The sequence below is a fragment of the Pseudomonas sp. S2_F07 genome (assembly GCF_054668325.1).
In genome coordinates, this window is sequence record NZ_CP162758.1 from 3380343 (window position 1) to 3437703 (window position 57361).

General features: G+C 60.6%; 49 protein-coding genes (2 of these 49 only partly in view). 24 read left to right on the plus strand and 25 right to left on the minus strand.

The window, feature by feature from the left end; genetic code table 11:
• Both creC and creB read right to left on the minus strand, forming a co-directional pair.
• Positions 1-1178, minus strand: partial view of a two-component system sensor histidine kinase CreC gene (gene creC / locus AB4O40_RS15300; RefSeq protein ID WP_409078134.1) — the 5' portion only. The gene continues 241 nt to the left of window position 1, outside the view; 1178 of the gene's 1419 nt are visible here — the first part of the coding sequence; its start codon is at positions 1176-1178; the stop codon falls past the left edge of the window.
• A complete protein-coding gene (creB, locus tag AB4O40_RS15305) occupies positions 1178-1858 on the minus strand; it encodes a two-component system response regulator CreB (protein ID WP_056726587.1) in 681 nt (226 codons plus the stop codon). Before creB ends, creC begins: the two co-directional genes overlap by 1 nt.
• Positions 1859-2037: 179 nt before the next feature.
• Between creB and AB4O40_RS15310 the strand changes: the two genes are divergently transcribed.
• The gene (locus AB4O40_RS15310) at positions 2038-3114 is read left to right on the plus strand and encodes an RHS repeat-associated core domain-containing protein (protein WP_082563000.1); all 1077 of its coding nucleotides are present in this window, start codon (positions 2038-2040) and stop codon (positions 3112-3114) included.
• A gap of 59 nt (positions 3115-3173) precedes the next feature.
• Here AB4O40_RS15310 and rloA2 read toward each other — a convergent pair whose 3' ends face one another.
• Positions 3174-3680 carry a retropepsin-like aspartic peptidase RloA2 gene (gene rloA2, locus AB4O40_RS15315; RefSeq protein ID WP_056726681.1) on the minus strand — a complete coding sequence of 169 codons (507 nt, stop codon included), beginning with the start codon at positions 3678-3680 and terminating at the stop codon, positions 3174-3176.
• Between the two features lie 164 nt (positions 3681-3844).
• Between rloA2 and AB4O40_RS15320 the strand changes: the two genes are divergently transcribed.
• Complete coding sequence (locus tag AB4O40_RS15320; protein WP_460053900.1) at positions 3845-4732, plus strand: acyltransferase; 888 nt, start codon at positions 3845-3847, stop codon at positions 4730-4732.
• A gap of 1 nt (position 4733) precedes the next feature.
• Here the strand turns inward: AB4O40_RS15320 and AB4O40_RS15325 are convergent, their stop codons facing one another.
• The 9 genes from AB4O40_RS15325 to AB4O40_RS15365 all read right to left on the minus strand — a co-directional run bounded on the left by AB4O40_RS15325 (position 4734) and on the right by AB4O40_RS15365 (position 15615).
• The gene (locus AB4O40_RS15325; protein ID WP_223541350.1) at positions 4734-5288 is read right to left on the minus strand and encodes a DUF2780 domain-containing protein; all 555 of its coding nucleotides are present in this window, start codon (positions 5286-5288) and stop codon (positions 4734-4736) included.
• A gap of 271 nt (positions 5289-5559) precedes the next feature.
• Positions 5560-6759, minus strand: coding sequence for a formaldehyde dehydrogenase, glutathione-independent (gene fdhA, locus AB4O40_RS15330; RefSeq protein ID WP_056726583.1), 1200 nt, complete (start codon positions 6757-6759; stop codon positions 5560-5562).
• A gap of 216 nt (positions 6760-6975) precedes the next feature.
• Complete coding sequence (gene purU, locus AB4O40_RS15335) at positions 6976-7833, minus strand: formyltetrahydrofolate deformylase (RefSeq protein ID WP_007981374.1); 858 nt, start codon at positions 7831-7833, stop codon at positions 6976-6978.
• Positions 7834-7870: 37 nt separating this feature from the next.
• Positions 7871-8503, minus strand: a complete 633-nt coding sequence (locus AB4O40_RS15340) for a sarcosine oxidase subunit gamma (protein WP_223541349.1) — start codon at positions 8501-8503, stop codon at positions 7871-7873.
• 179 nt (positions 8504-8682) lie between these two features.
• Complete coding sequence (locus AB4O40_RS15345) at positions 8683-11700, minus strand: sarcosine oxidase subunit alpha (RefSeq protein WP_056726581.1); 3018 nt, start codon at positions 11698-11700, stop codon at positions 8683-8685.
• Positions 11697-12026, minus strand: coding sequence for a sarcosine oxidase subunit delta (locus tag AB4O40_RS15350; RefSeq protein ID WP_056726580.1), 330 nt, complete (start codon positions 12024-12026; stop codon positions 11697-11699). Before AB4O40_RS15350 ends, AB4O40_RS15345 begins: the two co-directional genes overlap by 4 nt.
• Before the next feature lie 14 nt (positions 12027-12040).
• On the minus strand, positions 12041-13291 hold the full coding sequence (locus AB4O40_RS15355; RefSeq protein WP_038981138.1) for a sarcosine oxidase subunit beta: 1251 nt from the start codon (positions 13289-13291) through the stop codon (positions 12041-12043).
• 23 nt (positions 13292-13314) lie between these two features.
• Positions 13315-14568: a serine hydroxymethyltransferase gene (gene glyA, locus AB4O40_RS15360; protein ID WP_046039380.1), complete on the minus strand. Its 1254-nt coding sequence runs from the start codon at positions 14566-14568 to the stop codon at positions 13315-13317.
• Between the two features lie 282 nt (positions 14569-14850).
• Positions 14851-15615, minus strand: coding sequence for a TraX family protein (locus AB4O40_RS15365; RefSeq protein ID WP_409078137.1), 765 nt, complete (start codon positions 15613-15615; stop codon positions 14851-14853).
• Positions 15616-15747: 132 nt separating this feature from the next.
• Between AB4O40_RS15365 and AB4O40_RS15370 the strand changes: the two genes are divergently transcribed.
• Positions 15748-16788 carry a threonine aldolase family protein gene (locus AB4O40_RS15370; protein WP_056726578.1) on the plus strand — a complete coding sequence of 347 codons (1041 nt, stop codon included), beginning with the start codon at positions 15748-15750 and terminating at the stop codon, positions 16786-16788.
• A 205-nt stretch (positions 16789-16993) separates the two neighbouring features.
• Positions 16994-17818, plus strand: coding sequence for an SDR family oxidoreductase (locus AB4O40_RS15375; RefSeq protein WP_223541347.1), 825 nt, complete (start codon positions 16994-16996; stop codon positions 17816-17818).
• 116 nt (positions 17819-17934) lie between these two features.
• Here the strand turns inward: AB4O40_RS15375 and gbcB are convergent, their stop codons facing one another.
• Positions 17935-19035 (minus strand): glycine-betaine demethylase subunit GbcB, encoded by a 1101-nt coding sequence (gbcB, locus tag AB4O40_RS15380; RefSeq protein WP_056726680.1) that lies wholly within the window; start codon positions 19033-19035, stop codon positions 17935-17937.
• Between the two features lie 287 nt (positions 19036-19322).
• On the opposite strand from gbcB, the gene gbcA reads away from it, so the two are divergent.
• The gene (gene gbcA / locus AB4O40_RS15385; RefSeq protein WP_056726576.1) at positions 19323-20618 is read left to right on the plus strand and encodes a glycine-betaine demethylase subunit GbcA; all 1296 of its coding nucleotides are present in this window, start codon (positions 19323-19325) and stop codon (positions 20616-20618) included.
• 779 nt (positions 20619-21397) lie between these two features.
• Here gbcA and AB4O40_RS15390 read toward each other — a convergent pair.
• The 8 genes from AB4O40_RS15390 to AB4O40_RS15425 form a co-directional block, all read right to left on the minus strand.
• A complete protein-coding gene (locus AB4O40_RS15390) occupies positions 21398-22564 on the minus strand; it encodes a retropepsin-like aspartic protease (protein WP_223541346.1) in 1167 nt (388 codons plus the stop codon).
• Positions 22565-22788: 224 nt separating this feature from the next.
• Positions 22789-23355 (minus strand): GNAT family N-acetyltransferase, encoded by a 567-nt coding sequence (locus tag AB4O40_RS15395; protein ID WP_056726574.1) that lies wholly within the window; start codon positions 23353-23355, stop codon positions 22789-22791.
• 45 nt (positions 23356-23400) lie between these two features.
• On the minus strand, positions 23401-24171 hold the full coding sequence (gene etfB, locus AB4O40_RS15400; RefSeq protein ID WP_056726573.1) for an electron transfer flavoprotein subunit beta: 771 nt from the start codon (positions 24169-24171) through the stop codon (positions 23401-23403).
• 15 nt (positions 24172-24186) lie between these two features.
• Positions 24187-25407, minus strand: a complete 1221-nt coding sequence (gene etfA, locus AB4O40_RS15405) for an electron transfer flavoprotein subunit alpha (RefSeq protein WP_223541345.1) — start codon at positions 25405-25407, stop codon at positions 24187-24189.
• Positions 25407-27356, minus strand: a complete 1950-nt coding sequence (gene dgcB, locus AB4O40_RS15410; protein WP_223541344.1) for a dimethylglycine demethylation protein DgcB — start codon at positions 27354-27356, stop codon at positions 25407-25409. The genes etfA and dgcB overlap by 1 nt, the downstream gene beginning before the upstream one ends.
• A gap of 95 nt (positions 27357-27451) precedes the next feature.
• Complete coding sequence (dgcA, locus tag AB4O40_RS15415) at positions 27452-29512, minus strand: dimethylglycine demethylation protein DgcA (RefSeq protein WP_056726570.1); 2061 nt, start codon at positions 29510-29512, stop codon at positions 27452-27454.
• A gap of 15 nt (positions 29513-29527) precedes the next feature.
• On the minus strand, positions 29528-30058 hold the full coding sequence (locus tag AB4O40_RS15420; RefSeq protein WP_056726569.1) for a DUF5943 domain-containing protein: 531 nt from the start codon (positions 30056-30058) through the stop codon (positions 29528-29530).
• A 78-nt stretch (positions 30059-30136) separates the two neighbouring features.
• The gene (locus tag AB4O40_RS15425; RefSeq protein ID WP_032829497.1) at positions 30137-31114 is read right to left on the minus strand and encodes a dipeptidase; all 978 of its coding nucleotides are present in this window, start codon (positions 31112-31114) and stop codon (positions 30137-30139) included.
• 235 nt (positions 31115-31349) lie between these two features.
• Between AB4O40_RS15425 and AB4O40_RS15430 the strand changes: the two genes are divergently transcribed.
• The 4 genes from AB4O40_RS15430 (at position 31350) to AB4O40_RS15445 (ending at position 32975) form a co-directional block, all read left to right on the plus strand.
• Positions 31350-31751, plus strand: coding sequence for a lysozyme inhibitor LprI family protein (locus AB4O40_RS15430; RefSeq protein WP_056726568.1), 402 nt, complete (start codon positions 31350-31352; stop codon positions 31749-31751).
• A 212-nt stretch (positions 31752-31963) separates the two neighbouring features.
• Complete coding sequence (locus AB4O40_RS15435) at positions 31964-32218, plus strand: type II toxin-antitoxin system RelE family toxin (protein WP_056726567.1); 255 nt, start codon at positions 31964-31966, stop codon at positions 32216-32218.
• Entirely contained in the window at positions 32202-32525 is a 324-nt protein-coding gene (locus AB4O40_RS15440; protein WP_056726566.1) for a helix-turn-helix domain-containing protein, read from the plus strand. Before AB4O40_RS15435 ends, AB4O40_RS15440 begins: the two co-directional genes overlap by 17 nt.
• Before the next feature lie 33 nt (positions 32526-32558).
• Positions 32559-32975, plus strand: coding sequence for a DUF3010 family protein (locus AB4O40_RS15445; RefSeq protein WP_056726565.1), 417 nt, complete (start codon positions 32559-32561; stop codon positions 32973-32975).
• Positions 32976-33052: 77 nt separating this feature from the next.
• Here AB4O40_RS15445 and AB4O40_RS15450 read toward each other — a convergent pair whose 3' ends face one another.
• Positions 33053-33997 carry a GlxA family transcriptional regulator gene (locus tag AB4O40_RS15450; RefSeq protein WP_056726564.1) on the minus strand — a complete coding sequence of 315 codons (945 nt, stop codon included), beginning with the start codon at positions 33995-33997 and terminating at the stop codon, positions 33053-33055.
• A gap of 224 nt (positions 33998-34221) precedes the next feature.
• Between AB4O40_RS15450 and AB4O40_RS15455 the strand changes: the two genes are divergently transcribed.
• From AB4O40_RS15455 to AB4O40_RS15480, 6 genes are all read left to right on the plus strand, one after another.
• Positions 34222-35166, plus strand: a complete 945-nt coding sequence (locus tag AB4O40_RS15455) for a choline ABC transporter substrate-binding protein (protein WP_414913435.1) — start codon at positions 34222-34224, stop codon at positions 35164-35166.
• Between the two features lie 94 nt (positions 35167-35260).
• Positions 35261-36148, plus strand: coding sequence for a beta-keto acid cleavage family enzyme (locus tag AB4O40_RS15460; RefSeq protein WP_056726562.1), 888 nt, complete (start codon positions 35261-35263; stop codon positions 36146-36148).
• A gap of 141 nt (positions 36149-36289) precedes the next feature.
• On the plus strand, positions 36290-37255 hold the full coding sequence (locus AB4O40_RS15465) for an L-carnitine dehydrogenase (RefSeq protein WP_460053884.1): 966 nt from the start codon (positions 36290-36292) through the stop codon (positions 37253-37255).
• Between the two features lie 151 nt (positions 37256-37406).
• A complete protein-coding gene (locus AB4O40_RS15470) occupies positions 37407-37883 on the plus strand; it encodes a thioesterase family protein (RefSeq protein ID WP_056726561.1) in 477 nt (158 codons plus the stop codon).
• Between the two features lie 13 nt (positions 37884-37896).
• Complete coding sequence (locus AB4O40_RS15475) at positions 37897-39060, plus strand: gamma-butyrobetaine dioxygenase (protein ID WP_056726560.1); 1164 nt, start codon at positions 37897-37899, stop codon at positions 39058-39060.
• A gap of 399 nt (positions 39061-39459) precedes the next feature.
• Positions 39460-39723, plus strand: a complete 264-nt coding sequence (locus tag AB4O40_RS15480; RefSeq protein ID WP_056726559.1) for a hypothetical protein — start codon at positions 39460-39462, stop codon at positions 39721-39723.
• 98 nt (positions 39724-39821) lie between these two features.
• On the opposite strand, the gene gbdR is transcribed toward AB4O40_RS15480, so the two are convergent.
• Together gbdR and AB4O40_RS15490 are read right to left on the minus strand one after the other, a co-directional pair.
• Entirely contained in the window at positions 39822-40925 is a 1104-nt protein-coding gene (gene gbdR, locus AB4O40_RS15485; protein ID WP_007975492.1) for a choline metabolism transcriptional regulator GbdR, read from the minus strand.
• Between the two features lie 538 nt (positions 40926-41463).
• Positions 41464-42840 (minus strand): L-serine ammonia-lyase, encoded by a 1377-nt coding sequence (locus tag AB4O40_RS15490; protein ID WP_056726558.1) that lies wholly within the window; start codon positions 42838-42840, stop codon positions 41464-41466.
• A gap of 435 nt (positions 42841-43275) precedes the next feature.
• Between AB4O40_RS15490 and AB4O40_RS15495 the strand changes: the two genes are divergently transcribed.
• The 3 genes from AB4O40_RS15495 to choV all read left to right on the plus strand — a co-directional run bounded on the left by AB4O40_RS15495 (position 43276) and on the right by choV (position 46321).
• Entirely contained in the window at positions 43276-44223 is a 948-nt protein-coding gene (locus tag AB4O40_RS15495; protein WP_409078142.1) for a choline ABC transporter substrate-binding protein, read from the plus strand.
• Positions 44224-44300: 77 nt separating this feature from the next.
• Positions 44301-45146, plus strand: a complete 846-nt coding sequence (choW, locus tag AB4O40_RS15500) for a choline ABC transporter permease subunit (protein ID WP_056726556.1) — start codon at positions 44301-44303, stop codon at positions 45144-45146.
• On the plus strand, positions 45143-46321 hold the full coding sequence (gene choV / locus AB4O40_RS15505) for a choline ABC transporter ATP-binding protein (RefSeq protein WP_056726555.1): 1179 nt from the start codon (positions 45143-45145) through the stop codon (positions 46319-46321). The genes choW and choV overlap by 4 nt, the downstream gene beginning before the upstream one ends.
• A 179-nt stretch (positions 46322-46500) precedes the next feature.
• On the opposite strand, the gene AB4O40_RS15510 is transcribed toward choV, so the two are convergent.
• Positions 46501-48441 carry a BCCT family transporter gene (locus tag AB4O40_RS15510; protein ID WP_223541379.1) on the minus strand — a complete coding sequence of 647 codons (1941 nt, stop codon included), beginning with the start codon at positions 48439-48441 and terminating at the stop codon, positions 46501-46503.
• Positions 48442-48821: 380 nt separating this feature from the next.
• On the opposite strand from AB4O40_RS15510, the gene betI reads away from it, so the two are divergent.
• The 6 genes from betI to mdtD form a co-directional block, all read left to right on the plus strand.
• Positions 48822-49415, plus strand: coding sequence for a transcriptional regulator BetI (gene betI / locus AB4O40_RS15515; protein WP_056726553.1), 594 nt, complete (start codon positions 48822-48824; stop codon positions 49413-49415).
• Between the two features lie 62 nt (positions 49416-49477).
• Positions 49478-50950 carry a betaine-aldehyde dehydrogenase gene (betB, locus tag AB4O40_RS15520; RefSeq protein ID WP_223541341.1) on the plus strand — a complete coding sequence of 491 codons (1473 nt, stop codon included), beginning with the start codon at positions 49478-49480 and terminating at the stop codon, positions 50948-50950.
• A 180-nt stretch (positions 50951-51130) separates the two neighbouring features.
• On the plus strand, positions 51131-52831 hold the full coding sequence (betA, locus tag AB4O40_RS15525) for a choline dehydrogenase (RefSeq protein WP_223541340.1): 1701 nt from the start codon (positions 51131-51133) through the stop codon (positions 52829-52831).
• Between the two features lie 278 nt (positions 52832-53109).
• A complete protein-coding gene (locus AB4O40_RS15530; protein WP_460053880.1) occupies positions 53110-54552 on the plus strand; it encodes a TldD/PmbA family protein in 1443 nt (480 codons plus the stop codon).
• Positions 54552-55889: a TldD/PmbA family protein gene (locus AB4O40_RS15535; RefSeq protein WP_409078143.1), complete on the plus strand. Its 1338-nt coding sequence runs from the start codon at positions 54552-54554 to the stop codon at positions 55887-55889. Before AB4O40_RS15530 ends, AB4O40_RS15535 begins: the two co-directional genes overlap by 1 nt.
• A gap of 133 nt (positions 55890-56022) precedes the next feature.
• Positions 56023-57361 carry the 5' portion of a multidrug transporter subunit MdtD gene (gene mdtD / locus AB4O40_RS15540; RefSeq protein WP_056726548.1) on the plus strand. It continues 89 nt past the right edge of the window, so 1339 of the gene's 1428 nt are visible here — the first part of the coding sequence; it begins with the start codon at positions 56023-56025; its stop codon lies beyond the right edge, outside the window.

Below are 57361 nucleotides of genomic sequence, written 5' to 3' on the forward strand. Positions count from 1 at the left end.
AATCGCAGCACGCCTTCAACAGGGGTGAAATCCAGCGCGTTGTCCAGCAGATTGCCCAACGCCTGACGCAGCAGAAATGGCTCGCCGATTAGCACCAGGTCCGATGGAATCGTTTGCTCTACGCGCAACTGTTTACCTTCGATCTGCGCAGATTGCGCGTTCAGCAGGCCATCCACCAATGCCGCCAATGGCACCGCCACCCGCTCCTCCAACCCTTGGCGCTGCTCGACCTGTGCCAGGTTCAAAAGCCGCTCGATCAACTGCTGCATGCGCGCACTTTCGCTGTCGATGTTGCCGACGAACCGTTGCCGCTGTCCCGGAGGCATCTCGCCCTGCAACAGCTCCGCCGCACCACGAATCGCCGCCAGCGGACTCTTCAGCTCATGGGTCAATGTGTGCACGTAACGCTCGACGTAGGCCTTGCCTTCAAGCTGCGTGCGCATCTGCTCCACCGCCGTGGCCAACTGCTCGAGTTCACCGCCGCGATAGTGCGGCACTTCAACCCGCCGGCCTTTACTGACGCCTTGGGCGTAGGCCGTCAATCTTCGCAGGGCACGGCTCAGCCACCAGGACAACAATGCGCCGAACAGCAGACCGAGGCCGATCAGCCCGGCTCCATACGCCAGCAACCGGCGTTCGGTGCGATCCACATAAGGCTGCAACGAGCTGTTGGGCTTGGCCACGGTGACCACGCCGATGATCTGGCCGTTGTCGCGAATCGGCGCGCCGACGTGCATCACCGAAGACCCCGGATCGTTCGGGTCATTGCGCGTGGAGCGAGCGCCGTATTCGCCGCGCAGGGTCAGGTAGACGTCATTCCAGCGCGAGTAATCCTGCCCCACCGCCACCCCGCTGGAGTCCAGCACGACGATACCTTTGGCATCTGTGACGTAGATGCGGTGATTGACCTGATTCTTTGGCAAACCCCAGATTTTCGCTCCGGGCTGTCGTTCACCATAGGCCTTGAGCAGTTCCGGCCAGCGGTTCTGATTGAGGCTGCCGGCCTTGAAATCGTCGCGCAGGATCTCGGCCATCAGGTTGGCAGTATCGACCAGGGTTTCTTCGGTGGACTGGCGAACGCCGGGGCGGATCTCTTGCATGACCGTGTTGAGCACAAAGTAGCCAGTCAAGCCGATGAACAGTGCATAGACCAGGAAAATCCGGATTCCCAACGGCATCAGCTTTGTCCCGGGTTGTAGCTATAGCCGAGGCCGCGGTGGGTCTGGATCGGCTCGGCGTCAGCCTTCACCAGTCGCAACTTGGCGCGCACGCTCTTGATGTGGCTGTCGATGCTGCGCTCGTAACCGGCGTCGGCGGCCACGCCCAGGGCATCGAGCAACTGTTCGCGACTGAAGACGCGCCCGGGCTGCTCCAGCAGGCATTGCAACAGACGGAATTCATGGCGGGTCAGAGTCAGCGGTTGACCGCGATAACTGATTTGCACACGCTCGCTATCGATGCGAAACAGCGGCGTCGACGGTTCGCTCACTGTGCGGGGCGCCATGCGCTTGAGAATCGCCCGGACCCGCGCCGCTACTTCCCGAGGGCTGAACGGTTTGACCACATAATCGTCGGCGCCGATTTCCAGGCCCACGACGCGATCGATCTCGCCATCCCGGGCACTGAGAAACATCACCGGCACTTCGCTGAAGCGCCGCAGTTGCTTGCAGGTTTCGAAGCCGCTGATGTCCGGCAGGCCGATATCGAGAATTATCAGATCCGCCGGAGTCTGGCGCTGGTGCTCCAGCGCCGCCGCGCCGAGGCTAAGCCATGTAGTGGTGAAGCCCTCGCCTTGCAGGGCGAAAACCAGGGTGTCGGCAATGGCCGCTTCGTCTTCGACAATCAGGATATGAGGCATGGCGTCCGAGCCCGCTGGTTGAGTGGGCGAACGGTGACTCAAGGGGGGATCGGCGTCAATCCGGCTGAACTGATTGGCGGTCAGGTCTGTAGTACCTAGCAGTTCTGATAGTAGGCAATGGCTGAAAAAACTCCGATGCTCAAGGTTGAGCGATCCGGATCTTGAATGGAGTTCAACCCATGTCCAACACATCACGTGACACCGAACTGTGTCGCTATCACTACGATCCATTGGATCGCCAAAATGGCTGCACAGTACTTCAGCAACCTGCTATTCAGCACTTTCATTGCAAAAATCGACTGGCCACCGAGATTCAGGGTGCCGTTCGGTCAAGCATCCTTCAGCATGACGGCCAACCACTGGCTGAGCTAAAACAACTCGATACCAAAGCGACCACCACACTGCTGGCAACCGACCAACAACTCTCGGTGCTCAACGCTCTCGATGCCACTCAGCCCAACCCCCTCACCTATTCACCCTACGGTCATCGCCCGGCGGAAAACGGATTGCTCAGCCTGCTCGGCTTCAACGGCGAACGGCCGGACCCGGTGACCGGGCATTATCATTTGGGCAATGGTTATCGCCAGTTCAATCCGGTGTTGATGCGGTTTAACAGCCCGGATAGTTGGAGTCCGTTTGGGGTGGGTGGGGTTAATGCTTATGCGTACTGTGGAGGAGAACCAGTAAATCGCAATGATCCAACGGGGCACACCTGGCGTCCGCTTAAAATTTTTCTAAGAAAAATCGGTGTGATGAAAAAAACATCCAAACCCGAAACCGTTGTACAAATTGGTGCATGGCAACAAGTTCCGGGCAACCCAGATCGCGTACAACTCCCCTCCAAAATCCCCTCAAAACAAAAGCAGACAAAACTGACGAAAAAGGAGGAGAAACAGTTCCAAAAGGAGCTCAACCAAGCATATGTCGACGGTAATAACATGGACCGGAAGCTTCGTTTGAACAATGCAAACAGTAGAAGCGGTAATTCAGCAACCTCACCTAACAGCGCGCCGAACAGCGGCACCATCACTTCAAGTCATTCTGCTCTTTCAGACTCAGTTGAACACATGCCAACACAAGAGTTTACTCAATTTCGGAAGACTGTAAGCGCATGGCAAAATGTCGGCACCGAAAGGAACAACATTTTAAGAACCGTAGACAGTGAAACAACAATCAGAGAGCTGAATTTCTTTAGTGCGCAACCCATTAGTAATAGGGGTATACGTCGGGGGGAGCCGGGGTATTTTTCAAGCTGAACCAAACACGGATCATATCTAGCTTGGCACCTTCCGGCGAAGGTGCCCCGTTCATATAATCAACAATCCGGCTTATCCGCCGTAAAACGCCGAGCTGGATTCACCGCAGCCCCAAATTCACGCAGCGCCTTGGCCCCAATCAGCAATGGGTAGTTAAAGCTGCTGCGATCCGTCAAATTGACCTCGACCGTGCGCTTGACGTTACCCAGGCACAGTTCCAGATCGACCACCGGACGCTTGGTGGGTGCGATCACTTCGCTGTCATCCTCGTCCTCTTCGGAACGGGTCTTGATCTTGCTTACCCGTGCGACCTTGTGTTCATAGACCTGATTGCCCGCATCCTTGGTGGCTAGGCGGAAACGCACCCAGTCTTCGCCGTCACGCTTGAAGGTTTCGATGTCCTTGGCCGACAGCGACGCGGTCAGGGCGCCGGTGTCCATTTTCGCCTTGAGGACCTTTCCGCCGATTTCCGGCAGCGCGATGTATTCGTAACGACCATAGAGGGTCGGCTCGGCGGCCATGACCGGCAGGGCGATGAGGGAGAGCACTGCAAGGAGGGATTTCACGTAATGGGTTTCCATGAGAGTGAACAGTCGGATTTTAGACCGTCGTGCGCTTGAACGTTCCCACAAGCCTACCGACCCAAAAGTGAAACATTCGTCAGCACCGATTTGGCCTGTCGCCCGAAGCTGCTTATCATGGCGCGCCCAACCGCTTCCACGAGTGACTTATGCGCCGCCTGCTCACCGGCTGTTTCGTGACCCTGCTGCTTGTGCTCAACACCTTGGTCCTGATCGGGCCGTTGATGGTGTTTGCCCTGCTCAAGCTGGTCCTGCCCGGCCGTTTTCGCGATTACGCCTCCTGGTCGGTGATGTGGATCGCCGAAACCTGGTCGGAGATCGACAAGCTGATCTTCCGCCTGTGTATCCCCACCCAATGGGACATCCGCGGCGGTGACGATCTGCGTCGCGACACTTCATATCTGGTGATCAGCAACCATCAATCCTGGGTCGACATCCCGGCGCTGATCCAGACGCTGAACCGGCGCACGCCGTTCTTCAAATTCTTCCTCAAGAAAGAACTGATCTGGGTACCCTTCCTGGGCCTGGCGTGGTGGGCGCTGGATTACCCGTTCATGAAGCGCTACAGCAAGGCGTTCCTGGCCAAGTACCCGGAACTGGCCGGCAAGGATCTGGAAATCACCAGACAGGCCTGCGAACTGTTCAAGCGCCAACCGGTAACAGTGGTCAATTATCTGGAAGGCACCCGCTTCACGGCGGCCAAAAGTGCCCAGCAGCAGTCACCGTTCAATTACCTGCTCAAGCCCAAGGCCGGCGGGGTGGCCTTTGTGCTGGCGGCGATGGGTGAGCAGCTGGACGCGATTCTCGATGTGACGGTGGTTTACCCGCAGCAGAAGATTCCGGGGTTCTGGGACTTGATCAGCGGCAATGTGCCGAGGGTCATCATCGATATCCAGACCCGCGAACTCGACCCGGCGCTGTGGCAGGGCGATTACGAAAACGATCCTGTATTTCGCGAGAAGGTCCAGAACTGGGTCAACCAGCTCTGGATCGAGAAGGACCGGCGCATCGACGCCTTGCGCGCCGGATGCCGCTGAATCAGCTACCGGCGCCAGCGCCCCAGATGCTGCCCAGACTGCTCAGCAGCGTACCGCCGACGCCCTGCTGACCGAAGTATTGCAGGAGCACCGGGGCAAACTGGCCAATCATGCCGCTGTCCATGCCCAAGGCGCTGAAGGCATTGTTCAGGTCGTTGGTGTCCTTGACGTTGCCCAGGGCGTTATCCAGCCCTGCCGCTTTGCCGCTGGAGCCAAGCAGACCGGCCAGTGCGCCCAACTCACCGCCGCCCGAGAGCATGTCGATGCCCGGCACGCTTTTGGCCAGTTGCGAGTAGTCGGTCGAACTCAACTGGTTCTTCGCCAGCCCCAGCATCGCCCCGGCACCGCCAATGGCTTGCTCTGGGGTGATGTCCAGTTCACTGAGAGTGCTCAGCAGATCGGCTGTCTGCGGCGTCGGTGCGGCGGTCGCAGCTGCGTCACCGCCCTTCATGCCGGCAATGGCATTGGCCGCATCGCCCAGGCTGAACTGTGCAAAGGCCGGGCTGGCGGACAGCGTCAACAGCGAAGCCAGTGCAATACCGCGTGAAATCTTCATTCAGACATCCTCTTGTGCCACGAAACCATCCGAAAACCGGCGGTAAAACTGCCGATTAGACCGGGTATCCTCAATCATGTTCCTTGCCGCGCATCCGTTTTTACCCGGTCACGCATAGAAAACGTGAATCCCCGGATGCCACGCGATGAACGGCACGACCGGGCAGCTGGTTGGGGCCGGCATCGAATCAGGAACCTTGGCGGCTGTTTGAAAAAGATATCCAAGCAAAAACGGCGACCCGAAGGTCGCCGTTTTTTGTTTACGCAAAGACTTACGCCGCACTAAACATCTTATGCGGATCAATCACAAACTTCTTCGGCACACCCGCGTCAAACTCGCCATAACCCTGCGGCGCCTGATCCAGGCTGATCACCTGCACCCCCACCACTTCAGCAATGTTGATGCGGTCCCACATGATCGCTTGCATGAGCGCGCGGTTGTACTTCATCACCGGGGTCTGGCCGGTGTGGAAGCTGTGGGATTTGGCCCAACCCAGGCCGAAGCGGATGCTCAGGCTGCCCATTTTCGCGGCAGCGTCGACGGCGCCCGGGTCTTCGGTCACGTAGAGGCCGGGGATACCGATCTTGCCGGCCACGCGCACCACGCCCATCAGCGAGTTGAGCACGGTGGCCGGGGCTTCGTGTTTCACGCCGTCATGGCCATGGCCACGGGCCTCGAAGCCTACAGCGTCGATGGCGCAATCCACTTCCGGTTCGCCCAGCAGTGCGGCGATCTGTTCGTGCAGCGGGGTATCGAGTGACAGGTCGGCGATCTCGAAGCCCTGGGCCTTGGCATGGGCCAGGCGCACGGTGTTGACGTCACCAACGATCACCACCGCCGCGCCCAGCAGGCGAGCGGATGCGGCCGCCGCCAGGCCGACCGGACCGGCACCGGCGATGTACACAGTGCTGCCCGGGCCGACGCCAGCGGTCACGGCACCGTGATAGCCGGTCGGCAGGATGTCGGAGAGGCAGGTCAGGTCGCGGATTTTTTCCATCGCACGGTCGCGATCCGGCAGTTTCAGCAGGTTGAAGTCGGCGTACGGCACCATGGCGTATTCGGCCTGGCCGCCGGTCCAGTCGCCCATGTCGACGTAACCATAAGCACCGCCCGGACGCGCAGGGTTGACGCTCAGGCACACGCCGGTATGCATTTCCTTGCAGGAACGGCAGCGCCCGCAAGCCACGTTGAACGGTACGGATACCAGGTCGCCGATTTGCAGGTTCTCGACGTCGCTGCCCTTCTCGATCACTTCACCGGTGATCTCATGGCCCAGCACCAGGCCGGTTTGCGCTGTGGTACGCCCGCGCACCATGTGCTGGTCGGAACCACAGATGTTGGTGGACACCACACGCAGGATGACAGCGTGGTTAATCTTCCTGCCGCGCGGGTCCTGCATTTTCGGATAGTCAATACTTTGCACTTCGACCTTGCCAGCGCCGAGATACACCACACCACGATTACCAGACATGCTTTCACCTCGCTGTTGTTTTTATGGAACCGCGTTGCCCAGGCAGGCAGCGCGTTAAGTGCTTGGGTACAGATGCTGTTTCTTGTGTTGCCTGTAAGGGCCTCTTCGCGGGCAAGCCCGCTCCCACAGTGATTCGGGTTGAACTTAAGATTTGTGAACGACACAAAACCCTGTGGGAGCGACGGTGCGACGATTCGACTTGCTCGCGATAGCAATCTAGAGAACGACCGTACGATTGGCGTTCAAAAACACTCGTCTCTCAATGTGATACCCCACCGCCCGGGCCAGGGTCAGCCCTTCGATATCCCGCCCCTTGGCGATCAGGTCTTCCGGGTAATGGCTGTGGTCCACTGCCTCGACACCCTGGGCAATGATCGGGCCTTCATCCAGGTCGTTGTTGATGTAATGCGCGGTGGCGCCCACCAGTTTCACGCCCTTGTTGTAGGCCTGGTGGTAGGGCTTGGCGCCCTTGAACCCGGGCAGCAGGGAGTGGTGAATGTTGATCGCCTTGCCATCGAGCTTGCGGCACAGCTCCGGCGACAGCACTTGCATGTAGCGCGCAAGGATCACCAGTTCCGCACCGGACTCTTCGATCACCTGCCACACCTGGCGCTCTTGCGACGGTTTGTCGTTCGGGTCCAGCGGGAAGTGGTAGTACGGAATCTGGTGCCAGTCGGCCAACGGCTTGAGGTCCGGGTGGTTGGAGACCACGGCGGCCACGTCCATCGACAACTGGCCGATGCGCTGGCGATAGAGCAAGTCGTTGAGGCAGTGATCGGCCTTGGAAACCATGATCACCACTTTCGGCCGGTAGTTCGGCGCGGTCAGTTCGAAGATCATGCCGAAGGCTTCACCGCGCTCGGCCAGGCCCGCGCGAAAGGACTGCTCGTCGAAACCGTCAGGCTGGCGGAATTCCACACGAATGAAAAAACGGCCCGAGAGCCGGTCATCGAAGGAATGGTGCTCGGTAACGTAGCAGCCCTGCTCGAACAGAAAGCGGGTCACCGCGTCCACGGTGCCGAGTACGCTGGGGCAGTCGGCGGTCAGAATCCATGTGTCTGGGGCGCGGCTCATAATGCGGTGACTCCTGAGAAATCGGTAAAGGTGGTGATCAGGCCTGCACGCTCAGGCCATACTCGGCAGAAGCGTCCTGCAACCACAACCACCAGTAATCCGAGAAGCTGCGACGAATCAGCAGTTCCCAGGTGTCTTCGGCGGTGTGACGGATCATCAGTTGCGATTTGGCGAACACCGTGCCGACGGCCTTGCCCACCGGGAAGTTGTTCGGGTGCACGTCGTAGCTGGTGGACTTCATCAGCACCTGGCGCACGTTCGGGCCGCTCAGTTCGAGGAGTTGTTGGCCGCCGCTGACGTTGACGATCGCAATGTGCAAATCGCCCAGCGCTTTGCGCAGTTTTTGCTCGGCGACCAGTTCTTCACCGGTCGGCACGATCAGCAGCCACTCATCCGGCCCCATCCATTGCAGACTGGTTTCGCCTTTGACAATGACGCTCAGTGCGCCTGGCAACTCAATGCCCAGGGCCTTGTGCACGCCTGCGGCGAATGCTACATCGTGGCCATCGCCACGGATGGTCAGGTGGCCGAGGAGTTTCTTTTCACGCACGATCACGCCGGCGTTCTTGCGACCCTTGCCCACCAGGCTGGCGAGGTCGGCGTGATGCAACGACGACTCGGCCTTGGCCCCGGAGGTTGGGCGTTGTTGGTAAACATTGGCTGCGGTCATAAAGCACCTTTCCTGAATTCTGTTGGTTCCGGCCTTGTGGTGGCTGCACTACCGCCTTCGCGAGCAAGGCGAATCGTCGCACCGCCGCTCCCACATTTGACCGCATTCCCCTGTGGGAGCGGGCTTGCTCGCGAATGGGCCGACTCGGTGTCAATGCCCACTCACAAGCCTTGAAGCCATCAAACGTTCTGGCGTTCGCCCTTCGGATCAAAGAACACCGAAGAAACGATTTCCGCCTCGATCACGCTGCCGTCGGCCAGCGGTGCGAACACTCGCTCGCCCATCCGCTGCAACCCGCCCTTGACCACGCCCATGGCGAACGAATAGCCCAGGGAGTTGTGCAGGTAACTGGAAGTCACGTGACCCACCATGGTCATCGGGATGGCTTGCTTGGTGTTGAACACCAGTTGCGCGCCTTCCGGCAGCCATTTGTTCGGATCGATCGGCTTCAGCCCAACCAGTTGCTTGCGCTGATCACGCACGCAGTCTTCACGGTTCATGCCACGCCAGCCGATCCACGAGAACGGTTTGGTGCGACCGACACACCAGCCCATGTTCAGGTCGTCCGGGGTCATCGAGCTGTCAGTGTCCTGGCCGACGATGATGAAGCCCTTCTCCGCCCGCAGCACGTGCATGGTTTCAGTGCCGTACGGGGTCAGGTTGTACTTCTTGCCGGCGTCGACGATTTTTTCCAGCACGCCCATGGCGTAGTCGGCTTGCACGTTGACTTCGTACGACAGCTCACCGGTAAACGAAATCCGGAATACCCGCGCCGGCACACCACCCACCAGGCCTTCTTTCCAGGTCATGAACGGGAAGGCTTCGCTGCTCAGGTCGATGTCGGTGACTTCAGCGAGCAGCTTGCGGCTGTTCGGCCCGGACAGGGTCATGGTCGCCCAGTGGTCGGTGACGGAGGTGAAGTACACCTTCATGTCCGGCCATTCGGTCTGGTGGTACAGCTCCAGCCACTGCAGAACACGAGCCGCGCCGCCGGTGGTGGTGGTCATGACGAAGTGGTTGTCGGCCAGGCAAGCCGTCACGCCGTCGTCGAAGACCATGCCGTCTTCTTTGCACATCAGGCCGTAACGCGCCTTGCCCACATCGAGCTTGGTCCAGGCGTTGGTGTAGACGCGGTTGAGGAACTCACGCGCATCCGGGCCCTGGATGTCGATCTTGCCGAGGGTCGAAGCATCCAGCAGGCCGACGCTGTCGCGCACGGCTTTGCATTCGCGCTTCACGGCGGCATGCAGGTCTTCACCGGATTTCGGGAAGTACCAAGGACGTTTCCACTGGCCGACGTCTTCGAACTCGGCGCCGTTTTTCAGGTGCCATTGATGCAGTGCGGTGTAACGCACCGGCTCGAAGATGTGCCCACAGTGACGACCGGCCACGGCGCCGAAAGTCACCGGCGTGTAGTTCGGGCGGAACATGGTGGTGCCCATCTGCGGGATGGTCACGTTCAGCGAGCGGGCAGCGATGGCGAGGCCGTTGACGTTGCCAAGCTTGCCCTGATCGGTACCGAAGCCCAGCGCGGTGTAGCGCTTGACGTGCTCGACCGACTCGAAGCCCTCGCGGGTCGCCAGTTCGATGGCGGCGGCGGTGACGTCGTTTTGCAGGTCGACGAATTGCTTCGGCGCCCGGGCGGTGTTCTTTTCATGGGGCACCTGGAACAGCGCCAGGGTCGGCTCTTCGAGACGGCTCAGGGCTTTTGGCAACACGCCTTCGACCGACTGGAAGCCGGCTTCGGCAGCAGCGCGAACGCCACCTTCAAAACCATCGGCCAGGGAATCGCCGAGGCCGTAGACGCCGTTGATGCCACCGACACACACGCGTTTCTGCGGTGCTTCGCCCGGTACGAAACCGAGGATGTCTTCACGCCAGGTCGGCTTGCCGCCCAGGTGCGAAGCCAGGTGAACCACCGGGCTGTAGCCACCGGAGCTGGCGACCACATCGCAGTCGAGCCATTCGCCCGGGCTGGTCACGGTGTGGGCTTTGACGTCGATGGCGGCCACACGGGCAGCGGTCACGCGCTTGCTGCCACGGGCCTCGATCACGGCGCTGCCGGTGAGGATGCGGATGCCTTTGGCGCGGGCTTCTTCCACCAGCGCACCACGCGGATTGCTGCGGGCATCGGCGATAGCCACCACTTGCAGGCTGGCATCGAGCCAATCCAGGGCAACGCGGTAGGCGTGGTCGTTGTTGGTCGACAGCACCAGCTTCTTGCCCGGTGCCACGCCGTAACGACGCACGTAAGTCGAGATGGCGCCGGCGAGCATGTTGCCCGGCACGTCGTTGTTACCGTAGACCAGTGGACGCTCGTGAGCGCCGGTCGCCAGTACCACGCGATTGGCGCGGACCCGGTGGATGCGCTGACGCACCTGGCCAATCGGTGCGCGGTCGCCGAGGTGATCGGTCAAACGCTCGTGAATGGTCAGGAAGTTGTGATCGTGATAGCCGTTTACGGTGGCGCGCGGCAAGAGCAGCACGTCCGGGGTGTTCTTCAGTTCGTCGATAACGCTGGCCACCCACTCCATCGCCGGTTTGCCGTCGAGGCTTTCGCGGGAGTCGAGCAGGCTGCCGCCGAACTCTTCCTGCTCATCGGCGAGGATCACGCGGGCACCGCTGCGCGCAGCCGCCAGTGCAGCGGCCAGGCCAGCAGGGCCGGCGCCGACGATCAGCACGTCGCAGTGCTGGTTCATGTAGTCGTAGGTGTCCGGATCGTTCTCGGTCGGCGAGCGGCCAAGACCGGCAGCCTTACGAATGTACTTCTCGTAAGTCATCCAGAACGATTGCGGGTACATGAAGGTTTTGTAGTAGAAACCCGGTGGCATCAGCTTGCCGCCGACCTTGCCGAGAATCCCCATCATGTCGTTGTTGACGCTCGGCCAGCCGTTGGTGCTGGTGGCGACCAGACCTTGGTACAGCGCCTGTTGCGTGGCGCGCACGTTCGGGATCTGCGTGGCTTCGGTGGCGCCGATCTGCAGTACCGCGTTCGGCTCTTCAGCGCCGGCAGCGAAGATGCCGCGCGGACGGGAATACTTGAAGCTGCGACCGATGATGTCGACGCCGTTGGCCAGCAGAGCAGCGGCCAGGGAATCGCCTTCGAAGCCTTTGTAGTTCTGGCCGTTGAAGGTGAAGGTCAAGACTTTGTTGCGGTCGATCCGTCCGCCATTGGACAGGCGATTGATCTGGCTCATACCTTCTCTCCCAGAGCCGTGCTGGCCGCTTTCGGGCTATCGGTCTTGTCGGTGAATTGTGGCTTGGCGCCGATCTTGTAGGTTTCGAGAATCTCGTAGGTCACGGTGTCACGGGTGACGTTGAAGTACTGACGGCAACCGGCGACGTGATCCCACAGCTCGTGGTGCAGACCGCGCGGGTTATCGCGGAAGAACATGTAGTCGCCCCACTCCTCGTCGGTGCAGGTGTTCGGATCCAGTGGACGCGGGATGTGCGCCTGGCCGGATGCGTGGAATTCCTCTTCGGAGCGCAACTCGCCGCAGTGAGGACAGAAGATATGCAACATGGGGATTTCTCCTGTTAGTGGGCAACCGCAGCAGCGCCGTGTTCATCGATCAACGCACCGTTGTGGAAACGGTCGATGGAGAAAGGTGCGGCCAGTGGGTGCATTTCACCCTTGGCCAGGCTCGCGGCAAACACGTTGCCCGAACCAGGTGTGGCCTTGAAGCCGCCGGTGCCCCAACCGCAGTTGAAGAACATGTTCGGTACCGGGGTTTTCGAGATGATCGGGCATGCGTCCGGCGTGGTGTCGACGATGCCGCCCCACTGACGGTTCATGCGTACCCGCGACAGCACCGGGAACATCTCGACGATGGCCTGGACGGTGTGCTCGATCACCGGGTACGAACCACGCTGGCCGTAGCCGTTGTAGCCGTCGATACCGGCGCCGATCACCAGGTCGCCCTTGTCGGACTGACTGATGTAGCCGTGTACGGCGTTGGACATGATCACGCTGTCGATAATCGGCTTGATCGGCTCGGACACCAGCGCCTGCAGCGGGTGCGATTCGATCGGCAGGCGGAAACCGGCGAGCTTGGCCATGTGCCCGGAGTTACCGGCGGTCACTACGCCGACGCGCTTGGCGCCGATAAAGCCTTTGTTGGTTTCAACGCCGATGCACACGCCGTTTTCCTTGCGGAACCCGATCACTTCGGTTTGTTGAATCAGGTCCACGCCCAAGGCATCAGCGGCACGGGCAAAGCCCCAGGCCACGGCATCGTGCCGGGCCACGCCGCCGCGACGCTGGACGGTAGCGCCCATCACCGGGTAGCGGGTGTTCTTGGAGCAGTCGAGGTACGGAATCTCGTCGGCCACCTGTTTGGCATCGAGCAGCTCACCGTCCACGCCGTTGAGGCGGTTGGCGCTGACCCGACGCTCGGAATCACGGATGTCCTGCAGGGTGTGGCACAGGTTGTAGACGCCACGCTGGGAGAACATCACGTTGTAGTTCAGGTCCTGGGACAGGCCTTCCCACAGTTTCATCGCGTGTTCGTACAGGTGCGCCGACTCGTCCCACAGGTAGTTGGAGCGAACGATGGTGGTGTTGCGCGCAGTGTTACCACCGCCCAGCCAGCCTTTCTCGACCACGGCCACGTTGGTGATGCCGTGCTCCTTGGCCAGGTAGTAGGCCGTGGCGAGACCATGCCCGCCACCGCCGACGATGACCACGTCGTAGACCTTTTTAGGGGTCGGCGTGCGCCACATTTTCTGCCAGTTTTCATGATGGCTGAGAGAGTGTTTGAAGAGGCCGAAGCCCGAGTAGCGTTGCATAGTCATTTACTCCAAAACCGCACTCAGCGATAAACCGGGAAGTCCGCGCACAGGGCTGCCACTTGCTCGGCGACATTGGCCTCGACATCGGCGTCGCCGAGGTTGTCGAGGATGTCGCAGATCCAGCCGGCCAGCGTGACGCACTGGGTCACCTTGAAGCCGCGAGTGGTGACCGCCGGGGTACCGATGCGCAGGCCCGAGGTCACGAACGGCGACTGTGGATCGTTCGGGACAGCGTTCTTGTTCACAGTGATGTGGGCGCGACCGAGAGCGGCATCTGCCTCTTTACCGGTGAGGCCCTGACGGATCAGGCTGACCAGGAACAGATGGTTGTCGGTACCGCCGGACACTACATCGTAGCCGCGTTTGATAAACACGCCGGCCATGGCCTGGGCGTTGTCGATCACTTGCTGCTGGTAAACCTTGAAGCCAGGCTCCAGCGCTTCCTTGAAGCACACCGCCTTACCGGCGATCACGTGCATCAGCGGGCCGCCCTGGGCACCCGGGAAAACTGCCGCGTTGAGCTTCTTCTCGATTTCTTCGTTGGACTTGGCCAGGATCAGGCCGCCACGTGGACCGCGCAGGGTCTTGTGGGTAGTGGTGGTGACCACATCGGCGTACGGCAGCGGGTTCGGGTACAGGCCGGCAGCGACCAGACCGGCCACGTGGGCCATGTCGACGAACAGCAGTGCACCAACCTTGTCGGCAATCTGGCGGAAGCGTGGGAAGTCGAGGGTCTTGGAGTAGGCCGAGAAGCCGGCAACGATCATCTTCGGCTTGCACTCGACGGCCAGGCGCTCGACTTCGTCGTAATCGATCAGACCGGTCTTGGTGTCGATGCCGTACTGCACGGCGTTGTACAGCTTGCCCGAGGACGACACTTTGGCGCCGTGGGTCAGGTGACCGCCGTGGGCCAGGCTCATGCCGAGGATGGTGTCGCCGGCTTGCAGCAGGGCCAGGTACACGGCGCTGTTGGCCGAGGAACCGGAGTGCGGCTGCACGTTGGCGTAATCGGCGCCGAACAGTTGCTTGGCGCGCTCGATGGCCAGCGCCTCAACCTTGTCGACGTGCTCGCAGCCACCGTAGTAGCGCTTGCCCGGGTAGCCTTCGGCATATTTGTTGGTCAGACCGCTGCCTTGCGCTTCCATCACGCGCTTGCTGGTGTAGTTCTCCGACGCGATCAGCTCGATGTGATCTTCCTGGCGTTGCTCCTCGGCATTCATCGCCGCCAGCAGTGCATCGTCGTAACCCTGGATCTGGTCTTGCTTGCTGAACATCGCGTCTCTCCCAGCGGCATCTTTGCGCCATTCGTCTCGGTAAGGCACTGGCATTTCGGCAGTGCCCTTTGGTAGCGATGGTATGACTGGCTTCAAAGGGTCAAATGCCTACGGGCGCCACGCAAAGGTGCGTTTACGACATGGGGAGAAATGGCGGGCCAAACACAAACCTCAAATCAGCATGCAACCCCTGTGGGAGCGGGCTTGCTCGCGAAGAACGATAACGCAGTCTGTCTGAAATACCGCAGTGCCTGCTTCGCGAGCAAACCCGCTCCCACAGGGTCAGGCGATAACCTGACGCACTGCAAGCAACACCAGGAAATGCAATGGATAGAGCGCATACGCCCAGCGCCGCATCGGTGGTGGTTTTACGTCCTTTGCATGTCGCAACAAGAACAGCCCGAGCCATGGCGCAATCAGACACGCGACGATGGCCGGAATCGCCGTGAAATTGCCCAGACGAGCGGCGTAATACAGCACCTGCCACTGATTGGCCGCCAGGCATACCAACCCCGCCAACAGCGCGAAATACCAGGGCCGTTGCAGCACCAGCAACATCGCCAGTGGCAACAGCACGCCAAAGAACCCGAACATCAATCGCTGGGAGAAAAAACCTGCCAACAGCAACGCGCCCACCGCCAGCAGGCGCGACGCAAGCACCGGCTGCTGCCAGCCACGAACCACCAGCAAGCCCAGGGCAAGGGTGGGCAGCACATTCAAGGTGTCGGGATTGGGAATGTACATCCGGTAAGGAATTTCACTCACCGCACTAAACAGCAACAACCAGCCCAGATAACGCCATTGCCCGGCGTTCACCAAAACAGGCTTTCGCGCCAGATTGACCGCCATCGCCAGGCAGAACCACGGAAACGCCAGGCGCCCCGGCACATACAACAAATCGGCGGAATAACCGACATATCGCAGGTGATCGAGCACCATGCTCAAAAGCGCCAGCCACTTGAGCAGATCCAGTGCCCCATCGCGCGGCTTTAAGTGCATGGCCTCGTGCATGCTCTTGTACATGCTCTTGTACATAGTCACGTGCATAATTGCCCTTCGACTGTGTATGTTCCCGACAGCGACATCCAGTGTGCTCCACCTGACGATCTTGGGTACGGTGCGCACCCTCATTGACCACGGGACGCTTCACCATAGGCATCTCGACCACGGAAGCAGGCCATGACCGACAAGAGCCAACAATTCGCCAGCGACAACTATTCCGGCATCTGCCCTGAAGCCTGGGCGGCCATGGAACAGGCCAACCACGGCCACCAACGCGCATACGGCGACGACGAGTGGACCGCCCGCGCCTCTGACGGATTCCGCAAGCTGTTCGAAACCGACTGCGAAGTGTTTTTCGCCTTCAATGGCACCGCCGCCAACTCGCTGGCGTTGTCGTCGTTGTGCCAGAGTTACCACAGCGTGATCTGCTCGGAAACCGCCCACGTCGAAACTGACGAATGCGGCGCCCCGGAATTCTTCTCCAACGGCTCCAAACTGCTGATCGCCCGCACTGAAAACGGCAAGCTGACCCCGGAATCGATCCGCGAGGTCGCGCTCAAGCGCCAGGACATCCATTACCCGAAACCCCGCGTCGTGACCCTGACCCAAGCCACCGAAGTCGGCAGCGTCTACACGCCGGACGAAATCCGCGCCATCAGCGCCACCTGCAAAGAGCTTGGCTTGAACCTGCACATGGACGGCGCGCGCTTCTCCAACGCCTGCGCATTCCTCGGCTGCACCCCGGCTGACCTGACCTGGAAGGCCGGTGTCGACGTGCTGTGCTTTGGCGGCACGAAAAACGGCATGGCGGTGGGCGAGGCAATACTGTTCTTCAACCACAAACTGGCCGAAGACTTCGATTACCGCTGCAAGCAGGCCGGGCAGCTGGCCTCGAAAATGCGCTTCCTGTCGGCACCGTGGGTCGGGATCCTGGAAAACGACGCCTGGCTCAAATACGCCAACCACGCCAACCACTGCGCACAATTGCTCGCCGAACTGGTCAGCGACATTCCCGGCGTTGAGCTGATGTTCCCGGTACAGGCCAACGGCGTGTTCCTGCAACTGTCGGAACCGGCCATCGCCGCACTGACCGCCAAGGGCTGGCGCTTCTACACCTTCATCGGCAACGGCGGCGCACGCTTCATGTGCTCGTGGGACACCGAGGAAGAGCGGGTGCGGGAACTGGCGCGGGATATCCGGGAAGTCATGTCCCACTAAAACATTGGTTTACACCGCTCCCCTGTGGGAGCGAGCTTGCTCGCGATGAGGCCAGCACATCCAACATTGATGTCGACTGACACTCCGCTATCGCGAGCAAGCTCGCTCCCACAAAAGCCAACACCATCTCCCCCTGTTGCTTGCTCCTCGTCTACATTGTTTGTCGAGCCGAACCGCTCACATAACAACAATCAGGAGCGTCAGCATGTCATTGCAAGGCAAAACCCTGTTCATCACCGGCGCCAGCCGCGGCATTGGCCGCGAGATCGCGCTGCGGGCCGCACGCGACGGGGCCAACATCGTCATAGCCGCCAAAAGCGCCGAACCCCACGCCAAGCTGCCGGGCACGATTTTCAGTGTGGCCAAGGAAGTGGAAGCCGCAGGCGGCAAGGCGCTGGCCTTGCAAGTGGATGTGCGGGAGGAGGATGCCGTACGTGAGGCCCTGGCCCAGGCCAACGAACATTTCGGTGGTATCGATGCACTGATCAACAACGCCGGGGCGATCAAGCTCACCGGGGTCCAGCACCTCGAACTCAAGCGCTTCGACCTGATGCACCAGATCAACACCCGCGCCGTCTTGCTGTGCAGCCAGGCTGCGTTGCCGTACCTGAAGAAGTCCGGTGGCCACATCCTCAACCTGTCCCCTCCGCTGAACCTGGCCACCAAGTGGTTCGCCCAATACAGCCCCTATACCGTCACCAAGTACGGCATGAGCATGCTGACGCTTGGCATGAGTGAGGAATTCAAGAACTACGGGATCAGCGTCAACTCGCTGTGGCCACAGACGATGATTGCCACCGCCGCCATCGAGTTTCAGCTGGGGTCGAGGGAATCGTTCAAGCATGCGCGCCTGCCAGCGATCATGGCGGATGCCGCCCACGTCATTGTGAGCAGCAGCGGGCGCAGCCTGACCGGGCGTTTGCTGATTGATGAGGAAATACTGCGGGAGAACGGTGTGACGGAGTTCGAACACTATCGGTTCGCGCCCGACAGCAGCGACAAGCTGATGACGGATCTGTTTGTCGACTGATTTTCTACACATGCCCCGTAGGAGCTGCCGAAGGCTGCGATCTTTTGATCTTGATTGTAAAAAAGTCAAAAGATCGCAGCCTTCGGCTGCTCCTACAGGGCGAAGATCGGCGCTGTTTAGAACTCGATCCGCACATCCCCCTTCGGCACGCTGCAGCACGACAGGATGAACCCTTCGGCTTCGTCTTCCTCGGTGATCCCGCCGTTGTGCTCCATCTCCACTTCGCCGCCCAGCTTCAACACCTTGCACGTCCCGCAAATCCCCATGCCGCATGCTTTCGGAATCAGCAGGCCGACCTTGGCCGCTGCCGCATGCACGGTCTCGCCCGGGGCCACGCGGATGCTCTTGCCGGAGGCGGTGAATTCCACTTGATGCAGGTCTGCCGCGTCGAGTTCCGGTGCGTCGGCCGCTTGCTCGGCGTGCTCCACGGCGTCGGCGCGCGCCTCTGGCGGGGTCGCTCCGAAGGACTCTTCGTGGTAACGCGACATGTCGAAGCCAGCGGCTTCGAGCAAGCGTTTGACCGCGTTCATGTATGGCGTCGGGCCGCAGCAGAACACTTCGCGCTCGAGGAAGTCAGGAACCATCAGTTCCAGCATCTTGTGATTGAGGTAACCGCGATAACCGGCCCATGGCTCGCCCAGTCCGTGCTTCTCGCAGATCAGGTGCAGGCTGAAGTTATCGATCCGCGACGCCATGTGTTCCAGCTCGCGGTGATAGATGATGTCTTTGGGCGAGCGGGCGCTGTGGATAAACGTCATGTCGACGTTGGCGTTGGTGTCATAGAACCAGCGCGCCATGGACATGCACGGGGTGATCCCCACGCCGCCGCTCAGGTACAGGACTTTCGGGCTCGGGAAGTCCATGGCGTTGAACAGCCCGACCGGCCCGTGCACCGCCAGCTCCTGGCCTTCGTGCAGGGTGTCGTGCAACCAGTTGGACACCTTGCCACCCGGCACGCGCTTGATGGTTACCGAAAAGCTGTACGGCACCGACGGCGAGCTGGAAATGGTGTACGAGCGCATGATCGGCTGCCCTTCGATCTCCAGCTCAAGGGTGACGAACTGCCCCGGCTTGAAGAAGAACATGATCGGTTGGTCGGCCATGAAGCAAAAGGTGCGCACATCCCAGGTTTCCTGGATGACTTTGACGCAACGGACGATGTGTCGACCATTGGCCCAGGTCTGGGTGGTTACCGGATTCAGGAAACTATTGGACATGCTGATCTCCACGGCCGACTGCCGGCCTTCATGTTGGCGATTCTGCGTATAGCGCGAACCATCCATTTACCTATCTGCGACATTGACATGCTTATCGCGACCAGCCCCCGGCTACCGGGGCTTGCGCGTCGGGAACAGATTGCACCATGTCGCCCATGGATAAGGTTCTGCCCCGCGCCGGCCCCACACTCGCCCCATACCAAGACACAACCTTTTACACCTTGCGTAGCAAACCGTAGCCAAGTCACTTTCGCCGGCCACACAGAATGGCCTTGAGGATCAAATCGATGGACGTCACCGCAAAAATCAGCCTGGGCGATCCGCTGGAACCCGCACGCAAGGCCACTGCACAGATGCTGCAAGAGCGCGAGCGCACGTTCTCGCTGCCGCAGCCGTTTTACTCCGACGAGCGCCTGTTTGATATCGACATGCAGGAAATCTTTCAGAAAGAGTGGTTGATCGCGGGCATGACCTGCGAGATCCCCGCCAAGGGCAACTACCTGACCCTGCAGATCGGCAAGAACCCGATCATCGTGATCCGTGGCGCCGAAGGCGTGGTGCATGCGTTCCACAACGTCTGCCGCCACCGTGGCTCGCGCCTGTGCACCAGCGACAAGGGCAAGGTCGCCAAGCTGGTCTGCCACTACCACCAGTGGACCTACGAACTGGACGGCCGCCTGCTGTTCGCCGGCACCGAAATGGGCGCCGACTTCGACATGAACCAGTACGGCCTCAAGCCAGTGAACGTGAAGACCGCCGGCGGCTACATCTTCATCAGCCTGGCGGAGAACCCGCCGGCCATCGATGACTTCCTGTCGACGCTCAACCACTACATGGAACCGTACGACATGGAGAACACCAAGGTGGCGGTGCAAACCACCTTGATGGAAAAGGCCAACTGGAAACTGGTGCTGGAAAACAACCGCGAGTGCTACCACTGCAACGCGTCGCACCCGGAACTGCTCAAAACCCTGCTGGAATGGGACGACGTCACCGACCCGCGCGCCGACCAGGCGTTCAAGGACCACGTCGCCGCCTCCGCCGCTGCCTGGGAAGCCGAGAAGATCCCTTACGCCCACGCCAGCTTCGGCCTGCGCAACCGCATTGTGCGCATGCCGCTGCTCAAGGGCACCGTGTCGATGACCATGGACGGCAAACAGGGCTGCGCCAAGCTGATGGGCCGCATCAAGAACCCGGACCTGGGCTCGATGCGCATCCTGCACCTGCCGCACTCCTGGAACCACTGCATGGGTGACCACATCATCGTGTTCACCGTGTGGCCGATCAGCGCCCAGGAAACCATGGTCACCACCAAGTGGATCGTGCACAAGGACGCGGTCGAAGGCGTGGACTACGACGTGGAGCGCATGCGCCAGGTCTGGGACGCCACCAACGACCAGGACCGCCGCCTGGCCGAAGAGAACCAGCGCGGCATCAACTCCACCGCGTACCAGCCTGGGCCATACTCCAAGACCTATGAGTTTGGCGTGGTGAACTTCGTGGACTGGTACAGCGAGCGTCTGCTGAGCAACCTGGGGGCCGAGCCTGCGCCGTATCTGAAAGGGGTTCCGGTTAGCGGCTAAACATCAAACGCAAAAAGCTTCGCGAGCAAGCCCGCTCCCACAGTGGATCGGTGGCGCACACAAACCCTGTGAACGCCTCGGTCATTGTGGGAGCGGGCTTGCTCGCGAAAGCGGCCTCACTTTCCCCGATCATTTAGAACTGTACGAAATATGATCTATCTCGTTCAGGCCTATGCCCGCCGCACCTCCCAGCCTTCCGCAAACAAGTTATCCACATCTCCACCCACAGCTATTGGGGACAACTGTGGAAAGACCGCAAATTTTCTTCACAAAATCCAAAGAAAAATCGTGACTTATCCAGAAGCATGCTTCCACGGACGGACTGATCATTTTTTGATCGACAACCTGAAAGCCACGTATTACAAGGCTTTCAGAGGATGGCAAACACCTTATCCACAGAAGCGCCAACAGACTTTGGGGTTAACTTCGAAGACGCTGTGGAAAACTGCCATAACCCGCAATAAACCGGCGTTTACGTGCAATTCCACGGCTCACAACCGTCAATTGATCATTTTTTGATCGCGACCATGAAAGCCGCTATTTGTAAGGCCTACAGCCGATAGCAAACATCTTATCCACAGAAGCACCAACAGAGATTGGGGGCAAGTTTGCATCCACAGCAGCACTTATCCCCTTGAAAAAGCTTGGAAAAAACACGAACAAGGCTGGTTGTTTTTTGAACGACGCCTCGCAAGGCTTGATTTGTATGGGGTGTAGCGAGGGGCGAACATGTTATCCACAGAACCACCAACAGGGATTGTGGGTAAACACCGAGTTGTTCAGACTTTATTGAGGCATGAATGACCTGAATCCAGGTCCAGGTTCAATTCAAAGTCTTTGAACGCGCGCCATCCGAGCAATATCGACGGGACGTATTGCCCTGCTATCAGCGCCGGCGGGATGGTAAAGCCCGGGTAGTATTTGTAGGTAACCGCCATGGTGTTGCCCTGCAGGGCCAATACGCCGTCGAAGCGTTGGAAACGCTTGTTGTCGTTGGTGGAAACGCTCGAGCTTCCCGGTGTCAGCGCCTGCGCATCGCTGAGTTGCCTGCCAGGTGACGAGGCCGTCAGGTAGTCGACATTTCCCGTATCGATGATGGCCTGCGTTGCCCGGCGATCCAGCTGTGCGGCCACCACCAACCGTTGATTGAGATCCAGGCGGCTAATGGCAATCGGTGCATCACAGCGTGTGGCAGGCGGCGGATTCAGCTCCAGTGTTCTGCTGGTGATCTTCAAGCGCCCCAGCTTGCTGATCAGATCCAGCCCCAACAGATTATCGCGGTCGCTGACAAAGACCAGGACGTTCCTGAATTCACGGGTGCCGACTTTCAGCGACCGGAGAATGCCCAGCCTCGCAGCCAGGCCTTTTTCGCCATAAAACGTGCTGTAGCGATAAAAAGCATCGGGCAACAACCTGATGCCCATCTGTTTCGCGGTGTCGATGTTGACCCGGGTTTGCGGTGCCCCCGTGTCCAGTACAAAACGCGCCGAGGCACCATTGGCCGCGCCGACCTCGATAAATGGCAGCACTTGTTCAGCGATGTAAAAGTCGCCGACATACGGATAGAGCGGCAGCACCTCATGCCGCGTCGAACCCTTGACCGTGAAATCGCCAGTCGCCGCCAGCATAGCCAGTGATTTGCTGCCAAACGTGGAGAACAGAGGCTTCAGATCGGCGCTGGCGGCAATCGCCCGGGCATGCCTGGCCTTGATCGCGAGGTAGTATTCAGGGAGTTGGTTGGCGGCCTTGGCTTCGAGCAATCTGGCGAAGACAGTTACCGAGCAGCTGAGGTGTCTATCGGCATCCAGCACCTTGTCGCACTGTTGCCGCAGTTGCGCCAGGGACGCGCTGCGCCCCTGTTCGGAGTCTATCCAGCGGTAAAAATCCTGGTCAGCCACAGGCGCATTTGTCTGGGCGGCAGAGATCACACCTGTGGATAACCACATGGCTGATGCACAGAGCACCAGAAGAGCGAAAGTCTTCATATTCAGGCCAGTCATAAAAACCGGTTTTTATGAGTCAGCGCTGAATGTCTGAAAGCTCCCGAAAGCGTACCGCACCCCTGATCAGCGCATTGAAAACTGTAGCTCACTGCCCTCGTCGGCGTGGGGCGAGAGCAAGGGTTCGTGGCGTTGTGGATAACCGCCGCCGGTCGCCCCCTCGAGCAAGCTCAAGGCCTGTGCATAAGATAGGCGTCACCGCTGACGCGGATCATGGGATGAGGGGTGATCTGGCAGGTCTTGATGATCCCGAAACCGTGCCGCTCGTAAAAACGCCGGGCGCCAGCGTTGGCGGCGTAGTCGATCAGGCTCAGGCCATTGAGCCCCAGTTGGTCGGCGCGTTCTTGAGCATGGGCGAGAAACTGCACGCCCAGTCCCCGGTTGCGCCAGCCTTCATGCAGGACCAGGCTGGAGATGTACAGGGTATCGGGTACCTCCATGTCGGCGTAAGGCGCCAGTACCGGGTCGGTCGTCGGCACAGCCAGTGGATCGTGGCGCATCGCGTAGCTGTGCATCATGCCAATGACCTGACCATCGGCCTCGGCAATCAGGCAGTTCTGGTAGGAGAAATCCACGTCGTCCCGGGCGTATCGAATGGCACCTACATCCAGCAAATCCTGACCGGGCTCGGCCAACTGGCTCCAGATGTAATCCGAAGCGCCCTCTGAGGAAATCTGGAACAGACGCGCAATCGCGCGCGCGTCCGCACGCACTGCCGAACGAAATTCAACTGCCATTGTTTTTTCTCTGCCAGATTTATCCAGTCCACATGAAGGAAAGCGTTAGCGGACCACACCTTCTTCAATCAGCAATTTGAGGATGGCCTCGGCACCGGCCTGGGCCGTTACGCCTTTAAGCACCTGCCCGCCTCCACCACTGGCCTTGGCCGTCGCGGCTTTCATGCGGTCGGCGCCGCTCTTGGCCTTGATCACCTTCAGGCGCTTGGGCCGTGGCTTGGCCGGTTGCAGAGTGGCGACCGCGAGCAGTTCATCGTCGATGACCTCGACGTCCTGTGCTTGCAGCACACCGCGTCGAGCCGGGCCGTAAGCGCTTTGCCGAGGCTTGGGGGCGGCGTTATCCACCGTCGCCAGAAACGGCAGGCGTACCTTCAGGCGACGGCGTTGACCACGGGGCAAGGCTTGCAGCACCAGCGCCGAACCGCCATCGATGGACTCGACCTGCGCCAGCCCCACCACCAGCGGCCAGCCCAGGCTTTCGGCCAGCAGGAAGGGCAACATGCCCGAGCCTTCACCGGTTTCCGCCTGGCTGCCGGTCAACACCACCTGCGCCCCGGCATCACGCAAATAGTCGGTCAGCGCCGGTAGCGCGTCGGCGCCTTGGGGTTGCTCCAGCACATGCAGTTGCTCAAGCCCCATGCCCAGGTAGGCGCGCAAGGCAGGCTCGGCAATGTCGCCGGCATGCAGCACCTGCAAGTTATCCCCAGCCAGTTGCAGGCCCAGTTCCACCGCCCGCGCATCCTGCTCCGCGCGACGCGGCCGACCGGATGTCGGGTGGGCACCGATGGACACCAGGCTGATGATTTTCGTGCTCATAACCCTTTCCTTCCCTTAAGCCGCATCGCGCTTTGCGTCGTTGCGGTAAACCTCTACCGCCTCGATCAAGGCTTGAAGAATTTCCGCGCTCTCGCCGATCACCGAGAGGTCCGCGCGCTTGATCATGTCGCAGCCGGGGTCGAGGTTGATCGCCACCACCTTGTCGCAGGCACCAATGCCTTGCAGGTGCTGGATCGCCCCGGAAATCCCCACCGCCACATAGACCCGTGCGGTGACCCAGGTACCGGATGCGCCGACTTGGCGGTCGCGGGCCATGAAGCCGTCGTCCACCGCCACCCGCGATGCGCCTTCGGTCGCGCCGAGGGCTTCGGCGGTCCTGTGGAAAAGGCCCCAGTCCTTGACCCCGTTGCCGCCGGAGAAGATGAACTCGGCTTCGGCCATGGGAATTGCCGCCGGATCGACGGCCACCGCGCCCAGATCTTCGATCCGCGACAGGCTGCGCGCCACGGTTGTGGATAACTCCACGGGCAAGGCTTCGTGACGGGTTTCACTGACCGGTTCGGCGCACTCGACAGCCGCCAGAATCAATCGCGCCAGCGGACGGGCAAGATCTTGCAGACCCGCGCCGGCGCGGCCGATGCACTCCTGATCCTTGACCTGCCAGACCCGCGTGGCCGGGCGCTCGCCCAGTGCCGCGGCAAAACGTCGACCGAGTTCGCCACCACCGCTGCGGCTGTCCGGCAGCAACCAGTGACGCGGACTGAACTGGTTATCCACAGCCCGCAGCCCCTGGACCCGTTGTTCCGGTGCATAACCGCTGAATTCTTCGCCTTCCAGCACCAACAGGCGGTCGACGCCTGCCGTGGCGAAGGCGTTTTCCTTGTGTTCGCCGAACACCACGGCCAGCACTGCGCCGTCCTTGCCGGCCAGTTGATGGGCCAGGCCCAGCAGGTCACGGTCGTGGCTGCTCAAGCGGCCACCGACCATATCCGGCACCACGCTGATGTAAAACGCCGGCGCGGTCACCTGATGTAGCGGCAATTGCACTTCAACAGCGGCTGAACGTTTTGTCGCTCCACCCTGCTGAGCGCCGCTACGGTCGATACGCTTGATGCCATTGGGACCAATGAAACCGATGCCATGGGGATTTTTGCGGATGACGCCGTTAGGCCCCATCCAGCTGTGTTGCGCCGGCTGCATGGCTGCGTGCAGCGGGTGCAGACGGTTGCGGGCAATCCATTCGGCCCGAGGGTCGCGGCGGATAATGTCGCTCATCAGTGCACCTCCGCAGGTTCACGTTTGGCCGGTGCCGAAGGCTTTCCCGGCGCGGCGTCTTCGAGCAGCGCATCAGCCACCAGTTCGGCGATGTCCTTGATCATCGGCCGGGGTTCGACCACGCCTTCAAGCATCGCGGTGCATTGTGGACAACCCACGGCCACCAGTTCGGCGCCGGTTTCGCGGATGTCTTCCATGCGCATGTCGGGAATGCGCTGCTTGCCCGGAATGTCGGTGATCGGCGCGCCGCCACCACCGCCGCAGCAGCGGGAGCGGAAACCGGAACGTTGCATCTCTTTCACTTCGATCCCGAGGGCGCGCAGGACCTGACGCGGCGCCTCGTATTCGCCGTTGTAGCGGCCGAGGTAGCACGGGTCGTGGTAGGTCACGCTGTCGCCTTTGTGCTGACCGAGGTTCAGCGCGCCAGCATCAATGATTTCCGCCATGTAGGTGCTGTGGTGCTGCACCAGGTAGTTGCCATCGAAGGCGCCGTACTCGTTTTTCAGCACGTGGAAGCTGTGCGGATCGCAGGTGACGATGCGGTTGAAGCTGTACTTGGCCAGGGTCTGGATGTTGCGTTTGGCCAACAGCTGGAAGGTCGCTTCGTCGCCCAGACGTCGGGCCACATCCCCGCTATCGCGCTCTTCGAGGCCGAGGACGGCGAAGTCGATTTTCGCCGCTTTGAGCACTTTGACGAAGGCGCGCAGGGTGCGCTGGTTGCGCATGTCGAAGGCGCCATCGCCAACCCAGAACAGCACGTCGGTGGATTTCTTTTCGCTCAGCAGATTGAGGTTCAAGTCTGCTGCCCAGTTCATCCGCCCGCCCGGCGCGAAACCGCCCGGGTTGTCGGTGGCGATCAGATTTTCCAGGACTTCGGCACCCTTGTTCGGAGTCGCGCCTTTTTCCAGGGTTAGATGGCGGCGCATGTCGACGATGGCATCGACGTGCTCGATCATCATCGGGCATTCCTCGACGCAGGCACGGCAGGTGGTGCACGACCACAGGGTTTCGGCGTCCACCAGACCGTTGACGATCGGTTGATGCGGATTGCCCCCGTGTTCGCCTATCGGCTTGCCCGGATACGGGCTGCCGGCGAATTTTGCATCGGTGCCACCGGCCAGGCCGACGACCATGTCCTGAATCAGTTTTTTCGGGTTCAGCGGCTGACCGGCGGCGAAGGCCGGGCACGCTGCTTCGCATTTACCGCACTGCACGCAGGCGTCGAAGCCGAGCAATTGGTTCCAGGTAAAATCCTTGGGTTTTTCCACGCCCAGTGGCGCGGTCGGGTCGTTCAAGTCCAGAGGCTTGAGGCCCGTGGAACGACCGCCACCGAAGCGTTCGGCGCGACGGTGCCAGGCCAGGTGCAGCGCACCGGCGAAGGCGTGCTTCATCGGCCCGCCCCAGGTCATGCCGAAGAACAGTTCCGACACGCCCCACAACACGCCTACCCCGAGAACCGCCGCCACCAGCCAGCCACCGAAGTTTTCCGGGAGGATCCCGGCCACCGGCAGGGTCAACAGGAAGAACGAGACCGAGAACGCCAGCAAGCTTTTCGGCAGGCGCATCCACGGGCCTTTCGACAAGCGCGACGGAGGGTTGCGCCGACGCAGGTAAACAAAGATCGCTCCGACGAACATCACCGCTGTCATCAGCAGCAGCGCATAGCCGAGGAAACGGTTATGCAGGCCGAAACCATGCACCAGAATCGCCAGCACGATGGACGCCACCGCACCGCCGGCCGTGGCGACGTGGGTGTTGGCAATGTATTTGTCTCGCGCCACCACATGGTGCAAGTCGACCATGTAGCGCTTGGGCATGGCGAACAGGCCGCCGATCAGGTCGACTTTCGAAGCCCGGCCCCGGCGCCACATGGCCACCCGCCGCAACGCGCCCAGGACACCAAGGCCCAGGGCGGCGAACAACAGGATTGGAAGAAGGGTGTTCAACATGGTGAAGCTCCCACCAGTACATCTTGGAGAAACACGGTCGGTGTGTAGGAGCTGCCGCAGGCTGCGGCAGCTCCTACACAGGGGGTGTCAAAACCTTAGAAATCCTTGCACAACCGCAGCGCGTCGTAGATCGCCGCATGCACGTTGCGCTGTGCCACGCAGTCACCGATGCGGAACAGCAGGTAGCCGTCGCCGCTCTGCTCCAGGCAAGGTTGCGGCTTGATCGCGAACAAGGCTTCGACGTCGATCTGGCCTTTGTTGCGCGAGCCTTCCTTCAAGGCGTAGTAGATTTCCTCGTCCGGGCGCACACCGTTTTCGATGACCACCTGGTCCACCACCCGCTCCTCTTTGGCACCGGTGTATTCGTTTTCCAGCACTGCAACCAGCTTGTCGCCTTCGCGGTAAACCTTCTCCAGCATCATGTCGCCGGTCATGATCACTTCTTTCGGGTACATGCTGCGGTAGTACGTCGGGAACGACGTGCCGCCAATCGCCACGCCCGGCTTGATGTCGTCGGTGACGATTTCGACCTGGCTGCCCTTGTCCGCAATGAAGTCCGCGGTAGACATGCCGGTGAACTCGCAAATGGTGTCGTAAACCAGCACGTTCTTGCCAGGCAGAACCTTGCCGTCGAGCACATCCCAGCTGCTGACCACCAGACCTTCAGCCGCACCCCAGTGTTCGTTCTGCTCGATGAACGGATGTCCACCGACGGCCAGCACCACCACGTCTGGACGCAGGTCCATGATGGTCGGCGCATCCGCCGCAGTGCCCAGGCGCAGATCGACTTTCAACCGAGCCAGCTCCAACTGGTACCAGCGGGTGATACCGGCGATCTGATCCCGTTGTGGTGCTTTCGAAGCGGTGGTGATTTGGCCGCCGATGAATTCTTTCTTCTCGAACAGGGTCACGTTGTGGCCACGTTCGGCGGCAACGCGAGCGGCTTCCATCCCCGCAGGGCCAGCGCCAACTACCACCACTTTGCGTTTCACGCCGGTGGTTTTTTCAATGATGTGTGGCAGGCCCATGTATTCACGGGAAGTTGCGGCGTTCTGGATGCACAACACATCCAGACCCTGGTATTGACGGTCGATGCAGTAGTTGGCCCCGACGCACTGCTTGATCTGGTCGATCTGGCCCATCTTGATCTTGGCGATCAGGTGCGGGTCGGCGATGTGGGCGCGGGTCATGCCGACCATGTCGACGTAGCCACCTTCCAGAATGCGCGTGGCCTGGTTCGGGTCCTTGATGTTCTGCGCGTGCAGCACCGGAACCTTGACCACCTCCTTGATCCCGGCCGCCAGGTGCAGGAACGGCTCGGGCGGGTAGCTCATGTTCGGAATCACGTTGGCCAGGGTGTTGTGAGTGTCGCAACCCGAGCCGACGACGCCGATGAAATCGAGCATGCCGGTGTCGTCGTAATATTTGGCGATCTGCTTCATGTCTTCGTGGGACAGGCCGTCCGGGTGGAACTCATCACCGCAGATGCGCATGCCTACGCAGAAGTCGTCACCGACCTCGGCGCGCACGGCTTTCAAGACTTCCAGGCCGAACTTCATGCGGCCTTCGAAGGTACCGCCCCATTCGTCGGTACGCTTGTTGACGCGCGGGCTCCAGAACTGGTCGATCATGTGCTGGTGCACAGCCGACAATTCCACGCCGTCCAGGCCACCGGCCTTGGCACGACGCGCAGCCTGCGCATAGTTGCCGATCACCCGCCAGATTTCTTCCGGCTCGATGGTCTTGCAAGTGGCACGGTGCACCGGCTCACGCACGCCCGACGGCGACATCAACGTTGGCCAGTTAAAGCCGTCCCAACGCGAGCGACGACCCATGTGGGTAATCTGGATCATGATCTTGGCGCCGTGCTTGTGCATGGCATCGGCCAGATTCTGGAAGTGCGGAATGATGCGGTCGGTGGACAGGTTCACCGAGCTCCACCACTCCTGCGGGCTGTCGATCGCCACGACGGACGAGCCGCCACAAATCGCCAGGCCGATCCCGCCCTTGGCTTTCTCTTCGTAATACTTGACGTACCGGTCGGTGGTCATGCCGCCGTCGGTGGCATAGACCTCGGCGTGCGCGGTGCTGAGCACGCGGTTGCGGATGGTCAGTTTGCCGATCTGGATCGGCTGGAACATTGCTTCGAAAGCCATGGCGGGTTCCTCGACTTACAACGGCTTGACGGTGAACAAGCCGTCTTCGTGACCCTCTTCGGAGCCACCGTAGACTTGTTCGGCCACGGTACGGATCTTGCTGCCGCGAGCGGCGAGGATCTGGTCCATCGCCCCTGCAAACCAGCCAGTGAACATGTAGTCGACCTTGCGCCCGACTTTGCCGTACACGTAGACGAATGCCGAGTGTTCGAGCTTGACGCTCGCGGTGCCTTTGTCGAGGTCAATGTCCTGGATCTTGAACAGCCCCCAGCCGCGCTGCGACAGGCGCTTCATGTAGTGCTCGAACACCGCGACGCCTTCCAGGCCATGGCATTCGGCTTCTTTTTCACACCAGTGCCAGGCGGACTTGTAGCCGGCCTTGTAGAGGATTTCGGCGTAGGCTTCAGCGCCCAGCACTTCCTCGATGCCCATGTGGTTGTTGACGAAGAAATGGCGCGGCACGTACAGCATCGGCAAGGCGTCGGAGGTCCAGATACCGGTTTCACTGTCGACTTCGATTGGCAATTGAGGGGCGATCTTGGCCATGAAAACTTAACTCCAGAAAATTTGTTGTGTTGCCCGCTGCACGAACGGCAGCGGGAAAGGATTCAGAGATGCGGCGGCTTATTCGCCCCAAACGTCCTTGAGGACGTTGACCCAGTTCTCGCCCATGATTTTGCGCACTACCCGCTCGGAGTGGCCGCGCTTGAGCAGGGTCTCGGTCAGGTTCGGGAACTCGCCCACGGTGCGGATACCCAGCGGGTTGATGATCTTGCCGAAGCTGGTCAGGCGGCGGGCATAGCCCTTGTCGTGGGTCAGGTATTCGAAGAAGTCCTGGCCATGGCCCTGGGTGAAGTCGGTACCGATGCCGATGGCGTCTTCGCCGACGATATTCATCACGTACTCGATGGCTTCGGCGTAGTCGTCGATGGTCGAATCGATACCCTTGGCCAGGAACGGCGCGAACATGGTCACGCCGACAAAACCACCGTGGTCGGCAATGAACTTGAGTTCTTCATCGGACTTGTTGCGCGGGTGCTCCTTGAGCCCCGACGGCAGGCAGTGGGAGTAGCAGACCGGCTTCTTCGATTCGAGGATGACTTCTTCGGAAGTCTTGGAACCGACGTGGGACAGGTCGCACATCACGCCAACCCGGTTCATCTCGGCGACGATTTCGCGACCGAAGCCCGACAGGCCGCCGTCACGCTCGTAGCAGCCGGTGCCCACCAGGTTCTGGGTGTTGTAGCACATCTGCACGATACCGACGCCAAGCTGCTTGAAGACTTCGACATAGCCGATCTGGTCTTCAAAGGCGTGGGCATTCTGGAAGCCGAAAAGGATGCCGGTCTTGCCCTGCTCCTTGGCTTTACGGATATCGGCGGTGGTGCGGACCGGAATCACCAGGTCGCTGTTCTCGCGGATCAGCTTCTGGCTGGCAGCGATGTTGTTGACAGTGGCCTGGAAGCCCTCCCACACCGACACGGTGCAGTTGGCCGCGGTCAGACCGCCTTTGCGCATGTCTTCAAACAGCTCGCGGTTCCACTTGGCAATAATCAGCCCGTCGATAACGATGCTGTCGGCGTGCAATTCGGCTGGGCTCATCAGGCTGTCCCCTATTAGCGATTCATGCGCCGAATCGTGTGCCGGCGCTTTGGGGCCAGCATATGCCTCGGTGCAGGGGCAGCCGGGTGCAAAAACGACAGGGGGTTTGCCGAAAGCGTCAATCCGCGACAAAGGGTCGTCGCCAGGCACAATCTCCGACCTGTTCAAGGCCCTCGGCTTGGGCCAGAATTCGCCGCATCACTGGATGCTTCACTGGACAAGAGCGGCGACGATAATGAAATCGATCATTCTGGCAATGGCACTGATTGCGACCGGCGTACACGCAGCGCAGGTGTCCGACGACAACCCGTGCGACAAAGTCGAAAACGACATCCAGACCCTGGAATGCTCGGCCTTCAGCAAAACCTCCGCCGAAGATCTGCTCAAGGAAAACCTCCAGGGCCTGACCGAGCGCATGCAGTCGCAGTACGGCAAAAACCCGTCGCAACTGGCCGACATCACCGCCAGGATCAAAGCCGCCCAACAGCAATGGCTGAAGACCCGCGACGCAGACTGCGCCGTCGAAACCTTCCCGGCCACCGCCGGCAGCAAGGCGCTCACCATTGCCCAAAACGATTGTGTGGCACGGATGAGTGATGAACGGTCGGAGTTTTTGGAGTCGATTGGGCAGGAATAGTCCTGAGTATCCCGCTGAAAGCTGGCGCTACCACCAGCTTTCAATCGCCAAAAAACCTTCTCCCACAAAGCGCTCTGCTCTGACCTACAGCTTCTGTCCAAAGCTGCTGCTCTGCGGACCTTTCACGCAACATGCCGACAAATGTTGCTGATGGCCAAGCATAAAAATATAAGTAAAGATTCGCAAATCTTATAAAAGACTTATATTCTTCCATGAACAGCATTCACTGGACTCGAAAGGCCGTTAAGCAACTCTTGAGATTGCATTCCGTTCACCAGATTCAGGTTCGTGATGCCATCACGGCGCTCGCTGGCATGCCTGAGGCAGGCAATGTCAAAGCACTGGTCGGTCATGACTACGCTTATCGGCTGCGTGTCGGTAATTACCGGGTCATGTTTGATTGGGATGGCGCGATCAAAGTGGTCAGTATTCAAGAGGTCAAAAAACGCGATGAACGCACCTACTGACATTCAAATCATCAACGACGCCGAAGGCAATCCAGCCTTCGTGGTCATTCCCTATGCACAATACGTGGCGCAGAAAATCGAGCCCGACTTGATCCCCCATGAGGTAGTGAGCCGTATCGTCGATGGCGCTACCCCTATCCGCGCCTGGCGCGAACATTTGAACCTTACCCAGGATGAAGTAGCCAAACGCATGGGCATAACCCAGCCTGCCTTTGCCCAACAGGAAACAGTCGCCAAGCCCCGTAAAGCCACTCGCGAAAAAATCGCTTTGGCGTTTGGCATCACGGCCAGCCAGCTTGAGCTGTAAGCTGCATACCCTCTGTCACTAATGGGATTGAACATGAAAGTCTGCGGCATCGAAATCAAAGGCAGCGAAGCGATCATCGCCGTGGCCACGCTGGACGGTCAGGCGCTGAGCCATGTCGCGCTCGCAACCAAGAAAATTGCCCTGGACGATGACGACGAAGCCGCCAATGTCAAAGTGTTCGCCGCTCAGGTCGCTTCGTTTGTCCGTGAGAATTCCATCGACCGCATTGCGATCAAGAAGCGCAGCAAGAAAGGCGAGTTCGCCGGCGGGCCGACGACATTCAAGATCGAAGGGGTTTTCCAGTTGCAGGAGAATTGCGAGGTGACCCTGCTGTCGCCGCAGACCATCAATGCCCAGGCTAAAAAGCACAATTTCGAACTGCCAGGGACGCTGAACAAGTATCAGCATGAGGCTTACAAAGCGGCGTGTTCGGCGTTGGTGAAGAAATAAGATCAAAAGATCGCAGCCTTCGGCAGCTCCTACAGGAGATCTCATGTAAGAGCTGCCGAAGGCTGCGATCTTTTAATTTATGCCTTGGCAGTACGCCGGTCTTCCCTCGGGCACCGCTCATATTTCGCCCGATAACTGCGGGTGAAGTACGACGGCGATTCAAATCCGCAGGCAATGCTCACCTCCAGCACACTCATGTCCGTCTGCCGTAGCAACTGCCGGGCCTTTTCCAGCCGTAAGCGCAGGTAGAAATTACTCGGTGTGTCGTTCAGATGCAGGCGAAACAGGCGCTCCAGCTGTCGCCGCGTCACCTTGATCGATTCAGCCAGTTCCAGCGTGCTCAGGGGCGGTTCGCTGTGCTGCTCCATCTCGCCAATCACATGCACCAGCTTCTTGTTGCTGATGCCATAGCGCGTGGCGACTTCCATGCGCTGGTGGTCTTTGCGCGGGCGGATGCGGCCAAGCACGAATTGTTCGCTGACCTGGATCGCAAGATCAGGGCCGTAGGCCTGGGCGATCAGATCCAGCATCAGATCAATGGAAGCAGTGCCGCCAGCGGAGGTGATGCGGCGGCGGTCGATCTCGAACAGCTCCTGAGTAACGCTGAGCTGTGGATAAGATTCCTTGAAGGCATCGATGGCTTCCCAGTGCAGGGTCAGGCGATGACCATCGAGCAAACCGGCCTCGGCGAGGATGAAACTGCCGGTGTCGATGGCGCCGAGCGTCACGCCTTCGTGGTCCAGGCGGCGCAGCCAGTGTTCCAGCGCCGGGGTGGTGAACTTCAGGGGCTCGAAACCGGCGACCACCAGAAGCGTCGCGCCTTTTTTCAACGGCTCCAGCGCCGCATCGGCGTTGACCGACATGCCGTTACTGGCCAGCACCGCCCCGCCATCGGCGCTCAGCACATGCCAGCGGTACAGTTCGCCGCGAAAGCGATTGGCGACCCGCAACGGCTCGATGGCCGAGATAAATCCGATGGCCGAGAAACCCGGCATCAACAAGAAGTAGAAATCCTGGGACATGGAGCGCACTCGCTTAGCAGGTAACAGGAGGCCAGGTAACGAGAGGGCGGGCAGCGTAGGGAGTTGATACGCCAGTTGCGAGCGGCATTCAAGGGGGCAGGTCGCTGCAGTGCAAGAGCTGGTCGCCGCAGTGCGCTTTCATCGGTGCTTTGCTGCGTAACTTGGCATCACCGGCGCATCAGACACCGGAACTCACAATAAACGAACTGCCGAGGAACCTGAGAATGAAACGACTGATCAGCAGCTGTGTTCTTGCACTCAGTGGTACCGCTTTACTGAGCGCCAGTGTCATGGCCGCCGAACCCGCCGCATGCCAGAACGTGCGCATGGGTGTAGTGAACTGGACCGACGTGATCGCCACCAGTGCCATGACCCAGGTATTGCTCGATGGCCTCGGCTACAGCACCAAACAAACCAGCGCCTCCCAGCAAATCATCTTCGCCGGGATCCGCGACCAGCGTCTGGACCTGTTCCTCGGCTACTGGAACCCGCTGATGACCCAGACCATCACCCCGTTCGTCGACGCCAAACAGGTCAAGGTGCTTGAGGCGCCAAGCCTGCAGGACGCCCGCGCGACTCTCGCCGTGCCGACCTACCTCGCCGACAAGGGCCTGAAAACCTTCGCCGACATCGCCAAGTTCGAAAAAGAACTGGGCGGCAAGATCTACGGCATCGAGCCTGGCTCGGGCGCCAACACCCAGATCAAGGCAATGATCTCCAAGAACCAGTTCGGCCTCGGCAAGTTCCAGCTGGTCGAATCCAGCGAAGCCGGCATGCTCGCCGCCGTGGATCGCGCCGTACGTCGCAACGAAGCCGTGGTGTTCTTCGGCTGGGCGCCGCACCCAATGAACGTCAACGTCAAGATGACCTACCTCACCGGCAGCGACGACGCCCTCGGCCCGAACGAAGGCAAGGCCACCGTGTGGACCGTCACCGCGCCGACATATACCGAACAATGCCCGAACATCGGTCGCCTGCTGAGCAACCTGACGTTCACCGCCGAAGACGAGAGCCGGATGATGCAGCCGCTGCTGGATCACAAGGACGCTTTCGAGTCGGCCAAACAATGGCTCAAGGATCACCCGCAGGACAAAAAGCGCTGGCTTGAAGGCGTCACCACCTTCGATGGCAAGCCGGCCGCTGAAAACCTGCAACTGACCAGTAAATAAACCCGAACGAACCACCGACTCGCAGCCCCGACGGGCTGCGAACGGGACCACCACGCCTGGCCAAAGCCAAAACTCGCCTGTAAGGAACCGCCAAATGAACCACGACGTCATCATCACCTGCGCACTCACCGGTGCTGGCGACACGACCGCCAAGAGCCCACACGTGCCGGTCACCCCGAAACAGATCGCCGCTGCCGCCGTGGAAGCCGCCAAGGCCGGCGCCACCGTGGTTCACTGCCATGTGCGTGACCCGCAAACCGGCAAGTTCAGCCGTGACGTGGCGCTGTACCGCGAAGTGATGGAGCGCATCCGCGAGGCGGACGTCGACATCATCGTCAACCTCACCGCTGGCATGGGCGGCGACCTGGAGATCGGTGCCGGCGAGAACCCGATGGAGTTCGGCCCGAATACCGACCTGGTCGGCCCGCTGACCCGCCTGGCCCACGTCGAAGAACTGCTGCCGGAAATCTGCACCCTCGACTGCGGCACCCTGAACTTCGGCGACGGCGACACCATTTACGTCTCCACCCCGGCCCAGCTGCGTGCCGGTGCCAAACGCATTCAAGAGCTGGGCGTTAAAGCCGAGCTGGAAATCTTCGACACTGGCCACCTGTGGTTCGCCAAGCAGATGATCAAGGAAGGCCTGCTCGACAACCCGTTGTTCCAACTGTGCCTGGGCATCCCTTGGGGCGCTCCCGCAGACACCACCACCATGAAAGCCATGGTCGACAACCTGCCGGCCGACGCGGTCTGGGCCGGTTTCGGTATCGGTCGCATGCAGATGCCGATGGCGGCGCAAGCGGTGTTGCTCGGCGGCAACGTGCGGGTCGGGCTGGAAGACAACCTGTGGCTGGACAAGGGCGTGCTGGCGACCAACGGCCAACTGGTCGAGCGCGCCGGCGAAATCCTCAGCCGCCTCGGTGCCCGCATCCTGACCCCGGCTGAAGGCCGGGCAAAAATGGGCCTGACCAAGCGCGGTTGATCCGAACCTACACATACCCTTGTGGGAGCGGGCTTGCCCGCGAAAGCGGTGGTTCTACCGCTGAAGATTCGTCGGATGTACCGGCCTCTTCGCGGGCAAGCCCGCTCCCACAGGGTTCTTCGAACTCTTCAGGAAACCACCATGAGCTTTATCACCGAAATCAAAACCTTCGCCGCGCTGGGCAGCGGTGTCATCGGCAGCGGCTGGGTGTCCCGCGCCCTCGCCCATGGCCTGGATGTCGTGGCCTGGGATCCGGCCCCCGGCGCCGAAGCCGCCTTGCGCAAACGCGTCGCCAATGCCTGGGGCGCGCTGGAGAAACAAGGTCTGGCGCCGGGTGCATCGCAAGATCGCCTGCGCTTTGTCGCGACCATCGAAGAGTGCGTGCGCGATGCCGATTTCATCCAGGAGAGCGCCCCGGAACGACTGGAGCTGAAACTGGAGCTGCACAGCAAAATCAGCGCGGCAGCCAAGCCCAATGCGTTGATCGGCTCCAGCACTTCCGGGCTGTTGCCGAGCGAGTTCTACGAGAGCGCCACGCACCCGGAACGTTGCATGGTCGGTCATCCGTTCAACCCGGTTTACCTGCTGCCATTGGTGGAAGTGGTCGGCGGTAAAAACACTGCCCCTGAAGCAGTGCAAGCGGCCATGAAAGTCTATGAATCCCTGGGAATGCGCCCGCTGCACGTGCGCAAGGAAGTGCCGGGCTTCATCGCCGACCGCCTGCTCGAAGCGCTGTGGCGTGAGGCTCTGCACCTGGTCAACGACGGCGTGGCGACCACCGGCGAAATCGACGACGCGATCCGTTTTGGCGCGGGTTTGCGCTGGTCGTTCATGGGCACGTTCCTGACCTACACCCTGGCCGGTGGCGATGCCGGCATGCGCCACTTCATGGCACAGTTCGGCCCGGCGTTGCAATTGCCGTGGACCTACCTGCCGGCACCGGAGTTGACCGACAAGCTGATCGACGACGTGGTCGATGGCACCAGCGATCAATTGGGCAAACACAGCATTTCGGCGCTGGAGCGCTATCGTGATGACTGCCTGCTGGCGGTGCTGGAGGCGGTAAAGACCACCAAAGAGAAGCATGGGATGGCTTTCAGCGAGTAACCCCTAGGCTTGGGGCCAACAGCACTGGCCTCTTCGCGAGCAAGTCGAATCGTCGCACCGCCGCTCCCACATTGGAATGCATTCCCCCTGTGGGAGCTGGCTTGCTCGCGAAAGCGGCAGTCCAGTCACTCTATAAATTGGATCAGAAACCATGCCCACCCTCACCACCTACCAAACCACCATCATCCCCGACTGGGTCGACTACAACGGCCACCTGCGCGACGCCTTCTACCTGCTGATCTTCAGCTACGCCACCGATGCCCTGATGGATCGCCTGGGTCTGGACAGCAACAGCCGCGAGGCCAGCGGCAACTCGCTGTTCACCCTCGAACTGCACCTCAATTACCTGCACGAAGTGAAGCTCGACGCCCAGGTCGAAGTGCACACCCAAATCATCGCCCACGACAGCAAGCGCGTGCACCTCTATCACAGCCTGCATCTGGTCGGTGAAGCCCAGGAGCTCGCAGGCAACGAACAGATGCTGCTGCACGTGGATCTCGCCGGGCCGCGTTCGGCGCCGTTCAGCGAACAGTCGTTGGGCCGCTTGCAAGCCATCGTTGCCGAACAGGCGGACCTGCCAACACCCGGGTACATTGGCCGAGTGATCGCACTACCCCCAAAAAAATAACAAGGAGATCGCCATGAATACCGCCGCTGCATTTGCCGACTTCCGTACCTATCCGTTGATCAGCGCGCTGGCTGGCGTGCAGACCCTGGCGGACAGTGTTCTGGTGAAGTGGGCCGACGATCGCGTCAGCCCTTTCCACCATCAATGGCTGCGGGATAACTGCCCGTGCCCGCAATGCGTTTACACCGTGACCCGCGAGCAAGTACTGGAAATCGTCGACGTGGCTCAAGATCTGATGCCCGATAACGCCGGTATCGACAGCGAAGGTTGCCTGTCGGTGGCTTGGCAGGACGGCCACAGCAGCCGCTTCGACCCTGGCTGGCTGCGCGCCCACGCCTATGACGATGAATCCCGCGCCGAGCGTCAGCAGCGCAAGCCGAAAGCCAGGCTCTGGCACAGCGATTTGCAGTTGCCGGTGTTCGAGTATCAAGCGCTGATGAGCGACTCCGACGCCTTGTTGCAATGGTTGTTGGCTGTGCGGGATGTCGGATTGACCCAGGTCCGTGGCGTGCCCACCGAGCCCGGCTCCCTGAAACTGATCGCCCAGCGTATTTCCTTCATCCGCGAGAGCAATTTCGGCGTGCTGTTCAACGTGCAATCCAAGGCCGACGCAGACAGCAACGCCTACACCGCCTTCAACCTGCCGCTGCACAGCGACCTGCCGACCCGGGAGTTGCAACCGGGGCTGCAATTTTTGCATTGCCTGGTCAATGATGCCGAGGGTGGCGAGAGCATTTTTGTCGACGGTTTTGCCATTGCCGACACCTTGCGCCTGGAAGCCCCGGAGGCTTTCAAAAGCCTGTGTGAAATCCCCGTGGAGTTTCGCAATAAGGACCGCCACAGCGACTACCGCTGCCTGGCGCCGATCATCGCCCTGGATGCGTTGGGGCAGGTGTCGGAAATCCGCATGGCGAACTTTCTGCGCGGGCCGTTCGATGCTTCGGTGGAGCAGATGCCCAAGCTGTATCAGGCCTACCGGCGCTTTATCGCGATGACCCGCGAGCCTCGATTCAGGTTGATGCAGCGGCTCAATCCCGGTGAGCTGTGGTGCTTTGACAACCGCCGCACCCTGCATGCCCGCAACGCCTTCGACCCCGCCACCGGGGCGCGGCACTTCCAGGGCTGCTATGTGGACCGTGATGAGTTGTTGTCGCGGATTCTGGTGTTGCAGCGTTAAACCGCGTCATCGTTCTTCGTCGGAACGCCGCCCGGAGCAAGCCCGCTCCCACATTCGATCGCATTCCTCTGGGAGAACTCGGTCAACTGTGGGAGCGGGCTTGCTCGCGAAAGCGGTATATCAATCAACACAAAACCCACTGAATCACAGGCAAAAAAAACCCCGATCAAGCCGTGACAGGATCGAGGCAGAGGGTACTGTTGAGGAGCTGCCGTGCGAGGGTGACCAAACCTTCGTGAAGCAAGCTGAGTCCAGTGTGCCCCCTCCTTTGGCCGGCAAGTTGCCCGAAAGCGACCTGTTCATAGCCAATGCTGCCATTGCGACAATTCGTCCTTGCCGACACACGGCACCCCTACCAGAATCGAACCACGACACCGTTCCCTGAAGAAGGATTGCGTCATGATGCACGCCGATTTGATAGACCAGGAAGACCTGTTGGGCCAGCTCAAGTCGTTGGGATTCAACGTGCCCACTGGAGCCACCGCCGAGCAGGCTTGCGAGTGCGTGGTAAGGGGCTTGGACGATGCCCGGGCGTATGAACTTCGCAAGATGGTCAAGGAGATGTACACCAGCAGCGCGACGATCCTGCCGGCAGTGCGCCAGGCCATCGACAAACAATTGCTGCCGGCGTTGTCGGAGTACCAGCAAAGCCATCGCGGCTGACAGAAAATCAAAAGATCGCAGCCTTCGGCAGCTCCTACAGTTGAACCCGATCCCTGTAGGAGCTGCCGAAGGCTGCGATCTTTTAATGACGCCTTGGTTTAGAGCCTTACACTGGCAAACGTCGACTCATTGCGCGCCTGGCTCAGCGCCGACAACGGACCGGACAACGGCGACAGCACCAATGCTTGCGGCAGCGGCATCATCGCCACTTGCTGGGTGGTGTTGGACCCTACGCGCTCGTCACGCGGCGGAATGCCGAAGTATTCGCGGTAGCACTTGGAGAAGTGCGGCGTGGACACGAAGCCACAGACCGACGCCACTTCGATGATCGACATCGGCGTTTGCTTGAGCAACTGCCGCGCGCGGATCAGGCGCAGCTTGAGGTAGTAACGCGACGGCGAGCAGTGCAGGTACTTCTGGAACAGGCGCTCGAGCTGACGACGGGACACCGCGACATATACCGCCAGTTCGTCCAGGTCGATCGGTTCTTCGAGGTTGGCTTCCATCAACGCGACGATTTCCTGCAACTTCGGCTGGTTGGTGCCGAGCATGTGCTTGAGCGGCACACGCTGGTGATCCTGCTCGTTGCGGATGCGCTCGTAGACGAACATTTCCGAAATGGCCGCCGACAGCTCACGACCGTGATCGCGGCTGATCAAGTGCAGCATCATGTCCAGCGGCGCGGTGCCGCCGGAGCTGGTGAAACGGTTACGGTCGAGGGTGAACAAGCGTGTGCTCATCGCTACACGCGGGAAAGCTTCCTGCATCGCCGCCAGGCATTCCCAGTGCACGCTGCAATCAAAACCGTCGAGCAGGCCGGCGCAGGCCAGGGCCCAGCTGCCGGTGCACACCGCACCGAGGCGGCGGGACTGGCGAGCCTGGCTTTGCAGCCATGACACATGTTCGCGGGTAACAGTGCGCTGGATGCCGATACCGCCGCAGACGATGACCGTGTCCATTGGCGGCGCTTTGTGCATAGAGGCGTCGGGGGTGATCTGCAGGCCGTCACTGGCCCAGACCTGGCCGCCGTCGACGGTGAGGGTGGTCCAGCGATACAGCTCGCGACCGGACAACTGGTTGGCCATGCGCAGGGGTTCCACTGCGGAGGCCAGAGAAATCAGCGTGAAATTGTCCAACAGCAGAAAGCCGATGGATTGAGGCGCACGGTTCTGGGGTTGGGCCCCGGAGTTGAACGTCGTCATCGCGGTATCTCCTCACACAAAGCGGGTGATGGCCTCAGGCGGAGGCTCTTTTTATCGCCATCGTTCTCGCGTGGGAGACGGGCTTTGTAATGACAGAGCAATTGCCATGCCTAAATTTGAATGCGCGTTCAATAACTCCTAAAAACGACGTCGGAATGTGTCTATATATGTCTTGCAAGGCAGGGGGATTTAAATGGCCATCAGGACTGGCAAACGCCCCCGCCCACAAGCTGTGAGCAATTCGGTAGCACTTGTGGGAACGGCGTTGCGCCGCGATGGAAAGGAGTGTCACCGCAGGCACGGGTGACAGGCGGTCGAAGGCCGGTTGGCCCTCGATCAGTGGCAAGACGATTTATCTGTGAGCGACGCGCCAAAAGGTGGCGCGTTTTAAACAGGGTGTTCACTTAGCGCGCAGTTTTGACTGGTCTGGCGCTATCGCGAGCAAGCTCGCTCCCACAGGGATCGAGGTGAACACAATTTTTGTGACCGACGCAAAACCTGTGGGAGCGAGCTTGCTCGCGATGAAGGCGACGCGGTCTCAGCACTCCACCGCGCTTACCGCCAACCCACCCCGCGATGTCTCCTTATATTTGTCATGCATATCGGCACCGGTATCGCGCATGGTGCGGATCACCCGATCCAGCGAAATAAAGTGCTGGCCATCACCGCGCAATGCCATTTGCGCAGCGTTGATCGCTTTCACCGCGGCAATCGCGTTGCGCTCGATGCACGGCACCTGGACCAACCCACCCACCGGGTCGCAGGTCAGGCCGAGGTTGTGCTCCAGACCGATCTCCGCCGCGTTGCACAACTGTTCTGGCGTGGCACCAAGAATTTCCGCCAGTCCCGCCGCCGCCATGGCGCAGGCCGAACCGACTTCGCCCTGGCAGCCGACTTCGGCACCGGAGATCGAGGCGTTCTTCTTGCACAGGATTCCCACCGCCGCCGCGCCGAGGAAGTAGTCGACGACATTGGCGTCGGTCACGGCCTCGCTGAACTTCATGAAGTAGTGCAGTACCGCCGGAATGATCCCCGCCGCGCCGTTGGTCGGTGCCGTGACCATACGCCCGCCGGCGGCGTTTTCTTCGTTGACCGCCAGGGCGAACAGGTTGACCCATTCCATGGCGCTCAAGGTCGAGCCGATCACGTTGGGTTTGTTCAGTTCCTGCAGGCTGCGATGCAGCTTGGCCGCACGGCGACGCACGTTCAGCCCGCCGGGCAGGATGCCTTCGTGTTTAAGGCCTTGTTCAACGCAATCCTGCATGGCGCGCCAGAGCTTCATCAGGCCGCTGCGGATTTCATCCTCGCTGCGCCAGACTTTCTCGTTGGCCATCATTAACTCAGCCACGCGCAGCTTGTGCTTTTTACACAGCTCCAGCAGCTCGGCAGCGCTGGAAAAGTCATAAGGCAACACGGTGCGGTCGAGGTCGACAACACCGCTGGAGGCCTGCGCCTCATCGACGACAAAACCGCCGCCAACCGAATAGTAGGTGTCGCGATGCAACTCGCCGTCCTCGCCCTCGACAATCAGGGTCATGGCGTTGGGGTGGAATGGCAGGTTCTCGTCGATCAGGCGCATGTCCCGGGCCCAGATGAAGGGCACCGGCAAGCGACTGTCGAGCAGCAGCGTATCGGTCTCGCGCAGGGTGGCGATACGAATGCCGATTTGCGACGGATCGATCGCGTCCGGCCACTCGCCCATCAGGCCCATGATCACGGCATTGTCGCTGCCATGGCCGATGCCGGTGGCCGACAACGAGCCGAACAGCTGGACTTCGACACGCCGCACTTGCTCAAGCAGCCCGCGCTCACGCAGGCCCTGCACAAACAACGCCGCCGCCCGCATGGGCCCCACGGTGTGTGAACTGGAAGGGCCGATGCCGATTTTGAACAGGTCGAAAACACTGATAGCCATTACTGCCGAACTCCTGGATGGGCCCACTGCGCACGCGAAAGCGCACGGTGACGGAGCTGCTACGCTCAAGCTGCAATCCGCCGAGATGACCGCATCATCAAGCTTTTATCCAGTTGTTCGACGTCTCTAACCGACGCACTCATGCCCACCAGCGCCGCGTGTCTTTTACGCTGTGTTTTCGCCGTTTTTTTGCGGTTCAGAGGGGGAAATCGGGCTGAAAAAATCTGTAAACGACGTCACCGACACTGGATGCGACCATCCCTGTACTGGATACGACGCACCCTGTAGGCGTCAGATTTTCACTGGTACATGATCGTATCGACTCGATTACAAGGCGACGTGGTAGAGCTGTCTCCAGAACGCCATCCAACCGCAACCTATAAGTGCGGTGGTCCAGTCGGAACACTGCCAAAAAAAACACCAAGGAGTCCATCCATGAAAGGTTCCCCGTCGTTGTTGTTGGCCGCAATGCTTAGTCTGCCGGTTCTGGCGCAAGCCGCCGAACCGGCCCAATGCAGCACCGTAAACTTCTCCGATGTCGGCTGGACCGACATCACCGCGACAACCGCGACCACCAGCGTCGTGCTCAACGCCCTCGGCTACAAGACCAAGACCACCATGATTTCCGTGCCCGTGACCTATAAGTCCCTGGCCGACGGCAAGAACATGGACGTGTTCCTGGGCAACTGGATGCCGACCATGGAAAACGACATCAAGGCCTACCGCGATGCCGGCACCGTGGAAACCGTGCGCACCAACCTAAAGGGCGCCAAGTACACCCTCGCCGTCCCTCAGGCGCTGTACGACAAGGGCCTGCATGACTTCGCCGACATTGCCAAATTCAAGAAAGAGCTCGACGGCAAGATCTACGGCATCGAGCCCGGCAACGATGGCAATCGTCTGATCCAGAGCATGATCGACAAGGATGCCTTCGGCCTGAAGACCGCCGGCTTCAAAGTCGTCGAGTCCTCCGAAGCCGGCATGCTGTCGCAGGTCGACCGCGCGCAGAAACGCGACACCGCCGTGGTGTTCCTCGGCTGGGCGCCGCACCCGATGAACAAGCGCTTCAAAATTCAATACCTGACCGGTGGTGATGACTTCTTCGGCCCGGATTTCGGTGCCGCCACCGTGGCGACCAACACCCGCAAGGGTTACGCCCAGGAGTGCAACAACGTTGGCCAGTTGCTGAAGAACCTGGAGTTCACTGTCGACATGGAAAGCGAACTGATGGGCAACATCCTGGACGACAAGATGAAGCCTGACGCGGCCGCCAAGGCCTGGCTGAAAAAGAATCCACAGGTGCTCGATACCTGGCTCGCTGGCGTGACCACCATTGACGGTAAACCTGGCCTGGAGGCCGTGAAAGCCAAACTGACGCCTTGAATTAGGGAGCATCGTTTATGCCGGGCAGGTTCGCCTGCCCGGGCTGTTAATTACCTTGCATGCGGACGTTCACTACCATGCTGATTGATCAGAAAATACCCCTAGGCCAGTACATCGCAGGCTTCGTTGAATGGTTGACGCAACACGGCGCCAGCACCTTCGACGCCATCGCCGTGACACTGGAAACGATGATCCACGGCGTGACGTTTGCGCTGACCTGGTTCAACCCGCTGGCATTGATCGGCCTGATCGCACTACTGGCACACTTCATTCAACGCAAATGGGGCCTGACCGCGTTTGTCGTTGCCTCCTTCCTGCTGATCCTCAATCTGGGGTACTGGCAGGAAACCATGGAAACCCTCGCCCAGGTGCTGTTCGCCACCCTGGTCTGCGTGCTCATCGGTGTGCCATTGGGCATCGTCGCCGCGCACAAGCCGATGTTCTATACTTTAATGCGTCCGGTACTCGATCTGATGCAGACCGTACCGACCTTCGTGTACCTCATTCCTACCCTCACCCTCTTCGGGCTGGGTGTGGTCCCGGGCCTGATCTCCACGGTGGTGTTCGCGATTGCCGCGCCCATCCGCCTGACTTACCTGGGTATCCGCGATGTTCCGGAAGAATTGATGGATGCCGGCAAGGCCTTTGGCTGCTCGCGCCGTCAGTTGCTTTCAAGAATCGAACTGCCCCACGCCATGCCAAGCATCGCGGCCGGCATCACCCAGTGCATCATGCTGTCCCTTTCGATGGTGGTGATTGCGGCACTGGTGGGCGCCGATGGCCTGGGCAAACCGGTGGTCAACGCACTGAACACTGCTGATATCGCCCTGGGCTTCGAAGCAGGCCTGGCGATCGTACTGCTGGCGATCATGCTCGACCGTATCTGCAAACAACCCGACGCCAAAGTAGGGGGTGATGCATGAGCATTATTCGCTTTGATAACGTTGACGTTATCTTCTCCAAGGATCCACGCGAGGCCCTCAAGCTGCTGGATCAAGGCATGACCCGTAACGAAATCCTGAAAAAGACCGGGCAGATTGTCGGCGTTGAAAAAGCCAGCCTGGATATCGAAAAAGGTGAAATCTGCGTGCTGATGGGCCTGTCCGGCTCCGGCAAGTCCAGCCTGCTGCGCTGCATCAACGGCCTCAACACCGTCAGCCGCGGCAAGCTGTTCGTCGAGCACGAAGGCAAGCAGATCGACATTGCCTCGTGCACCCCGGCAGAACTGAAAATGATGCGCACCAAGCGCATCGCGATGGTGTTCCAGAAGTTCGCCCTGATGCCTTGGCTGACAGTGCGCGAGAACATCAGCTTCGGCCTGGAAATGCAGGGTCGTCCGGAAAAGGAACGACGCAAACTGGTGGACGAAAAGCTTGAGCTGGTGGGCCTGGCCCAGTGGCGCAACAAGAAACCCGATGAGCTGTCCGGTGGTATGCAGCAACGCGTGGGCCTGGCCCGTGCGCTGGCGATGGACGCCGACATATTGCTGATGGACGAACCGTTCTCGGCCCTCGACCCGTTGATCCGCCAGGGCCTGCAAGACGAGCTGCTGGAGCTGCAGCACAAGCTCAACAAGACCATCGTATTCGTCAGCCACGACCTCGATGAGGCCCTGAAACTGGGCAGCCGCATCGCGATCATGAAAGACGGCCGGATTATCCAGTACAGCAAACCGGAAGAAATCGTCCTCAACCCTGCGGACGATTACGTGCGGACCTTCGTTGCCCACACCAACCCGCTGAACGTACTGTGCGGTCGCAGCCTGATGCGCACCCTGGACAACTGCAAACGCATCAACGGTTCGGTGTGCCTGGATCCAGGTGGTGATTCGTGGCTGGACCTGGCCGATGGCAACACCATCAAGGGCGCTCGCCAAAACGGCTCTGTGCTGGACTTGCAGAACTGGATACCGGGTCAGGCCGTTGAAGGCCTGGGTCGTCGACCAACCCTGGTGGACTCGAACATCGGCATGCGCGATGCACTGCAGATTCGTTATCAGACCGGCAACAAGCTGGTGCTGCATGACAACAACAAGGTGGTGGGGATTCTTGGCGACAGCGAGCTATATCACGCACTGCTCGGCAAGAACCTGGGGTAAGGCAACAGACACAAAAACGCCGCGATAGAATCGCGGCGTTTTTGTTTGAAGAGCAAAGATCAAAAGATCGCAGCCTTCGGCAGCTCCTACCTTAAACGCATTCCCCTGTAGGAGCTGCCGAAGGCTGCGATCTTTTAAGGCTGACGCGATGCCACTGACACACCGCGCCCTTTCACCACTCAGCTATAAACCCGGCCAAGTAGCTGCCGATGGCTTTCAAACTGATCGAGCACGTCACGGGTGATCTGATCCTGGGTGAAGCCCATCAAGTCGTAGTCCTGGCTGCCGTTGTGCAGGTACACCTCGGCGCGATAGAAACGCTGGCGCGCCTCGTCGGATTGCACCGATTCGGTCGGCGTGGCCAGATAGCCATCCAGGCTCACTTCGTAGACGAAAGGGTTGCCCTCTTCCATTTCCACGCGCACGCCCATGCAACGCTTGGACTTACCGAGCAAAGTCTGCACTTGCAGGCCTTGTGCACGCATCTGCGCCGTCGCATCTTCCAGCGCCGGGCTCACCTGTTTGTCCATGAAGCGCTGCACCACCGATTGGCTCGGTTGCAGGTCCAGCTGAGTCAAGCGCTCGCTGAAACCTCGACGACCACGTTCGGCCAACTGCGCTTGCTCCTGTTCGATCTGCACGTCCTGGCGCATGGCCTTGTGCAATCCGAACATGAAGAACACCAACACCACCGAAAACGGCAGACCGGCCAGCACCACCATAGTTTGCATGGCTTCGAAGTTGCCGGCGAACAGCAGGCCGATGGTCACCAGGGTGATCACCGCCGACCAGAAGATCCGCAGCCAGTGCGGTGCGTCTTCGTCGACATTACCGCCCTTGCACGAAAGGTTGGCCATCATCACCGCGCCGGAGTCCGCCGGGGTCAGGAACAGCACGAAACCGACAAAGATCGACACGCCGATCACAACCTTCGACGCCGGGTAGTGCTCAAGCAACTGGTAGATCGCCATGGACGGCTGTTCCAGTGCCGTCTTCCCGAGCTCCACCGCCCCATGGTTCATCACCAGGTCCAAAGCCGAGTTACCGAAGATCGACAGCCACGCGAGGGTGAAGCCCAGCGGAATCAGCAGCACGCCGGCTACCAGTTCGCGCACGGTGCGGCCACGGGAAATACGCGCGATGAACATGCCCACGAATGGTGCCCAGGAAATCCACCAGGCCCAGTAGAACAGGGTCCACAGGCCCAACCAGCGGTCGGACTTCTCACTATCGCCCTCGTAGACATAGAGGTCGAAAGTCTTCAGCACCACGCCATTCAGGTAGTCACCGACGTTCTGTACGAAGCCGTTGAGCAGGTGCAAGGTCGGGCCGAACAACAGCACGAAAATCAGCAGGCCACTGAACAGCACGATGTTCAGGTTGGACAGACGGCGGATGCCGTTTTCCACGCCCGACACGGCAGCGATGGTCGCCACGGTGCTCATCACGATGATCACGATCAGCAGGTTGGTGTTGCTGTGTTCCATGCCGAACAGGTTTTCCAGCCCCGACGACACTTGCAGCGAACCGATCCCCAGGTTCGTCACCAGCCCCAGCAGGGTCACGAACATGCCGAAGCCGTCCACCGCATGCCCGGCCGCGCCCTTGACCCAACGCTCGCCCACCAGCGGATACAACGCCGAACGCAACGCCAGCGGCTGGTTATGCCGGTAGGCAAAGTACGCCACGGCCAACCCCACCAGCGCATAGATCGCCCAGCCGTGCAGGCCCCAGTGCAGGAACGTCAGTTGAACGGCCTGACGAGCGGCAAGGTTGCTGCCGGCCACGCCTTCCGGCGGGTTGAAGTAGTGGTCCAGCGGCTCGGACGCGCCGAAGTACAGCAATGAGATGCCGATACCCGACGAGAACAGCATCCCCGCCCAGGCGCCGTAGCTGAAGTCCGGGGTGTCGTCCTTGCTGCCCAGTTTCAATTTGCCGTAGGACGAAAACGCCAGGCCGACGACGAAAATCAGGTAGGCGGCAATCACCACCATGTAGTACCAGCCGAAGCTGCGGGACAACCAGGCTTGCGCCGTACCCAGCATTCTGCCGGCCTCTTGCGGGGCGATGATCAGAATGGCGGTCAACAACAGAATCAACGCGGTAGAGGTGTAGAACACCCAACCGTTGACCGTCACCTTCTCGGGTGGGGTCTTTATTAGCGAGGCAGAACTCATGGCACAGATGCTCCGGGCAGTGCGAGAGAAGAACGCAAGACAAACGTGTTACCCGACCAATCGGTTAGTGGGCAGCCGACCGGCGGGTGATATAAAGACACCCCGAAAAAAGCCCGAAACCCCTGGAGCGCCGCAGCGCGTAGGTTTCGAGCCGTTTCAGTTGTCGTTTTTTCCGCCACAGCGCGTAGGAAAATTCACAGGCAGCGACGATTTGTCGCAGATCTTATTCTTTGTTGATTGAACGTTCAATCAAAACAAAATAGACTGGCCTTCAACCCGGTAGCCGTACTACGTCCACCGGAAGGCCTAAGGAGATGTGCAAGATGCCCAAGGTCGGTATGCAACCCATCCGCCGCCAGCAATTGATCGAAGCCACTTTGCTGGCCGTCGATCAGGTCGGAATGGGGGACGCCAGCATTGCGCTGATCGCCCGTTTGGCAGGTGTCTCGAATGGCATCATCAGTCACTACTTTCAGGACAAGAACGGCCTGATTGCCGCCACCATGGGGTACCTGATGACCGTCCTGAGCGAGAACGTCACCCTGCGCCGACAGGCGCTGACAGATGACAGCCCGCGGGCGCATCTGCAGGTGATCATCGAAGGCAACTTCGACGCCAGCCAGGTCAATGGCCCGGCGATGAAAACCTGGCTGGCCTTCTGGGCCACCAGCATGCACCAGCCGTCTTTGCACAGGTTGCAGCGGATCAACGATCACCGTCTGTATTCCAACCTGTGCTGCCAGTTCCGCCGCGTACTGCCGCTCAATGATGCGCGCAGTGCCGCCCGAGGCCTGGCTGCGTTGATCGACGGCCTGTGGTTACGCGGCGCGCTGTCGGGAGATGCTTTCGACACCGGGCAGGCGCAACAGATTGCTTACGAATACATGGATACCCAACTGGCCAAGCGGGTGAGTTAGAGCACACATAAACGCTCAACCACCGAACCGCGCCAGCCACTTAATGCTCTTGCGAGGACTTTATGGCCCGTTTCGAACTGCAAAAACTCTACATCGATGGCGCGTACAGCGACGCCAGCAGCGACGCCACTTTCGAAGCCATCAACCCGGCTAACGGTGAAGTCCTCGCAAAAGTGCAACGTGCGACCAAGGAAGACGTCGAACGCGCCGTCGTCAGCGCCGAAAAGGGCCAGAAGATCTGGGCCGCCATGACCGCCATGGAGCGTTCGCGCATCCTGCGTCGCGCCGTGGAAATCCTGCGCGAGCGCAACGACGAACTGGCCGCCCTGGAAACCCTGGACACCGGCAAGGCCTACTCCGAAACCCGCTATGTCGACATCGTCACCGGCGCTGACGTGCTGGAGTACTACGCAGGCCTGGTACCGGCCATCGAAGGCGAGCAGATTCCGCTGCGCACCACTTCGTTCGTCTACACCCGTCGCGAGCCGCTGGGCGTCGTGGCCGGTATCGGCGCGTGGAACTACCCGATCCAGATCGCCCTGTGGAAATCCGCACCCGCCCTGGCGGCCGGCAACGCGATGATCTTCAAGCCAAGCGAAGTCACCTCGCTGACCACCCTGAAACTGGCCGAGATCTACACCGAAGCCGGCGTGCCAAACGGCGTGTTCAACGTCCTGACCGGCAGCGGCCGTGAAGTCGGCACCTGGTTGACCGAGCACCCGCGCATCGAGAAAGTCTCGTTCACCGGCGGCACCGACACCGGCAAGAAAGTCATGGCCAGCGCCTCGAGCTCTTCGCTCAAGGACGTGACCATGGAACTGGGCGGCAAATCCCCGCTGATCATCTGCGACGACGCCGACCTCGATCGCGCCGCCGACACCGCGATGATGGCCAACTTCTACAGCTCCGGGCAGGTCTGCACCAACGGCACTCGCGTGTTCGTCCCGGCCCACCTGAAAGCCGCTTTCGAAGCCAAGATCGCCGAGCGCGTTGCACGCATCCGCATCGGCAACCCGCAAGACGAAAACACCAACTTCGGTCCGCTGGTCAGTTTTGCGCACATGGAAAGCGTGCTGGGCTACATCGCCAAGGGCAAGGAAGAAGGTGCCCGCCTGCTGTGCGGCGGTGAGCGCCTGACCGACGGCGAATTCGCCAAAGGTGCGTTCGTGGCGCCGACCGTGTTCACCGACTGCACCGACGACATGACCATCGTGCGTGAAGAAATCTTTGGCCCGGTCATGGCGATCCTGTCCTACGAAACCGAGGAAGAAGTGATCCGCCGCGCCAACGACACCGACTTCGGCCTGGCCGCCGGTATCGTCACCAAGGACCTGAACCGCGCCCACCGCGTGATTCATCAGCTGGAAGCCGGTATCTGCTGGATCAACGCCTGGGGCGAGTCCGACGCGAAGATGCCGGTTGGCGGCTACAAGCAGTCGGGTGTCGGCCGTGAGAACGGCATCAGCTCGCTGAACAACTTCACCCGCATCAAATCGGTACAGGTCGAGCTGGGCGATTACGTCTCGGTGTTCTAAGACTGAGACCCGTATTGCTCGCGAGGGCCTCTCGCGAGCAAGCCCGCTCCCACAAGGGACCAGTGGCGAACACAGATCCTGTGTACACCAGAGATCAAATGTGGGAGCGGGCTTACTCGCGAATCGAGTGCGCAGCACTCGTCAGGCCAGACCTGACCAACATCAAAGAGGGTGCATTCAATGTCCCAAGAATTCGACTACATCATCATCGGTGCCGGCTCGGCCGGTAACACCCTGGCGACCCGTCTGACCGAAGACGCCGGCGTCACCGTCCTGCTGCTCGAAGCGGGCGGCCCGGACTACCGTTTCGACTTCCGCACGCAGATGCCGGCCGCCTTGGCGTTCCCGCTGCAAGGCCGTCGCTACAACTGGGCCTACGAAACCGATCCAGAACCACACATGGATGGCCGTCGCATGGAATGCGGTCGCGGCAAGGGCCTGGGTGGTTCCTCGCTGATCAACGGCATGTGCTACATCCGCGGCAACGCTATGGACTACGACGGCTGGGCGAAACTGCCAGGCCTGGAAGACTGGTCGTACCTGGATTGCCTGCCATATTTCCGTAAAGCGGAAACCCGCGACATCGGCCCGAACGACTACCACGGTGGCGACGGCCCGGTCAGCGTGACCACGCCGAAAGCCGGCAACAACCCGCTGTTCCACGCCATGGTTGAAGCCGGCGTGCAGGCCGGTTACCCGCGTACCGAAGACTTGAACGGCTACCAGCAGGAAGGCTTCGGCCCGATGGACCGCACCGTGACACCGAAAGGTCGTCGTGCTTCCACCGCCCGTGGTTACCTGGACGTCGCCAAGAAGCGTTCGACCCTGACCATCGTCACCCACGCCCTGACCGACAAGATCCTGTTCGAAGGCAAGCGTGCGGTCGGCGTGCGTTACCTGGTCGGCGCCGCTGAAGAGCGCGTTGAGGTCAAGGCGCGCAAGGAAGTGCTGTTGTGCTCCGGCGCCATCGCTTCACCGCAGATCCTGCAACGCTCCGGCGTCGGCCCGGCCGAGCTGCTGAACAAGCTCGACATTCCGGTGGTCCACGACCTGCCGGGCGTCGGTGAAAACCTGCAGGATCACCTTGAGCTGTACCTGCAATACGCTTGCACCCAACCGGTCTCCCTGTACCCGTCGCTGCTTTGGTACAACCAGCCGGCCATCGGTGCCGAGTGGCTGTTCAACGGCACCGGCATCGGCGCCAGCAACCAGTTCGAAGCCGGCGGTTTCATCCGCACCCGTCCGGAATTCGAATGGCCGAACATCCAGTACCACTTCCTGCCGGTAGCGATTAACTACAACGGTAGCAACGGTGTGAAAGAGCACGGCTTCCAGGCGCACATGGGCTCCATGCGTTCGCCGAGCCGCGGGCGCATCCAGGCCAAGTCGAAAGACCCGCGCCAGCACCCGAGCATCCTGTTCAACTACATGGCCACCGAGCAGGACTGGCAGGAATTCCGCGACGGCATCCGCCTGACCCGTGAAATCATGCAGCAGCCTGCACTGGACGCCTTCCGTGGTCGCGAAATCAGCCCGGGGATCGACGTGCAGAGCGACGAGCAACTGGACAAGTTCATCCGCGAACACGCCGAAACCGCGTTCCACCCGTCCTGCTCGTGCAAGATGGGCACCGACGAAATGGCCGTGGTCGATGGCGAAGGTCGCGTGCATGGCATGCAAGGCCTGCGCGTGGTCGATGCCTCGATCATGCCGATCATCACCACCGGCAACCTCAACGCACCAACGATCATGATGGCCGAGAAAATCGCCGACAAGATCCGTGGCCGCAAGCCGTTGCCGCGCAGCACCGCCACTTACTATGTGGCGGGTGAAGCGCCGGTGAAGGGCAAGCCGGTGCGGGAAGTGAGCCAGATCGCTTAAGGCGTTACACCGCGTTACGGCTATTCGCGAGCAAGCCCGCTCCCACACTTGATCTCCAGTGGACACAGATTTTGTGAACACCCGGGATTAAATGTGGGAGCGGGCTTGCTCGCGAAGGGGCCCTGTCAGCCACCATCCCTCCCAAAGTATCCACCGCTCTAGACCGCTCCATCCTTGATCCCTCCCCCCTTGCAGGCCTAATCTAGCGCCACGCAATCGTTTCACCCCTCCCCTCGCAGCACCGCTCCATCGCCACTCCATACCCAGGAGGTTCACGAATGTTCGATTTTTACCCCCAGCTCAAGCAGCGCTTCGCTGCCTTGCGCACGGGTGCCGAATTCTTTTCCCTGCGTTATGTACGCGAGTCCGGGCAGTACCTGTCGGTGCGCAAGAGCGTCGCCGAACCGCCGAGCCTGAGCCGTGACGAAGGGGCGATGCTGACCGTGCGGGTCAATGGCGTCGAGGCCTATGCGGCCACCAACGATTTGTCGCCACAAGGCCTGCAAGCCGCCCTCGAACGCGCCGAACTTCAGGCCCGTCGACTCAAGCCCCACGCCTTGCTGGACCTGCGCGAACAAGCCGTTTCCAGCGACCGCGCCGATTACTTTTCACCCAACCTCGACCAGGCCTTCCCGTCCCTGAGTGAGTGCTACCAGTTGCTCGGCGCCGAATCCGCCGCCGTGCCCAAGGACGACCGCCTGGTGAACTGGCAGGTCAGCCTCGGTATCACCCACGTCGAGCAGATCTACCTCAACAGCGCCGGTGCCGAACTGCGCCAGGCCCAACGCTTTGTGTACCCCGGCCTGGATGTCACGGCCTACGACGGCAACGACAGCCAGACCCGCAGCCTTGGCCGCGAGAACTTCGGCCAGCAAGGCGCGGCGGACGTCATCAGCCGCTGCGGCCTGATCGGTGCCGGTGCCCAGGTGGCCGATCAGGCCCTGCAGTTGCTCCTGGCGCCAAACACCCCGCAAGGCAAACGCGACCTGCTGCTGATGCCCGACCAGATGATGCTGCAAATCCACGAGTCCATCGGCCATCCGCTGGAACTGGACCGCATCCTCGGCGACGAGCGCAACTACGCCGGCACCAGCTTCGTCAAAGCCAGTGATTTCGGGCGCCTGCAATACGGTTCCGGCCTGCTCAACGTGACCTTCGACCCGGACATCCCCGAGGAGCTCGCCAGCTACGGCCATGACGACGACGGCACGCCTGCCAGCAAACAGTTCCTGATCCGCGAAGGCCTGCTACTGCGCCCGCTGGGCGGTGCGTTGTCGCAATTTCGTGCGGGCATGGACGGCGTCGCCAACAGCCGTGCCTGTGGCTGGAACCGCCCGCCGATCGACCGCATGGCCAACCTCAACATCGAGCCGGGCGACCAGTCCATCGAACAACTGATCGGCGGTATCGAACACGGCGTGCTGATGTCGACCAACCGTTCATGGTCGATCGACGATGCGCGCAACAAATTCCAGTTCGGCTGCGAATGGGGCCAACTGATCGAAAACGGCGAACTCAAGGGTGTGGTGAAGAACCCCAATTACCGGGGCATCTCCGCGCAATTCTGGAAGAGCCTCAGCGCCGTCGGCGATGCCAGTACCTTGAAGGTCCTCGGCACACCGAACTGCGGCAAGGGCGAACCGAACCAGGTGATCCGCGTCGGCCACGCGTCACCGGCCTGCGTGTTCAGCAATGTTGATGTATTCGGAGGAGACGCCTGATGAATCCTTCAAACAGCCAGTCCGCGTCGTTCAAGGCGCTGGTCAACAGCCTGCGTGAAGCCCTGCGCGAGCCCGAGCAGTTCACCCTCAGCTACGCCGCCGAGTCGTCGGCCTTCGTGCGTTTCAACCACGCCAGGGTGCGTCAGGCCGGTCAGGTGCAGCAGGCGAGTATCGGCCTGAAACTGATTAACGAAGGCCGCCATGCCGACCTGAACATCACCCTGGGCGGCGATCCCCAGGTTGATCTGCAACGTTTGACCGAAGGCCTGCAACAGCTGCGGGAAACCTTGCCGCTGCTGCCTCAGGATCCTTATTTGCTGCTCAACCACAACGGCTGGCAGAGCAACAACGTGCAATCGCATCCGCTGCCGGACACCGAGGAGGTAGTCGCGCAAATCACCCAGGCCGCCGAAGGCCTGGATCTTGTCGGTTTCTACGCCGCCGGCCCGATCAGTCGTGGCTTTGCCAGTTCTTCGGGCGCCTTCGGCTGGCATCAGGCCAACAGTTTCAATTTCGACTTCAGCCTGTTCCACGAGAATGGCCAGGCCGTGAAAGCCAGCTACGCCGGGCACGACTGGAATAGCGAAGGCTTTGCCAGACGCTTCCAGCAGGCCCGCGAGCAGCTTGAGTTTCTGGGCCGGCCGCTGCGCACTTTGCCGCCCGGCCAGTACCGCGCTTACCTGGCACCGGCGGCGCTGGAAGAAATCATGGGCATGCTGTGCTGGGGTGGTTTCTCGGCACAGTCGATCGCCAGCAAAAGCAGCCCGCTGCAAAAGCTCTACGGTGGCGACAGCGCGTTCAGCCCGCTGGTCTCGCTGGATGAAAAAGTCAGCGGCTCGCTGAGCCCGGCGTTTTCCGATGAGGGTTATCCACGCAGCGATCTTAAGTTGATCGTCGACGGCAAGGCCGGGGCACGACTGGTCAGTTCGCGCAGCGCCGCCGAATACGGCTTGACCGCCAATGGCGCCAGCGGCGGTGAGTCACCGAGCGCGCTGAACATGAAAGCCGGGGCATTGCCTGACGCGGACATCCTCAAGCAACTGGGCACGGGGCTGTACATCAGCAACCTGTGGTACCTGAACTTCTCGGATCAACCGGCCGCACGCCTGACCGGCATGACCCGGTTTGCCACGTTCTGGGTCGAGAACGGCGAGATCCAGGCGCCGGCCAACACCATGCGCTTCGATGACAGCGCCTTCAGCCTGCTCGGTTCGCAACTGGAAGCCTTGACCGAGGAGCGGGAGTTGTTGTTGTCGGCGAGTACCTATAGTCAGCGAGCGACGGCGTCGGCGTTGTTGCCGGGGGCGTTGGTCAGCCGATTGACCCTGACCCTGTAAACGCAATACCTGTGGGAGCGGGCTTGCCCGCGAAAGCGGCGGATCAGTCGACATTGATGTTGAATGTTACGACCTCTTCGCGGGCAAGCCCGCTCCCACAGGGTCCGGTTACCTGACCACCACAAGAGGTCCCATGCCCAACCGCCCGCCTCTCGACGCCGTGACCGCCCGCTGGATACCCTGGGTCGTCGCCATTGCCTTCTTCATGCAGTCCCTCGACGGGACGATCCTCAACACCGCCCTGCCCGCCATGGCCCGGGACCTGGCCGAAGATCCGCTGCGCATGCAGGGCGTGATCATCGCCTACATGCTCACCGTCGCCTTGCTGATTCCCGCGTCCGGCTGGATCGCCGACCGCTTTGGCACCCGGAAAATCTTCTTCAGTGCGATTTTGCTGTTCAGCCTCGGCTCGCTGCTCTGCGCATTGTCGAGCAGCCTGAGCATGCTGATCGGTGCCCGGGTGATCCAGGGCCTGGGCGGCGCATTGATGCTGCCGGTTGGGCGGCTGGTGGTGCTGCGCGCCTACCCGCGTTCGGAGCTGGTGCGGATCATGGGCTTCATCACCATTCCCGGGCTGCTCGGCCCCTTGATCGGCCCGACCATGGGCGGCTGGATGGTGCAATACCTGACCTGGCACTGGATCTTCCTGATCAACCTGCCGGTGGGGCTGGTCGGTTGCTACGCCGTGTGGAAATTCATCCCGGACCTGCGCGGTTCCGAGCGCACGCGCTTCGATAGCCTGGGCTTCGTGCTGTTTGGCGCGGCGATGATTCTGATCACCATCGCCATGGAAGGCCTGGGCGAATTGCACCTGCCGCATCTGCGGGTGATGTTACTGCTGTTCGGCGGCATGGCGTGCCTGGCGGCGTACTGGCTGCGCGCCGGGCATATCGAGAACCCGTTGTTCGCGCCGTCGCTGTTCAAGACCCGGACCTTTGCCGTGGGCATTCTCGGCAACCTGTTCGCCCGTCTCGGCAGCGGCGCCCTGCCCTTTCTGGTGCCGTTGCTGCTGCAAGTGGCGCTGGGCTATTCGCCGTCCCAGGCCGGGATGAGCATGCTGCCGCTGGCGGCGGCGGCGATGATCGCCAAGTGGGTGGCGCGGCCGCTGATCGAGCGTCTGGGCTACCGCATCGTGCTCACCGGCAACACCCTGGCCCTGGGGATCATGCTGGCGAGCATGGGCCTGGTCAGCGAGCAGACGCCGTACTGGCTGCTGCTGTGCCAGCTGGCGATCCTTGGCGCGATCAACTCCTTGCAGTTCACTGCGATGAACACCGTGACCCTGATCGACCTCGACGATGCCAGCGCCAGCAGTGGCAACAGCTTGCTGTCGGTGGTCGCGCAATTGTCCCTGAGCCTGGGGGTTGCGTGCGCGGGTGCGTTGCTCGGTGGCTTTACGGCGGAGATTGGCAATGATGGCGTGGACACGGTTTTGGGGGCATTCCAATTGACCTTCGTGACCGTAGGAATCA

What these genes read in the sequence shown, in the direction of transcription:
- creB (WP_056726587.1), bottom strand. Translation starts at nt 1,858, where the DNA reads ATGCCTCATATCCTGATTGTCGAAGACGAAGCGGCCATTGCCGACACC.
- AB4O40_RS15310 (WP_082563000.1), top strand. Translation starts at nt 2,038, where the DNA reads ATGTCCAACACATCACGTGACACCGAACTGTGTCGCTATCACTACGAT.
- AB4O40_RS15320 (WP_460053900.1), top strand. Translation starts at nt 3,845, where the DNA reads ATGCGCCGCCTGCTCACCGGCTGTTTCGTGACCCTGCTGCTTGTGCTC.
- AB4O40_RS15325 (WP_223541350.1), bottom strand. Translation starts at nt 5,288, where the DNA reads ATGAAGATTTCACGCGGTATTGCACTGGCTTCGCTGTTGACGCTGTCC.
- fdhA (WP_056726583.1), bottom strand. Translation starts at nt 6,759, where the DNA reads ATGTCTGGTAATCGTGGTGTGGTGTATCTCGGCGCTGGCAAGGTCGAA.
- purU (WP_007981374.1), bottom strand. Translation starts at nt 7,833, where the DNA reads ATGAGCCGCGCCCCAGACACATGGATTCTGACCGCCGACTGCCCCAGC.
- AB4O40_RS15340 (WP_223541349.1), bottom strand. Translation starts at nt 8,503, where the DNA reads ATGACCGCAGCCAATGTTTACCAACAACGCCCAACCTCCGGGGCCAAG.
- AB4O40_RS15345 (WP_056726581.1), bottom strand. Translation starts at nt 11,700, where the DNA reads ATGAGCCAGATCAATCGCCTGTCCAATGGCGGACGGATCGACCGCAAC.
- AB4O40_RS15350 (WP_056726580.1), bottom strand. Translation starts at nt 12,026, where the DNA reads ATGTTGCATATCTTCTGTCCTCACTGCGGCGAGTTGCGCTCCGAAGAG.
- AB4O40_RS15355 (WP_038981138.1), bottom strand. Translation starts at nt 13,291, where the DNA reads ATGCAACGCTACTCGGGCTTCGGCCTCTTCAAACACTCTCTCAGCCAT.
- glyA (WP_046039380.1), bottom strand. Translation starts at nt 14,568, where the DNA reads ATGTTCAGCAAGCAAGACCAGATCCAGGGTTACGACGATGCACTGCTG.
- AB4O40_RS15365 (WP_409078137.1), bottom strand. Translation starts at nt 15,615, where the DNA reads ATGCACGTGACTATGTACAAGAGCATGTACAAGAGCATGCACGAGGCC.
- AB4O40_RS15370 (WP_056726578.1), top strand. Translation starts at nt 15,748, where the DNA reads ATGACCGACAAGAGCCAACAATTCGCCAGCGACAACTATTCCGGCATC.
- AB4O40_RS15375 (WP_223541347.1), top strand. Translation starts at nt 16,994, where the DNA reads ATGTCATTGCAAGGCAAAACCCTGTTCATCACCGGCGCCAGCCGCGGC.
- gbcB (WP_056726680.1), bottom strand. Translation starts at nt 19,035, where the DNA reads ATGTCCAATAGTTTCCTGAATCCGGTAACCACCCAGACCTGGGCCAAT.
- gbcA (WP_056726576.1), top strand. Translation starts at nt 19,323, where the DNA reads ATGGACGTCACCGCAAAAATCAGCCTGGGCGATCCGCTGGAACCCGCA.
- AB4O40_RS15390 (WP_223541346.1), bottom strand. Translation starts at nt 22,564, where the DNA reads ATGTGGTTATCCACAGGTGTGATCTCTGCCGCCCAGACAAATGCGCCT.
- AB4O40_RS15395 (WP_056726574.1), bottom strand. Translation starts at nt 23,355, where the DNA reads ATGGCAGTTGAATTTCGTTCGGCAGTGCGTGCGGACGCGCGCGCGATT.
- etfB (WP_056726573.1), bottom strand. Translation starts at nt 24,171, where the DNA reads ATGAGCACGAAAATCATCAGCCTGGTGTCCATCGGTGCCCACCCGACA.
- etfA (WP_223541345.1), bottom strand. Translation starts at nt 25,407, where the DNA reads ATGAGCGACATTATCCGCCGCGACCCTCGGGCCGAATGGATTGCCCGC.
- dgcB (WP_223541344.1), bottom strand. Translation starts at nt 27,356, where the DNA reads ATGTTGAACACCCTTCTTCCAATCCTGTTGTTCGCCGCCCTGGGCCTT.
- dgcA (WP_056726570.1), bottom strand. Translation starts at nt 29,512, where the DNA reads ATGGCTTTCGAAGCAATGTTCCAGCCGATCCAGATCGGCAAACTGACC.
- AB4O40_RS15420 (WP_056726569.1), bottom strand. Translation starts at nt 30,058, where the DNA reads ATGGCCAAGATCGCCCCTCAATTGCCAATCGAAGTCGACAGTGAAACC.
- AB4O40_RS15425 (WP_032829497.1), bottom strand. Translation starts at nt 31,114, where the DNA reads ATGAGCCCAGCCGAATTGCACGCCGACAGCATCGTTATCGACGGGCTG.
- AB4O40_RS15430 (WP_056726568.1), top strand. Translation starts at nt 31,350, where the DNA reads ATGAAATCGATCATTCTGGCAATGGCACTGATTGCGACCGGCGTACAC.
- AB4O40_RS15435 (WP_056726567.1), top strand. Translation starts at nt 31,964, where the DNA reads ATGAACAGCATTCACTGGACTCGAAAGGCCGTTAAGCAACTCTTGAGA.
- AB4O40_RS15440 (WP_056726566.1), top strand. Translation starts at nt 32,202, where the DNA reads ATGAACGCACCTACTGACATTCAAATCATCAACGACGCCGAAGGCAAT.
- AB4O40_RS15445 (WP_056726565.1), top strand. Translation starts at nt 32,559, where the DNA reads ATGAAAGTCTGCGGCATCGAAATCAAAGGCAGCGAAGCGATCATCGCC.
- AB4O40_RS15450 (WP_056726564.1), bottom strand. Translation starts at nt 33,997, where the DNA reads ATGTCCCAGGATTTCTACTTCTTGTTGATGCCGGGTTTCTCGGCCATC.
- AB4O40_RS15455 (WP_414913435.1), top strand. Translation starts at nt 34,222, where the DNA reads ATGAAACGACTGATCAGCAGCTGTGTTCTTGCACTCAGTGGTACCGCT.
- AB4O40_RS15460 (WP_056726562.1), top strand. Translation starts at nt 35,261, where the DNA reads ATGAACCACGACGTCATCATCACCTGCGCACTCACCGGTGCTGGCGAC.
- AB4O40_RS15465 (WP_460053884.1), top strand. Translation starts at nt 36,290, where the DNA reads ATGAGCTTTATCACCGAAATCAAAACCTTCGCCGCGCTGGGCAGCGGT.
- AB4O40_RS15470 (WP_056726561.1), top strand. Translation starts at nt 37,407, where the DNA reads ATGCCCACCCTCACCACCTACCAAACCACCATCATCCCCGACTGGGTC.
- AB4O40_RS15475 (WP_056726560.1), top strand. Translation starts at nt 37,897, where the DNA reads ATGAATACCGCCGCTGCATTTGCCGACTTCCGTACCTATCCGTTGATC.
- AB4O40_RS15480 (WP_056726559.1), top strand. Translation starts at nt 39,460, where the DNA reads ATGATGCACGCCGATTTGATAGACCAGGAAGACCTGTTGGGCCAGCTC.
- gbdR (WP_007975492.1), bottom strand. Translation starts at nt 40,925, where the DNA reads ATGACGACGTTCAACTCCGGGGCCCAACCCCAGAACCGTGCGCCTCAA.
- AB4O40_RS15490 (WP_056726558.1), bottom strand. Translation starts at nt 42,840, where the DNA reads ATGGCTATCAGTGTTTTCGACCTGTTCAAAATCGGCATCGGCCCTTCC.
- AB4O40_RS15495 (WP_409078142.1), top strand. Translation starts at nt 43,276, where the DNA reads ATGAAAGGTTCCCCGTCGTTGTTGTTGGCCGCAATGCTTAGTCTGCCG.
- choW (WP_056726556.1), top strand. Translation starts at nt 44,301, where the DNA reads ATGCTGATTGATCAGAAAATACCCCTAGGCCAGTACATCGCAGGCTTC.
- choV (WP_056726555.1), top strand. Translation starts at nt 45,143, where the DNA reads ATGAGCATTATTCGCTTTGATAACGTTGACGTTATCTTCTCCAAGGAT.
- betI (WP_056726553.1), top strand. Translation starts at nt 48,822, where the DNA reads ATGCCCAAGGTCGGTATGCAACCCATCCGCCGCCAGCAATTGATCGAA.
- betB (WP_223541341.1), top strand. Translation starts at nt 49,478, where the DNA reads ATGGCCCGTTTCGAACTGCAAAAACTCTACATCGATGGCGCGTACAGC.
- betA (WP_223541340.1), top strand. Translation starts at nt 51,131, where the DNA reads ATGTCCCAAGAATTCGACTACATCATCATCGGTGCCGGCTCGGCCGGT.
- AB4O40_RS15530 (WP_460053880.1), top strand. Translation starts at nt 53,110, where the DNA reads ATGTTCGATTTTTACCCCCAGCTCAAGCAGCGCTTCGCTGCCTTGCGC.
- AB4O40_RS15535 (WP_409078143.1), top strand. Translation starts at nt 54,552, where the DNA reads ATGAATCCTTCAAACAGCCAGTCCGCGTCGTTCAAGGCGCTGGTCAAC.